At 40.3% G+C, this 57,671-nt stretch carries 56 protein-coding genes, 4 tRNA genes and 1 riboswitch; of the genes, 21 read left to right on the forward strand and 39 right to left on the reverse strand.

Annotated elements, in window-relative coordinates:
* The 19 genes from WBW42_RS15040 to WBW42_RS15130 form a co-directional block, all read right to left on the reverse strand.
* Positions 1–123, reverse strand: a 123-nt coding sequence (locus tag WBW42_RS15040; protein ID WP_016660498.1) for a GTP-binding protein, incomplete at its 3' end; no start/stop codon positions are given.
* A gap of 147 nt (positions 124–270) precedes the next feature.
* Positions 271–345, reverse strand: a tRNA-Thr gene (locus tag WBW42_RS15045).
* A 13-nt stretch (positions 346–358) separates the two neighbouring features.
* Positions 359–434, reverse strand: a tRNA-Gly gene (locus WBW42_RS15050).
* Between the two features lie 37 nt (positions 435–471).
* Positions 472–555: transfer RNA gene (locus WBW42_RS15055), tRNA-Tyr, on the reverse strand.
* Between the two features lie 54 nt (positions 556–609).
* Positions 610–685: transfer RNA gene (locus WBW42_RS15060), tRNA-Thr, on the reverse strand.
* 98 nt (positions 686–783) lie between these two features.
* Positions 784–2,277: an anthranilate synthase component I gene (gene trpE / locus WBW42_RS15065; protein ID WP_005065784.1), complete on the reverse strand. Its 1,494-nt coding sequence runs from the start codon at positions 2,275–2,277 to the stop codon at positions 784–786.
* 108 nt (positions 2,278–2,385) lie between these two features.
* The gene (locus WBW42_RS15070) at positions 2,386–3,054 is read right to left on the reverse strand and encodes a phosphoglycolate phosphatase (protein WP_005065782.1); all 669 of its coding nucleotides are present in this window, start codon (positions 3,052–3,054) and stop codon (positions 2,386–2,388) included.
* A gap of 66 nt (positions 3,055–3,120) precedes the next feature.
* A complete protein-coding gene (locus WBW42_RS15075; RefSeq protein ID WP_005065779.1) occupies positions 3,121–3,747 on the reverse strand; it encodes an FHA domain-containing protein in 627 nt (208 codons plus the stop codon).
* Between the two features lie 40 nt (positions 3,748–3,787).
* Positions 3,788–6,064, reverse strand: a complete 2,277-nt coding sequence (gspD, locus tag WBW42_RS15080) for a type II secretion system secretin GspD (RefSeq protein WP_005065777.1) — start codon at positions 6,062–6,064, stop codon at positions 3,788–3,790.
* A gap of 41 nt (positions 6,065–6,105) precedes the next feature.
* Positions 6,106–6,942, reverse strand: coding sequence for a type II secretion system protein N (locus tag WBW42_RS15085; protein ID WP_005065775.1), 837 nt, complete (start codon positions 6,940–6,942; stop codon positions 6,106–6,108).
* The gene (gspN, locus tag WBW42_RS15090; protein ID WP_032005861.1) at positions 6,942–7,685 is read right to left on the reverse strand and encodes a type II secretion system protein N; all 744 of its coding nucleotides are present in this window, start codon (positions 7,683–7,685) and stop codon (positions 6,942–6,944) included. Before gspN ends, WBW42_RS15085 begins: the two co-directional genes overlap by 1 nt.
* A gap of 334 nt (positions 7,686–8,019) precedes the next feature.
* Entirely contained in the window at positions 8,020–8,346 is a 327-nt protein-coding gene (locus WBW42_RS15095; RefSeq protein ID WP_000801427.1) for an H-NS histone family protein, read from the reverse strand.
* Between the two features lie 194 nt (positions 8,347–8,540).
* Positions 8,541–8,981, reverse strand: a complete 441-nt coding sequence (locus tag WBW42_RS15100; protein ID WP_002121251.1) for an acyl-CoA thioesterase — start codon at positions 8,979–8,981, stop codon at positions 8,541–8,543.
* Between the two features lie 7 nt (positions 8,982–8,988).
* A complete protein-coding gene (locus tag WBW42_RS15105) occupies positions 8,989–10,182 on the reverse strand; it encodes a hypothetical protein (protein WP_005065771.1) in 1,194 nt (397 codons plus the stop codon).
* A 9-nt stretch (positions 10,183–10,191) separates the two neighbouring features.
* Entirely contained in the window at positions 10,192–11,034 is an 843-nt protein-coding gene (locus tag WBW42_RS15110) for a hypothetical protein (RefSeq protein ID WP_032070631.1), read from the reverse strand.
* Between the two features lie 8 nt (positions 11,035–11,042).
* Entirely contained in the window at positions 11,043–11,810 is a 768-nt protein-coding gene (locus WBW42_RS15115; protein ID WP_032070632.1) for a uroporphyrinogen-III synthase, read from the reverse strand.
* Between the two features lie 3 nt (positions 11,811–11,813).
* Positions 11,814–12,731, reverse strand: a complete 918-nt coding sequence (gene hemC / locus WBW42_RS15120) for a hydroxymethylbilane synthase (protein WP_032070633.1) — start codon at positions 12,729–12,731, stop codon at positions 11,814–11,816.
* 100 nt (positions 12,732–12,831) lie between these two features.
* Positions 12,832–13,572 carry a LytR/AlgR family response regulator transcription factor gene (locus WBW42_RS15125; protein WP_032070634.1) on the reverse strand — a complete coding sequence of 247 codons (741 nt, stop codon included), beginning with the start codon at positions 13,570–13,572 and terminating at the stop codon, positions 12,832–12,834.
* Between the two features lie 60 nt (positions 13,573–13,632).
* On the reverse strand, positions 13,633–14,772 hold the full coding sequence (locus WBW42_RS15130) for a sensor histidine kinase (RefSeq protein WP_005079426.1): 1,140 nt from the start codon (positions 14,770–14,772) through the stop codon (positions 13,633–13,635).
* Between WBW42_RS15130 and argH the strand changes: the two genes are divergently transcribed.
* Both argH and WBW42_RS15140 read left to right on the forward strand, forming a co-directional pair.
* Positions 14,763–16,196, forward strand: a complete 1,434-nt coding sequence (gene argH, locus WBW42_RS15135; protein WP_002121138.1) for an argininosuccinate lyase — start codon at positions 14,763–14,765, stop codon at positions 16,194–16,196. The genes WBW42_RS15130 and argH overlap by 10 nt on opposite strands.
* Before the next feature lie 9 nt (positions 16,197–16,205).
* The gene (locus tag WBW42_RS15140; protein WP_000089995.1) at positions 16,206–16,475 is read left to right on the forward strand and encodes an oxidative damage protection protein; all 270 of its coding nucleotides are present in this window, start codon (positions 16,206–16,208) and stop codon (positions 16,473–16,475) included.
* A gap of 306 nt (positions 16,476–16,781) precedes the next feature.
* On the opposite strand, the gene phoU is transcribed toward WBW42_RS15140, so the two are convergent.
* From phoU to WBW42_RS15160, 4 genes are all read right to left on the reverse strand, one after another.
* Positions 16,782–17,504 (reverse strand): phosphate signaling complex protein PhoU, encoded by a 723-nt coding sequence (gene phoU / locus WBW42_RS15145; RefSeq protein ID WP_000075183.1) that lies wholly within the window; start codon positions 17,502–17,504, stop codon positions 16,782–16,784.
* Positions 17,505–17,609: 105 nt separating this feature from the next.
* Entirely contained in the window at positions 17,610–18,956 is a 1,347-nt protein-coding gene (gene abuO / locus WBW42_RS15150) for a multidrug efflux outer membrane protein AbuO (protein ID WP_032070635.1), read from the reverse strand.
* A gap of 80 nt (positions 18,957–19,036) precedes the next feature.
* The gene (locus WBW42_RS15155) at positions 19,037–19,942 is read right to left on the reverse strand and encodes a DMT family transporter (protein WP_032070636.1); all 906 of its coding nucleotides are present in this window, start codon (positions 19,940–19,942) and stop codon (positions 19,037–19,039) included.
* Positions 19,935–20,516, reverse strand: a complete 582-nt coding sequence (locus tag WBW42_RS15160; protein ID WP_032070637.1) for a TetR/AcrR family transcriptional regulator — start codon at positions 20,514–20,516, stop codon at positions 19,935–19,937. Before WBW42_RS15160 ends, WBW42_RS15155 begins: the two co-directional genes overlap by 8 nt.
* A gap of 107 nt (positions 20,517–20,623) precedes the next feature.
* On the opposite strand from WBW42_RS15160, the gene WBW42_RS15165 reads away from it, so the two are divergent.
* The 6 genes from WBW42_RS15165 (at position 20,624) to gluQRS (ending at position 27,007) form a co-directional block, all read left to right on the forward strand.
* Complete coding sequence (locus WBW42_RS15165) at positions 20,624–21,706, forward strand: hypothetical protein (RefSeq protein ID WP_032070638.1); 1,083 nt, start codon at positions 20,624–20,626, stop codon at positions 21,704–21,706.
* 34 nt (positions 21,707–21,740) lie between these two features.
* A riboswitch (TPP riboswitch) is annotated at positions 21,741–21,875 on the forward strand.
* A gap of 89 nt (positions 21,876–21,964) precedes the next feature.
* Complete coding sequence (gene thiC / locus WBW42_RS15170) at positions 21,965–23,842, forward strand: phosphomethylpyrimidine synthase ThiC (RefSeq protein WP_032070639.1); 1,878 nt, start codon at positions 21,965–21,967, stop codon at positions 23,840–23,842.
* Between the two features lie 75 nt (positions 23,843–23,917).
* Positions 23,918–24,544 carry an NUDIX domain-containing protein gene (locus WBW42_RS15175; RefSeq protein ID WP_032055615.1) on the forward strand — a complete coding sequence of 209 codons (627 nt, stop codon included), beginning with the start codon at positions 23,918–23,920 and terminating at the stop codon, positions 24,542–24,544.
* Positions 24,545–24,548: 4 nt separating this feature from the next.
* Positions 24,549–25,361, forward strand: coding sequence for a 3',5'-cyclic-AMP phosphodiesterase (gene cpdA, locus WBW42_RS15180; RefSeq protein WP_045126608.1), 813 nt, complete (start codon positions 24,549–24,551; stop codon positions 25,359–25,361).
* A gap of 211 nt (positions 25,362–25,572) precedes the next feature.
* Positions 25,573–26,109, forward strand: a complete 537-nt coding sequence (gene dksA / locus WBW42_RS15185) for an RNA polymerase-binding protein DksA (protein ID WP_002121205.1) — start codon at positions 25,573–25,575, stop codon at positions 26,107–26,109.
* A 1-nt stretch (position 26,110) separates the two neighbouring features.
* The gene (gluQRS, locus tag WBW42_RS15190; protein WP_005065740.1) at positions 26,111–27,007 is read left to right on the forward strand and encodes a tRNA glutamyl-Q(34) synthetase GluQRS; all 897 of its coding nucleotides are present in this window, start codon (positions 26,111–26,113) and stop codon (positions 27,005–27,007) included.
* A gap of 49 nt (positions 27,008–27,056) precedes the next feature.
* On the opposite strand, the gene ftsW is transcribed toward gluQRS, so the two are convergent.
* From ftsW to WBW42_RS15215, 5 genes are all read right to left on the reverse strand, one after another.
* Positions 27,057–28,253 (reverse strand): putative lipid II flippase FtsW, encoded by a 1,197-nt coding sequence (gene ftsW, locus WBW42_RS15195; RefSeq protein WP_005079447.1) that lies wholly within the window; start codon positions 28,251–28,253, stop codon positions 27,057–27,059.
* Between the two features lie 24 nt (positions 28,254–28,277).
* Positions 28,278–29,624, reverse strand: a complete 1,347-nt coding sequence (murD, locus tag WBW42_RS15200) for a UDP-N-acetylmuramoyl-L-alanine--D-glutamate ligase (protein WP_002121241.1) — start codon at positions 29,622–29,624, stop codon at positions 28,278–28,280.
* Positions 29,625–29,784: 160 nt separating this feature from the next.
* A complete protein-coding gene (locus WBW42_RS15205) occupies positions 29,785–30,036 on the reverse strand; it encodes a DUF6587 family protein (RefSeq protein ID WP_032005839.1) in 252 nt (83 codons plus the stop codon).
* 20 nt (positions 30,037–30,056) lie between these two features.
* The gene (gene feoB / locus WBW42_RS15210) at positions 30,057–31,910 is read right to left on the reverse strand and encodes a ferrous iron transporter B (RefSeq protein WP_032070641.1); all 1,854 of its coding nucleotides are present in this window, start codon (positions 31,908–31,910) and stop codon (positions 30,057–30,059) included.
* A complete protein-coding gene (locus WBW42_RS15215; RefSeq protein ID WP_002121198.1) occupies positions 31,907–32,170 on the reverse strand; it encodes a FeoA family protein in 264 nt (87 codons plus the stop codon). The genes feoB and WBW42_RS15215 overlap by 4 nt, the downstream gene beginning before the upstream one ends.
* Before the next feature lie 143 nt (positions 32,171–32,313).
* Here WBW42_RS15215 and xerD point away from each other — a divergent pair, with 143 nt between their 5' ends.
* From xerD to thrC, 4 genes are all read left to right on the forward strand, one after another.
* Positions 32,314–33,234: a site-specific tyrosine recombinase XerD gene (gene xerD, locus WBW42_RS15220; protein ID WP_032063102.1), complete on the forward strand. Its 921-nt coding sequence runs from the start codon at positions 32,314–32,316 to the stop codon at positions 33,232–33,234.
* Positions 33,235–33,380: 146 nt separating this feature from the next.
* Complete coding sequence (locus WBW42_RS15225; protein ID WP_005065723.1) at positions 33,381–34,196, forward strand: DsbC family protein; 816 nt, start codon at positions 33,381–33,383, stop codon at positions 34,194–34,196.
* 243 nt (positions 34,197–34,439) lie between these two features.
* Positions 34,440–35,741 carry a homoserine dehydrogenase gene (locus WBW42_RS15230; protein WP_002121263.1) on the forward strand — a complete coding sequence of 434 codons (1,302 nt, stop codon included), beginning with the start codon at positions 34,440–34,442 and terminating at the stop codon, positions 35,739–35,741.
* A 54-nt stretch (positions 35,742–35,795) separates the two neighbouring features.
* A complete protein-coding gene (thrC, locus tag WBW42_RS15235) occupies positions 35,796–36,935 on the forward strand; it encodes a threonine synthase (RefSeq protein ID WP_284106421.1) in 1,140 nt (379 codons plus the stop codon).
* Positions 36,936–37,042: 107 nt separating this feature from the next.
* On the opposite strand, the gene pbpG is transcribed toward thrC, so the two are convergent.
* Positions 37,043–38,089: a D-alanyl-D-alanine endopeptidase PBP7/8 gene (gene pbpG / locus WBW42_RS15240; protein ID WP_005065720.1), complete on the reverse strand. Its 1,047-nt coding sequence runs from the start codon at positions 38,087–38,089 to the stop codon at positions 37,043–37,045.
* 212 nt (positions 38,090–38,301) lie between these two features.
* Here pbpG and gacA point away from each other — a divergent pair, with 212 nt between their 5' ends.
* From gacA to WBW42_RS15255, 3 genes are read left to right on the forward strand one after another with little or no spacing between them, the layout of a single operon-like run.
* Positions 38,302–38,937 (forward strand): response regulator transcription factor GacA, encoded by a 636-nt coding sequence (gene gacA / locus WBW42_RS15245; protein WP_002121174.1) that lies wholly within the window; start codon positions 38,302–38,304, stop codon positions 38,935–38,937.
* Positions 38,938–38,947: 10 nt separating this feature from the next.
* Positions 38,948–40,516 carry a sensor histidine kinase gene (locus WBW42_RS15250; RefSeq protein ID WP_005065716.1) on the forward strand — a complete coding sequence of 523 codons (1,569 nt, stop codon included), beginning with the start codon at positions 38,948–38,950 and terminating at the stop codon, positions 40,514–40,516.
* A gap of 24 nt (positions 40,517–40,540) precedes the next feature.
* A complete protein-coding gene (locus WBW42_RS15255; protein ID WP_032005832.1) occupies positions 40,541–41,953 on the forward strand; it encodes a sigma-54-dependent transcriptional regulator in 1,413 nt (470 codons plus the stop codon).
* A gap of 3 nt (positions 41,954–41,956) precedes the next feature.
* Here WBW42_RS15255 and WBW42_RS15260 read toward each other — a convergent pair whose 3' ends face one another.
* From WBW42_RS15260 to lptF, 4 genes are all read right to left on the reverse strand, one after another.
* Entirely contained in the window at positions 41,957–43,141 is a 1,185-nt protein-coding gene (locus WBW42_RS15260) for a S41 family peptidase (protein ID WP_002121269.1), read from the reverse strand.
* Between the two features lie 15 nt (positions 43,142–43,156).
* Positions 43,157–44,704: a 2,3-bisphosphoglycerate-independent phosphoglycerate mutase gene (gene gpmI / locus WBW42_RS15265; RefSeq protein ID WP_005065710.1), complete on the reverse strand. Its 1,548-nt coding sequence runs from the start codon at positions 44,702–44,704 to the stop codon at positions 43,157–43,159.
* 126 nt (positions 44,705–44,830) lie between these two features.
* Positions 44,831–45,901: an LPS export ABC transporter permease LptG gene (gene lptG, locus WBW42_RS15270; protein WP_002121203.1), complete on the reverse strand. Its 1,071-nt coding sequence runs from the start codon at positions 45,899–45,901 to the stop codon at positions 44,831–44,833.
* Positions 45,901–47,001 carry an LPS export ABC transporter permease LptF gene (lptF, locus tag WBW42_RS15275; RefSeq protein WP_002121169.1) on the reverse strand — a complete coding sequence of 367 codons (1,101 nt, stop codon included), beginning with the start codon at positions 46,999–47,001 and terminating at the stop codon, positions 45,901–45,903. Before lptF ends, lptG begins: the two co-directional genes overlap by 1 nt.
* A gap of 143 nt (positions 47,002–47,144) precedes the next feature.
* Here lptF and WBW42_RS15280 point away from each other — a divergent pair, with 143 nt between their 5' ends.
* From WBW42_RS15280 to WBW42_RS15295, 4 genes are all read left to right on the forward strand, one after another.
* Positions 47,145–48,593 (forward strand): leucyl aminopeptidase, encoded by a 1,449-nt coding sequence (locus WBW42_RS15280; RefSeq protein WP_032070643.1) that lies wholly within the window; start codon positions 47,145–47,147, stop codon positions 48,591–48,593.
* On the forward strand, positions 48,586–48,993 hold the full coding sequence (locus WBW42_RS15285) for a DNA polymerase III subunit chi (RefSeq protein WP_032070644.1): 408 nt from the start codon (positions 48,586–48,588) through the stop codon (positions 48,991–48,993). The genes WBW42_RS15280 and WBW42_RS15285 overlap by 8 nt, the downstream gene beginning before the upstream one ends.
* Before the next feature lie 38 nt (positions 48,994–49,031).
* Positions 49,032–49,670 carry a cell division protein BlhA gene (blhA, locus tag WBW42_RS15290; protein WP_017481908.1) on the forward strand — a complete coding sequence of 213 codons (639 nt, stop codon included), beginning with the start codon at positions 49,032–49,034 and terminating at the stop codon, positions 49,668–49,670.
* A gap of 131 nt (positions 49,671–49,801) precedes the next feature.
* Positions 49,802–50,020 carry a hypothetical protein gene (locus tag WBW42_RS15295; RefSeq protein ID WP_002121224.1) on the forward strand — a complete coding sequence of 73 codons (219 nt, stop codon included), beginning with the start codon at positions 49,802–49,804 and terminating at the stop codon, positions 50,018–50,020.
* A gap of 60 nt (positions 50,021–50,080) precedes the next feature.
* Here WBW42_RS15295 and WBW42_RS15300 read toward each other — a convergent pair whose 3' ends face one another.
* From WBW42_RS15300 to glnK, 6 genes are all read right to left on the reverse strand, one after another.
* Complete coding sequence (locus WBW42_RS15300; protein ID WP_002121149.1) at positions 50,081–50,740, reverse strand: riboflavin synthase; 660 nt, start codon at positions 50,738–50,740, stop codon at positions 50,081–50,083.
* A gap of 43 nt (positions 50,741–50,783) precedes the next feature.
* Positions 50,784–52,076: a DNA adenine methylase gene (locus WBW42_RS15305; RefSeq protein ID WP_002121221.1), complete on the reverse strand. Its 1,293-nt coding sequence runs from the start codon at positions 52,074–52,076 to the stop codon at positions 50,784–50,786.
* A complete protein-coding gene (ribD, locus tag WBW42_RS15310; protein WP_032070645.1) occupies positions 52,073–53,158 on the reverse strand; it encodes a bifunctional diaminohydroxyphosphoribosylaminopyrimidine deaminase/5-amino-6-(5-phosphoribosylamino)uracil reductase RibD in 1,086 nt (361 codons plus the stop codon). Before ribD ends, WBW42_RS15305 begins: the two co-directional genes overlap by 4 nt.
* 15 nt (positions 53,159–53,173) lie before the next feature.
* Positions 53,174–53,632: a transcriptional regulator NrdR gene (gene nrdR, locus WBW42_RS15315; RefSeq protein ID WP_000543541.1), complete on the reverse strand. Its 459-nt coding sequence runs from the start codon at positions 53,630–53,632 to the stop codon at positions 53,174–53,176.
* Between the two features lie 158 nt (positions 53,633–53,790).
* Positions 53,791–55,185, reverse strand: coding sequence for an ammonium transporter (locus tag WBW42_RS15320; protein ID WP_005079483.1), 1,395 nt, complete (start codon positions 55,183–55,185; stop codon positions 53,791–53,793).
* 57 nt (positions 55,186–55,242) lie between these two features.
* Positions 55,243–55,581 carry a P-II family nitrogen regulator gene (gene glnK / locus WBW42_RS15325; protein ID WP_000780326.1) on the reverse strand — a complete coding sequence of 113 codons (339 nt, stop codon included), beginning with the start codon at positions 55,579–55,581 and terminating at the stop codon, positions 55,243–55,245.
* Positions 55,582–55,859: 278 nt separating this feature from the next.
* Between glnK and WBW42_RS15330 the strand changes: the two genes are divergently transcribed.
* Positions 55,860–56,087 carry an accessory factor UbiK family protein gene (locus tag WBW42_RS15330; RefSeq protein ID WP_002121136.1) on the forward strand — a complete coding sequence of 76 codons (228 nt, stop codon included), beginning with the start codon at positions 55,860–55,862 and terminating at the stop codon, positions 56,085–56,087.
* Between the two features lie 65 nt (positions 56,088–56,152).
* Positions 56,153–57,640 (forward strand): YifB family Mg chelatase-like AAA ATPase, encoded by a 1,488-nt coding sequence (locus tag WBW42_RS15335; RefSeq protein WP_032063100.1) that lies wholly within the window; start codon positions 56,153–56,155, stop codon positions 57,638–57,640.
* The last annotated feature ends 31 nt before the right edge of the window (positions 57,641–57,671 follow it).

Consider the following 57,671-nt stretch of genomic DNA (forward strand, 5'->3'; position numbering starts at 1 on the left):
GCCGTAAGTTTTTGCACAAATTGTTGCAATCGCAGCAGTTAAAGTTGTTTTACCATGGTCAACGTGACCGATTGTGCCCACGTTTACGTGTGGCTTATTACGTTCAAACTTAGCCTTAGCCATGTTTATAGTCCTCGTTTACGTCGAACACAATTCTGAGCAAAAACTCAGCATCGACATATCGCCTAAAAAATCAAACACCCAATACTTGAAAAGCAGACTAATAAGCCTGCTTTTTAAATCTTTGTAGAAAATCTACTAAACTGTATCTGGAGCTCTTATCGAGATTTGAACTCGAGACCTCTCCCTTACCAAGGGAGTGCTCTACCACTGAGCTATAAGAGCGATTATCCTTCGATGGAGCGGGAGACGAGGATCGAACTCGCGACATGCAGCTTGGAAGGCTGCCGCTCTACCAACTGAGCTACTCCCGCACTGTGTTGGTATATATACCACTTCAATCGAAGTTAATGGTGGTGAGAGAAGGATTCGAACCTTCGAAACTTTCGTAGCGGAGTTACAGTCCGCCCCCTTTGACCGCTCGGGAATCTCACCATATCACACTTATTTCAGTGTTGTTCTTTACTTCACAACTACACACCTTTAAGATGGTGCCGGCACACGGATTCGAACTGTGGACCTACTGATTACAAGTCAGTTGCTCTACCAACTGAGCTATGCCGGCTCTTCTTAGTGTTTCGTACGTTTCGTATCGGAACGGTGTGCAGTTTAGCAAAACTTCCAAACGATGCAAGCGGTTTTTTAAAAAAAACCGCTAAAAACTCATAAAATCAATCCGTTTGATGATAATTCAACCGCTTTGATCACTGCGCGAGCTTTTATTTGCGTTTCATTCCATTCAGATTCAGGATTTGAGTCTGCAACTAGGCCTGCTCCAGCCTGCACATAGACCTTTTTATCTCGAATAACACAAGTACGGATTGCAATCGACATATCCATTTCGCCGTGCCATCCTAAATATCCCACTGCCCCACCAAACACACCTCTTTTCACAGGCTCAACTTCATCAATAATTTCCATTGCACGAATTTTTGGTGCACCCGATAAAGTACCTGCTGGGAAAGTTGCTTTAAATACATCTAGCGCATCGATATCGTCACGAACTTCGCCTTGCACATTTGAGACAATGTGCATGACATGTGAATAGCGTTCAATCACCATTTGATCCGTTACTTGGACCTTCCCAATTTTCGAAACTCGCCCAACATCATTTCGACCAAGATCAATCAACATTAAATGCTCTGCGATTTCTTTTTCATCAGAAAGCAAATCTTTTTCTAGCGCAATATCTTCTTCTTTAGTTTTTCCACGAGGTCTGGTACCTGCAAGCGGACGTACTGTCGCAATACCATTTTCGAGGCGAGAAAGAATTTCTGGCGATGACCCTACAATATGGAATGGCTTTTTATCAGTAATCGTTTGCCCTTGTACCAAGAATAAATAAGGCGATGGATTCAAATGACGTAAAGCACGATAAACCTGTAAAGCCTCTCCATCAAAATCAGAAACCATACGCTGCCCCGGAACAACCTGCATCACATCACCAGCACGTATATATTCTTTAACTTTTTCGACTGTCTCTAAGAATTTCGCTTTACCAGTAATTGATTCAAAATGTGGAGGTGTATGCGGCTTAGCTTGCAAACTAACTGGAGTAGCTAACAACTGCTCTAATTGATCTAATTTTTGCTGAGCGTCTTCATAAGCATTGCTCTGCTCTATATCCGCATGAACAATTAAAAATAAAGTATCTTTAAGGTTATCAAAGATAATGACTGTCTTTGATAGCATTAACCATAAATCCGGCAATGTAATTGGGTCAGCTGTAGGAACATTCTTTAAACGTGGCTCGATATAACGGACTGCGTCGTAGCCTAAATAACCTACTAATCCGCCCGTAAAACTCGGTAAGTTTGGCAAGAGCTCAGCAGATGGCACTTTAAATTGCTTCTGAAATTCACGAATATACTGAAATGGGTCTTGGCAATCTTGTTGTGTAATTGAGCCATCAGCATGTTGTATAGACAGAACACCTGCATTACATGAGAAAACCGTCGACTCACCTAAACCAATCATAGAATAGCGCGCCCAATTTTCGCCACCTTCGACTGACTCAAATAAATAAGCTTGCGTGTGGTCTTTAAAACGAGCGAAAACAGATAAAGGGGTTTCTGTATCTGCTAAGCGTTGGCGATAAACTGGAATCGTGTTGTAACCAGCAGCCTTGAGTTGCTCAAATTGCGCTAATGTTGTCATGAATTTTCTCTAATATGGTTTCGATTTAAAAGTGTGTTTTTCTAGATTCGGTTTAGACACGCCATCGAAAAACCATACGCTTATTCATTCTGATCTCCATTTCATTCATTAGATAATTAACTCAGCAAGACTATCAACAACTTGTTGAGGTTGGCAATCATAGATATTTTCTCCATGATTATAGCCATAGCTAACCACAATACAATCAATTCCAGCACGACGCGCAGCCTCAATATCATTACTTGAATCGCCAATCATTAATGATTGTGAAGCAGATATTTTTAGGCTTTGCATGCAATGCAATAATGGCAATGGATGAGGCTTTCTCTCTGGTAAGCTATCCCCACCAAGTACGACCTGAAAATATGGAGAGAGCTGTAAAGCATCAAGCAAACCTTGAGCAAGTTGTACAGGCTTATTGGTAACGCATGCCATTTGTATATTCAAAGTTTTACAATGTTTTAAAAACTCGGTTACACCATGATAAATTTGAGTATTTACACAGAGTTCTACACTATATATATCAATAAATTTTTGTAATAAGACTTTGTGCTGTTCAGGATCTAATTTTCCAAAAATATGAAGCAGAACACTTTCACAGAGTTTTGAAGCTCCTTTACCCACCCATTCTCGTATTTGGACTTCTGTTACCAATGGCCAACTTAGCGCATCTAAACTTAAATTCATAGACCGATACAAATCAGCAGCAGAATCAACCAACGTCCCATCTAGATCAAATAAAATTAAATCGCGCTTACTTAGTTGTGCAACAGACATCTTTTTTCTACTCAAAATTAAAAAGGCATGCGTTTAGCATGCCTTGATTGTAAAAGCAGCAACGGATTATTTAAAGAATAACCATGCCAATACAGCTAAAATTACTAAAATAATAATAGTGATTAAACCAACTGAGGCATTCTTTTGTTGCTCTTTTTCTTCAGCAACACGAGAAACCGGTTCATCAAAAGCGATAGGTGTTTGCTGTTGTGCATTAATATCTACCCCCTCTGGAATAGGGGCAGGCTTTGGAATAGAAATATTCTGCGGCATACCATCGCGACGAACTTCTACTTCTGCGGCACGCTCCGCAAGACTCGGCATTCCTTGATCGCTTAAATCTGGAGAGGATGTCGTATTTACAGGTTCGGCTTCAATTTCAGGTAATTCCGTGATTTTCTGTGCAGGAGCCAATACAGAAAATTTAAAACTAGCAAACTGAACAATATCACCATCATGCAACTGTTTTTCTTGCTCAATACGAATATCGTTTACAAATGTGCCATTCGATGAATTAAGGTCTTGCACCCATAGCGCTTGATCTTTTAGAAGCAATGCAGCATGGCGACGTGAAATTTCAGCAGCTTGTAACAACACATCAGCATCTTGATGACGCCCTACCAACATATCACGATCAACATTAATTTCTTGGCCAGTAATTTCACCAGTAATTGCTTGTAGTTTCCAAGTCATGCGTATGTCCTATTCATTTTTTATCAATCATAACATGCTACTACTGTGCTGTGCTTGGGCGCAGTGTCGTTGTTGTTACTGTATTTTTAGTACGATTAACTTCAGGATCAGGTAACTGTAAAGTTTGCTTTTGCACTGCTGGCTCTACGGCTACAGGTGTAGTTACCGTCGAGGTTTTTCCACCTGAAGGAACCTGTTGATAGTTTTTCGGCTGAGAGGCAATACTAGGTGGTGTCATCTTTTGATTGTAGACATCATCAACCTGCTCAGGCAGTTTTGCAAAATTGCCGTTTTTATCCATAGCCAATTGCAAGCTATAAAGCTGGCTATAGCGCTGCTGAGACAAACGGCGCACATCATTTGCATCACCCACAATTGTTGGGTGGATAAAAACAAGAAGGTTACGTTTTACATTACTTCTATTATCTGAGCGGAACAATCGACCAACATAGGGAATACTACTTAATCCAGGTATACCTTGTCTTGAAAGTGACGTGTCATCCGACACCAAACCACCAAGCACTACTGTCTGTCCATGCTCAGCCAAAACAGCAGTTTTAATGGCACGTTTACTTGTCACCAAGTCAGCCGCTTGTCCACGACTGTCTTGAACAGCAGAGACTTCTTGTTCTACTTCCAGACGAACTGTACCGCCTTCACCGATATGTGGAACGACTTTTAATGTCACACCGACATCTTTACGTTCAACCGTGGTGTATGGATTAATACCTGTACTGTTTGTAGTTACCGATCCTGTGACAAAGGGAACGTTCTGACCAACAACAATATACGCCTCTTCATTATCCATAGTCACAATGGATGGTGTCGAAAGCAAATTTGATTTGGTATTAGTTTTAAGTGCTTGAATTAATGCACCATAAGCCTTACGAGAATTCTCAAAATTACCCAGAGCCAAGGATGCCCCATTACCTTTATTAGCGCCACCAGCGATAGCTGATGCAGCCCCAGCCGAACCACCCGATAAATAACCAGCAGCAATAGAAGATAAACTAGCCCCTACATTACTAAAGCTAAGTAAACCAATCCCACTAGATAAATCACCCAGTGCCCATTGAATACCAAGTTGATCTGCATCATCTCCTGACACTTCGATAATTGCAGCTTCAATCAGAACTTGCTGACGACGCACATCAAGCTGCTGAATAGCAGATTCAATTTCGCGCATTAATTGAGGATCTGCCTTAACCACTAACGAGTTTTGGGCATTATCCGCAATAATACTCACACCATTTTGGCTAAAGCTAGAGATACTGTTCTGATTATTATTGTTCGAATTACCATTTAGATTAATAGATGGCGTAGAAATTGAGCTACCATTTGAACCAGAGGTATTTGAACTAGAATTCTGGTTATTACCCATCAAATTATTGATCGGATTCGATGAATTAGAAGAACTGTTATTACTATTTGACGAAGAAACGGCCTGCCCTGTTACAAGACCTTGTAAAATTTCAGATAAATTTTTTGCACTTGCATATTTCAAGCGAAAAACTTTTAAGCCCCCCAAGCGATCAGCCGAAGGCACATCCAGCATTTCAATCATGTGGCGAATGCGCTTACGTGTTTCAGGATCGCCCTTAACTAAAATACGATTGGTACGGTTGTCTGCAATAATACGGATACGTGCACCATTAAAATCTTTAGATGCTCCCGTAGCACTCATTGCCTCCAGTTGAGTAATGATTTCTTCAGCTTGGCTCGATTGAAGGCCTATTGCCTCAATATCATTCTGGCCAGTGCCATCTAAATTACGAATAATATTTTCAAGTTGATAAATATTTGCTGCACGGTCCGAAACAATCAGCGCATTAGTCCCTGCAATTGCAGCCATATGCGCAAATTGTGGCATTAAAGGACGAAGTGCTGGAATTAGATCATTAGGATTGGTATTTTCAAGCCAAATAACCCGAGTAACAATCTGATCACCACGTAGTCTGTTTCTAGAATCGTAAGGGATTCCCGAATTTTTGACATTACTATCTGGTACCAGTTTAATGGTGTTACCCGAAGGAATTGCCACCACACCATTTACGTTTAAGACCCCAAGAAACAGGTCGTAAACTTCATTTTTATTGAGGGGTTTATTCGATATTACTGTGACGTTACCGCGTACTCGTGGATCTACTGCAAAGTTTTTACCCGTAATATCTGCCACTTCATTAATAAATGCAGTTAAGTCAGCATCACGTAAATTGATCTTCCATGTTTGGGCATAGACACTGCTGCTCACTGTCGCAATCAATGGGGCTGCTGCAAGTAATGCCCAAAGTGGACGTTGATGATTCAATAAAGCCATAACTTGCGATAATTCCTAACTCTTATGGTGACGTGTTATCACTAAAAATTTTGTTGTATGGTCATCACTTGATCACCACGTTTTATTTCTATTTTCACTTGCCCAGCTCGTCGAGCCTGTTCAAGTAACTGCACATCCGTTTGTCCCTGCCCAACCGTTTGACCGTTTAATGAAACAATCCGATCACCCGGCCTTAAACCTAACTTATTTCGAAGCGCAGTGGGTGTACGTTCTGTAACTTCAAAACCCTCACTGGAGTTCCCACTAACACCCATGTCACGCAGATATTGTTCACGGTTGCCTTGCATTTGCTGAATAGCTTGCCCTAATGCCTCTTGAGCAGTATTAACAGGTGCTGACGACTGAGGTACAGTAGCAGTTGGTTGTGATGCATCTGGCGTCATAGGTTGATATAAACCGTTTGGCAAACCTTTAAATTGGAGTTCACGAGTACTTCCATTACCTTGACGTAATATCACGTGATCCCAATAAACTTCTGCCAACTGATAAGAGGTAGAACCTATTGTTTCTCCTACCCGATATCGGTCGGCAGTATTATCTAGCTTAATAACAGCTGAGGAAAAACGATTCGGATAACCCAGCATTACGCCTTGTAATTCTAGGTTGACATTTTCCTGTGCTGCATTGGCTGAAGGTTCATTAAAAAGTGAAAAAGTACTAATGTTAGGAATTTGTGGCTGCTGTGATCCTAACTCGACCCGATCAAATTGCATCATTTGAGGAGGCGCAATTACCCACCAAAATAATGAAGCTAATTTCCAACACAACCATAAAATTAAAAAGGCAAATACAACTACACTTAACCGATCTAATTTTTGCCACTGTAATTGCTGTAATTTCTCAATCCATACTTTCATTAGTTACCCCCTTGTATTAAGGGTTGACGAGAACTAATGACAAACGTATCCAAACCAGCTTTTCCATCATAAGATGGAATATTAAGTAATAATCTTTGGGTGAGCTGCACATCAAGCATCATGTTGGCATCTAATAAGAGATTCGCCATTTTTTGACTGCGTTGATCACGTATATCAACTTGTAATTGACCATTTTGATCCGTTAATTGGCCATTTAAAGAAGGCATATTCATACGGTCTTGACGATCACCAATATTATAAATTAAAGCACCGCCACCCCAATGTAATTGACCATCAACTGCGGCGAAACCCTGCTCTTTCTTATAATTAAACTCAATATCTTTCAGTTGAATGCTGTTCGTAGGCCATTGCCAATTCACAATTTGTTTTAATGTTTCAGGCGCAATTTGACCATTCATAGCCTTTACAATTACTTTTTTCCCCACACCATAGCCCATTACCCCAGCTAATTGGGTATTACCACTATGGATATCTACATCAGCAGCGAACCTTAATAAAAACAGGTCAAGAGGTCTAGTTTTCCAATGAATCGAACCTCTCAAAGTACCACGCCGCCAATCTGCTTGGCCTTGCCAGATATTTCCACTTACATTGTGTAGAGTTTGATTATTCTTTGAAAATTTAGAAATAAGCCAAGTCGCCGGGATCTGTAAAATAATAAAAATTAAAAATGCAATGAGGGCAAAAAACCACCACTTCCATTGCTTAGACTTTTTCTTCATTCAGCCTTACCAACATGCAAATTATCGTCCTTATTTTGAGAGTAGCTCCCTAGTCTGACATTATGCATACTTTTTCAACATCGCCAATTCACTTCATATAAAAAAACCAAGCAATCGGGCTTGGCTTCGGTATTGAGACTATAAGTTGAACGTATGACAAAATCATGAAAACTTGGCGCTCAATGAAGTAAATGCACATTTGATCTCAACAATTCATTTAAAGAGCAATTTAAACACTCAATTTTTTAAATAATATTTATAGCAAAATTTTGAGATATTTTTATCAATAAAAAAGCCAAGCAAATTTTCTTGGCTTTTAAAAACGGCAATTTGATTAGATTAAGAAATCTTCAAGTTTTGCGCCTTTTTCAATTTCAGCAACTAACCAGCGTGGTTGTTTACCGCGACCAGTCCAAGTCTCTTCAGCATTGTTTTTGTTGCGGTAACGAGGCTCAACAGATTTACGAGTTGTTTTCTTACGTTTTTGAGCACCAAACTCAAGAAGTTGTTCAACACTGAAACCTACATTTTCAGCAATCTCGATAATTTGATTATAAGCATCTTCGATTGCTTGATCTTTTTTACTTGCAATTAAAGCTTCTGCTTCTTCTTGTAAGCGTTTTAACTCTTCAACAGATAATTCACTGATATCCGGTTTCATTAATAAATACTCCAGTCTTACAGACAATTCAAAATAATACAGACAAAATTTAAAAACATAAAATCAAGACCAATATTATTTATAATCTATTCAATAAGCAATAGTTTGAAAGCCGTGTTCATCAGAATAATCAAAAAAATTACCTTTTAATTACATTACCAATTATAAATGAAATATATTTTATTAATATTTATTTAAGATAAATGTATTAAGTCATGCCCAACTGATTTTTCTAGCTCAATAATTTTTTGTTTTATTTCCTGTGGTATTTCACATTTTCGTTCTGTTAATTTATCTACGCATACCATAACAGCTTCACCAGTAGCGACTATTTGTTGTTGGGTTTCACTCCACAATATATAAGCCATACGGAATGCGCTATTACGGAGCTCTTCCACGCGAACACCAACTTTCAATACGTCAGGATAAAAAACAGGCTTTAAATATTTACACTGACTTGAAGCAACAACGGTATATAAATGTGGGGTTAATATATTGATTGCTTCCATATATAAAATACGTGAGCTTTCAATATATCGATAATACTGTACATTATTGACATGACCAAAAGCATCCATATCTCCCCACGCGACTTTCTGTTCATATATTACTGGGTAGACAGACAGTTCTTTCATTTTTACCTCATATTTTAAACTTTAAAAAATTTGCATCATTTTCAAAGATTAGATTTAACTGTTTGATTAACACGTCATCTTCTTTAAGCGTAGACTTAATACGTAAATAGCTCATTAAAATATTATCTGGATATAATGATAATAATGTTTCAGCTTCTGTTTGACGTCCAGTTGCCATATAGATATGCCATTTTGCAAAGGTTAAAACTGGCAAATTCATATATTGATTTTCAAATTGAATAATTTTTTCTTCAACATCGGCATAGTCTGGAACTTGTTTAAGCAACTGCTGCTGAAACCATAGATAAAACACTTCTGGGTCAAACTGCTCTTTTAACAAATGTAGTGTTAAGGCCGCATGCTGCATGCTCATATCTGGCATACGTGCTAATAGTTTTAGCCATAACAACTTACTGCTATAAGGTCGAGTTTGTATTTCAGACTCTAAATCCAAATAACGTTGCTGTAAGGCATGTAAGTCATCGATAGACGCTTGGTCAAATTGCTGAAGAAGCTGCTGTAACCATAAATCACGGTGTTCTGCATCTAGCAAACCGTATTTCATAGAACGTAAATATACCCATGGATGTTGCAGCGCTAATTGCCCCCATAAAGCCGTTAATCTTTGCTGGTAAGCAGTTTCTATTTCTTGTAACCACGGTGATAACTGGTGTTGATATAAAAATTCGAGATGAGTTAATGCACGATCGGCTTCATTTTCGGCTAAAAAGATTTCAATTCGCTGTAACTCTGCCAATTCAAATGCCATCGGTGGTGATTGATCGAGAGCAGCCAATGCTTTTGGATAGTCCCCACTTAAAACCAGAAACTTGGCATCGATAATATTTTTTAAAAGCCCTGATTGAGTAAAAACACGTTCAATAAATACACGTTGATCTTCGGCCGCTTCTAATAACCAAACAATACCTAATTGTTCATAGGGATGAAGGTTTTTAAACTGGAAGATGTTTTCACTTTTTCTTTGTTCACGAGATGAATAACGTTTAATCCACAGCCACAAGAGTTGAGCAATAAAACTCATCACTACAAAAGTAAGAGTTAATCCCCAGACATTTGTTTGTAGCTGCAATTGTCGCCAGTAAATATAGACATACCCCATTCCATAGCCATAACTAAATAAAGCTAGGGCTGCAAAGAGTATTAAGCTGATTACGAAATAAACCCACAGGAGGTGTTTCATATATCCTCCTTATGAGCCGATTAGCCCAAGTGTAGAAAGTTTAGGAACAGGCACGATAGATAAATGTGCCACTTTAGCAATACGTTTTTTTAACTGCTGACTGGTTGCATCAGGCATTTCATCTAACTTTTGCATCACAGATTGCAACTCATTTTGATACTCAGTCATTTTTCCTTGATTGAGTGCCTGTTCGGCAATTAACAATCTTAATTGCACTTCTTTAAGCACAACGCTTCGACTCATTAAATTAATAGACGGCGTTTCTACTTTTTCTATACGGAACCACTTTTTCCACCAAGACACAGTCTCGGATTGATCCATTTCAAGTTTAGGCTGGGCTAAGGCTTGTTGAATATTCTTATCAATGTTCTGTAATAAATCATCGATTAATTGATGGCGTTGATTTTGAGCCAAAGTAAACTGTTGAACTGCCTGTTTATCCTGCTCGAGCGATTGATTCAAGCTATGCTGCAATGCAGGAGCAATTTCATAGTGTACAAGCGATTGCTGTAACTGATTTAATTGATCAACTGCATAAATCAACTGCTGCTGATCAATCGCAAATTGAATTAAATCTAACTTTTGTTTAATTAAAACTGTAGGTGCAATACCTGTCGGTGGAGCATCTGGTTGAGCTACTGAACTCGCTTTATTCCCTGTACTTACGGGTTGATTCTGCAACTGTCGCTGTAAAGCAACCAATTGATCATTTAAATTGGCATAGTGCTGTTCTGATTGCAGCAGACTTTGTTTAAGCTCGGGAACAGTACGAGAAATTTGCCACATATCGTAACTGAGCTTAGCCAACCAAGCTACGCCCAGTAAAATGATGATAGAAACAAGTTTTCTCATACGAATCCTTATAATGCCTGAATGTGATGAATCATCCCCGAAGGCGATAAATTTTCAAGTTGAATAATGTGAAAATGAGTCTGTTGCTGATCGCGATACTCTTTAACAATTTGAAAAAGACGAGGTCCTAAAACCAGATATACACCATCAGGTTGTACATTATTTTTTGAACAAAGCTCTAACCAATATTTCCAGCTCGCTTCACTGGTAATTAAGACGAACCATTTATTTAAATTATAATTTGAATTCTGTGTCAGATGTTTGAATGTAGAATATGAAGCTTCTGGGCACTGCCGCTGATATAGAACAAAATTTAAAATCTGAATTCCTTGTTGTTGCAAGGTCTCCATCATAAATTGGCGTCCACCTTCTCCCCGCCAAAAAGCCACACTACCCGTCTGTTGCATATTGTGCAGAATAGGCAGGTTCAACATTCCTTCAGAAGTTTCAACATCTGGGATATGTGCTTCTATTCCATATTCGTTTAGACAATTGGCTGTTGCTTGCCCTACCGCAATCCACTGAATATGTTTTAAATCGCTATTTTTTAAACCACTTTTTACTAAATACTCCATACCCACTTCAACAGCGGTTGGGCTGACGACAACAATAGCTTGCGCCTTAATTAATTGTTGGTAAAGCTGAAGTAAGTGTTCAGAAAAGGGTTTTGCAACGAGCTCTAAAAGGGGTAAAGACTCAACCTGATAACCTTCATTTTGCAAAGCTTCTGTTAGTTCAGCTGCACGCGAATCAGGTCGAGTATTAATAAACAGCATGGTTTAGTAGAGGGCCTTTAATAGCTCGCCAGCACCTTGATCAAGTAAGTTTCGAGCAAGGTTTTCACCCAATTGCTGAGCATTATTGGCTTCATCTGTTAGTTCAGCACGTAATAATGTTTGGCCATCAGGGCTTCCAACACGACCTTCGATATGGATTTGACCATTTTGTAGTGTGGCATAACCTGCAATTGGGACCTGACAACCACCTTCAAGATAGGCATTAAATGCACGTTCAGCACGTACACAAACATCAGTTTCTTCGTGTAATAAAGGTTGAATTAAAGCCAATACATCTTGGTCAGCTGCACGGCACTCTAAACCCAATGCACCTTGTCCCACAGCAGGCAAACTAATATCTGGTGTCAAACAATGACGGATACGTTCTGACAAACCTAAACGCTTCAAACCAGCACTGGCCAGAATAATCGCATCGTATTGACCTTCATCTAGCTTCGCCAAACGTGTGCCAACATTTCCACGCAAGTCAATAATTTGCAAATCAGGACGTTGTTTTAAAATCTGAGATTTACGACGCAAACTTGAGGTACCGACTTTTGCACCTTGTGGTAAATCAGCGAATTTTTCAAACTGATTTGAAACAAAAGCATCTAACGGATCTTCACGTTCGCAAATTACTGCTAAAGTTAAACCTTCTGGCAAAGCCATTGGCACATCTTTCATTGAATGTACAGCTAAGTCCGCACGCCCATCTAAAAGTGCTACCTCCAACTCTTTAACGAACAGCCCTTTACCCCCAATTTTTGCTAAAGGCGTATCTAAGATTTTATCGCCCTGCGTGACAAATTTAACCAATTCCACCTTTAAATCAGGGTGAAGCTCCTGTAAACGGGCACGAATATGTTCTGCCTGCCAAAGAGCAAGTGGGCTTTGTCGTGTAGCAATTTTCAAGGTTTTCATAAATTCAAGCATGGGCTGGTCAAACAATACACCCTAAACTTAACTTGATCCCTTAAAATTGCAAGTAAAATCTCGCAAGTTCAAGATAACTCTTTTAAATTTAGAGCTGATGAATTCGCTCTCTAAGCGTAGACAAATGTCGACGGCTCACTGAAAGTCTTTCATCAAGACCGCGTAATCTAACCTGATATTGCCCCGAACTGATCAGCTCCAACCCATCTAGGTATGCGACTGCAACCAACGCATTTCGATGAATACGAATGAACTGATCTGCGAATTCGGTTTCAAGCTCTTTTAATGTTTCATCTATTAATACACTGCCATTTTTATGTCTCACAGTGACATATTTCTGATCTGCTAAAAAGTAATAGATATTTTCAACAGGAATCAGTTCAACCCCACGATAGGTTTTTGCGGCAATTTGATGACGCTGTGTCTTTAAATCTTGTAAAAGCTCAGAATTCGGTAATGCATTGAGCTGTGCTTGAGTAAGTTGAGTTAGCTGACTTAAAGCTTGCTCAAGTTCAACTGGATCAATCGGTTTAAGAAGATATGCTTGAGCCTGAGCTTTAAAAGCTTCCAATGCATGCTGATCGTAGGCGGTACAAAATACAATCGCAGGTCGAGGATTTAGCTGACTCAACTGTTCTGCACAGACAAGCCCATTCATACCTGGCATTTGAATATCAAGTAAGATTACATCCGGTTGATGAAGCCGTGCCTGTTCCAAGGCCTCCTGTCCATGATGAGCCGTTGATACAACCTCATGTCCCATCTTTGAAACTAAACGTGATAAACGCTCCACTGCAAGTGGTTCATCATCACAAATTAGCACCTTCATTCATCCTCCTTGTCACCGTTAACTTGGTCCATTTTTTTATGGTTAACTCTGACTGACTTATTATTTTGTTTGATATTGATAGCTCATAATAGTGGTATATAAAGCTTCACCTTTATAAACCTGAAATCTAACGGTGTTCCCATAATACGCTTTCAGGCGCTGCTTAACATTTTCAAGAGCGATTCCATGCCCTTTCCGTGAATTTATTGTATCGTCTGTATATGGGTTGGTAATGACTATACTGACCTGATTTTGCAATATTTCAACCAATACCCCTATGGTTGCTTTACCCATCATTGGTTCTACCCCATGAAAAATACTATTCTCTAACAAGGGTTGTAATGTCAATAAAGGAATAGTGATCTGTTTTAATTGCACAGATGAAAGCTCGATCTTCCAATCTACTTTTAAACGCTCCCCCAAACGGACCTGTTCAATCATTAAATATTGTTTACTCAGCTCGATTTCTTCATGCAGACTCACCAATTTTAATTCTTGGAAACTCGCGCGAAATAACCGCGACAAACTGATGAGCATGCTTTCAGCTTTATCTGGATCTATCGCAATTAAACTCACCACATTATTTAAACTATTAAATAAGAAGTGAGGGTGAATTCGTGCTTGCATGGCCTGAATACGGGCATTTAATTCGGCATATTGCTGATGCAACCATTGTTCCCTGACATATAAATAACGTAAGCAAAAAGCCCCGAGTAATATTCCATAGCTTAGATATAAAGGTACATTGGTAAAATAAACACTCCAGCCCTGCGTTAAAGAAGCATGTTTATTTAAAAGACCAAACTGAAAAAAATTACTAATTAAAGTGGTCAAAACAACAATACTTTGCAGCATGACAAAACCAATAGCCAAAGCAAATTCTTGACGCAAGCTGCTAAAAAAACCTTGAAAGCGTTCAACCAATGCAAAAAAGGACAATATTACCCAGTTAATAAAAATGATGTATTGAAAAAGCCTTCCCCCGCTTAAGGCTTGCCAAGACTGTGCTTCAGCCAATGCCAAAACCAGTGCCAAAACATTACTTGCGATAATTAATTCGAATAAGTGTTGCCAACGCCCGCTTTTCGTAAAAAAATAGGAGGAATTTTGATTTCGGTATGCTGTAGGAAACAACTTTGTTTGTTGAGCTTCGGCAAGTGATATACTCTTTTTTATTTTACTGAGCCACCATGACCACATCTTCAAATCCCCCTAATTCAGTAACCCCAGACCAAACCTCAGGTATGTGGGGTGGTCGTTTTTCTGAAGCGACGGACGCTTTTGTAGCCGAATTTACCGCCTCTGTTCAGTTTGACCAACGTTTTTATAAACAAGACATCGCTGGTTCGATTGCGCATGCTACCATGCTTGCGAAAGTTGGCGTACTCACGGAAGCAGAACGCGATGACATTATTGAAGGTTTAAGCACCATTCGCTCAGAAATTGAGGCTGGAAACTTTGAGTGGCGCATCGATCTTGAAGATGTTCACATGAACATTGAATCACGTTTGACTCAACGTATTGGCATTACAGGTAAAAAATTACACACAGGCCGTAGCCGTAACGATCAGGTTGCAACTGATATTCGTCTTTACCTGCGCGACGAAATTGATGATATTTTAAAATTATTAGAACGTTTACAAAAAGGCTTGTTAGGCTTGGCTGCCAAAAATGTAAATACAATTATGCCAGGCTTTACACACCTACAAACTGCTCAGCCTGTGACTTTTGGTCATCACTTGTTAGCATGGTTTGAAATGTTAGTACGTGACACTGAACGACTTCAAGACTGCCGTAAACGTGTTAATCGTATGCCACTTGGTTCTGCCGCTCTTGCTGGTACAACTTATCCGATTGACCGCGCATATACAGCAGAACTTTTAGGTTTTGAAGCTGTATCTGAAAACTCGCTTGATGCTGTATCTGACCGTGACTTTGCCATCGAATTTAATGCGGCGGCTGCACTTATTATGATGCATTTATCACGTATGTCAGAAGAACTGATTCTTTGGACTTCTGCACAGTTCAAATTTGTGAATATTCCTGACCGCTTCTGTACTGGTTCTTCAATCATGCCACAGAAGAAAAACCCGGATGTTCCAGAACTTATCCGTGGTAAATCTGGCCGTGTATTTGGTGACTTAATTAGCTTACTTACGCTCATGAAAGGTCAACCATTGGCATACAACAAAGATAACCAAGAAGACAAAGAACCTTTATTTGATGCAATCGATACGGTTCGTGGTTCACTCATGGCATTTGCAGACATGATTCCTGCATTGGTTCCAAATATTGAAATCATGCGTGAAGCTGCTCTTCGTGGATTCTCAACTGCAACTGACCTTGCTGACTATTTAGTGAAAAAAGGCGTTGCGTTCCGTGATGCGCATGAAATTGTGGGTAAAGCAGTCGCATTAGGGGTTGCAGAAGAAAAAGATTTATCTGAACTCACACTTGAGCAATTACAGCAATTCTCTGACTTAATTACAGCAGATGTGTTTGATAAAGCCTTAACTCTAGAAGCTTCTGTAAATGCTCGTGATCATATTGGTGGAACTTCTCCAAAACAGGTTGAAGCTGCAATTGCGCGTGCCCATACACGTTTAGAACAGTTATACGCTTAAGGATAAAACATGAGTCGCCAAGTATTTTGCCGTAAATATCAAAAGGAAATGGAAGGTTTAGACTTCGCTCCTTTCCCTGGTGCTAAAGGCCAAGATTTTTTTGAAAATGTTTCTAAGCAAGCATGGCAAGAATGGTTACAGCATCAAACTACGCTAATTAATGAAAAGCGCTTAAACGTGTTTGAACCAGAAGCTAAAAAGTTTCTGGAAGAACAACGTGAGAAATTCTTCAATAATGATGAAAGCGTAGAAAAAGCTGAAGGCTGGAAACCAGAATAATCGGTTTGTTTTAGCTTATTCATCATTAAAAAGGCGGGTCTATATACATAGATCCGCCTTTTTTTACGTGAAACTTACACAAACATAAAAAGCCTTACATAGAGCGCACAGGACTCTACATGACATCAAAAAGCGAAGAACTTAATATCACTCTATAGCAAGAAGAACACGATCCCTGTCGTGTTTATGCACTTGATTTTCTGTCCTGAACTTCCCCCCAAAGTTCGGGACATTTTTTTATCTATTATTTTTTAAAAACAAAAAAGCCTTGTTTCAAACAAGGCCTTTAAATATTTCAGCTCAAGATTACTTTTCGTGGACTTTGGCTTCAATTTCTTCAATTTTGGTATGACGAGCATCAAAGCCTTTCGCCATATAAATCACTTGCTCAGCAATGTTACGTGCATGATCGCCAATACGCTCTAATGAACGTAAAACCCACATGACATTAATCACACGAGCAATATGGCGCGGGTCTTCAATCATATAGGTCATTAATGTACGTGTTGCTGATTGATATTCACGGTCAATGTCAGCATCCGCTAAAAGTACACGTAAAGCTTGATCTGCATCTAAACGTGCAAAAGCGTCAAGTGCATCATGAATCATGACACGAACTTGGTTACCAATATGACGTGTTTCCATGTAGCCACGCGGTGACCCGCCCTCTTCACACAGATTTTGTGCAATACGGGCAATTTTTGCAGCTTCATCACCAATACGCTCAAGGTCAGTATTGGCTTTGCTCATGGCAATAACCATACGCAAATCAATCGCTGCCGGATGACGACGCGCCAAAATTAATGTTAAGCCTTCATCAATATCACGTTCATATTGATTGACTGCATTATCTTTAAATTGAACATCAATCGCTAAATTTGCGTCGGTATCAAGTAAAGAATGAATTGCATTTGCAACCTGCTGTTCGACCAAGCCACCCATGGTCATAAACTTTGTGTTTACATCTTGCAAATCTTCATTAAATTGAGAAGAAATATGATGGCTTAACACCGGATTACTTGGACTCAAGGGAAGCCTCCAACATGATGGCGCGGGAATAAAATGATTGAGCATTAAAACACAGCAATCATTAAGTTTTTATGACAAAATTAAATTTCAGATAAAAGCATTTAATTACTGATAAGTTAACCAGCTATTAAGCTCAACCAGATCCTTTTCACCTAACTGGCCTACCGCAGCTTTTAAACGAAGCACATTCAATAAATAGTCATACTGAGCATTAAGATAATCCTGTTTTGCAGAAAAAGCATTACGCTGCGCCAATAAAACATCAACCATACTTTTTAAGCCTTCGTTATAACTCGCTTTTGAAGCTTGAGAAACTAAAGAAGATGAATCCATTGCAGCCTTTCTTGCTTCAAGTTTGGCTTGATCTGTGTCTACCTGCATAAACGCACTTTTCACATCGACATTGGCACGGCGAATGGCTGCATCAAGTTGTGCCTGCGCTTTACTGACTTCTACAGTGGCTTTTTTAATTGATGTTCGGGTCCGTCCACCATTAAATAAATTCCAGTTCATTTCTACCCCGACCTGATCAAATTTTCCGTCAGTCGAAATGAGTGTCTCTGGTGTTTGTTTAGTATAGCCATAACTTGCTACGGCATCTATTTGAGGATAAAGCGCTGCCTTTTCGACACGGCGCTGATCTTCACTATATTTTTGCTGTAAACGGGCTTGCTGGATCTTTAAGTTTTTTTGCTGCGCCAAAGAAAGCCAGTCATTAAGTTCTGCTGGATAAGGCTTTTGAAAATTAAAATCACTGCGCAGTACAGCGAGTTTATCTTGATAAGAACCAATATATTCAGAAAGCTGCTCTTGGGCTAAAAGTAATTGAACATTGGTTGAAATACGATTGGCTCTAGCATTTTGATATTGGGCATTTGCTTCACTCACATCACTACGTGCCACCAACCCTTCTTTGAGTTTGGCATTCATCATATTGAGCTGTTCAAGCAAAGCCTTTTCTTCTTGTAAGTATGCAACACTCAACGCCTGCTGCCGCAACACATTAAAATAGGCTTCTGCCACATTTAAAACATGATCTTGTTTTTGTAGTCTTAAAGTGATTTCACTTAAGGCAACCGAAGTTTTAACTTGTTTATAACCTTCCCAAGCATCCATTCGAAATAATGGCTGACGTGCAGTGAGAGTCGCTTGTCGAGTCGTTGACGTACTACTTACCAAAGCATCTGACAGGCCTTCTTGATCAACGCCTGGAAAGTTTGAACGTTTTACAGTTTGTCGATTACGGGTAATGTTTCCAGACAATGTGACAGTAGGTAATAATGCCCCCGTTGCTAAGCCTAAGTTCAGTTGATCTGCTTCATATTGTTGTTGATTGGCTTGCCACGTCGGGTCATTTTGTTTTGCGCGCTCATAAGCTTCAACTAAATCTAAAGCAAAACTCGAAGATGCAAAACTCCAAAGGCCAACAGCGACCATTAATTTTATTTTCATTGTTTAAATCAACGATAAAACTTGTCCTTAAGACTAAGAAAAATTCAAATCAAACTCAAGCCATTAAAAGTTTTAGTTTTTTAAGCGTTCTTAGTTTTTGACAAAATTAAAATACAAATAAAAATCAAAAACATGCCTATCCAACCTACCCATGAAACATGCTCGCCAACCAAAACAATCGCAAAAATCGCAGCGACTAAGGGTTCGAATAAAGTTAGGGTGGTCGCTTTGCTGGCATTTACTGTTTTTAATCCAAAACCGAAAAGTAAATAACCCAAAAACATAGGAATCAGCATCATATAACCAGCCACAAGTAGATTGGTTGAGCTATGCAATAACCCTCCACCTGTAACCAATAAAGTAGGAAGCAAAATAACTGCCCCGCCTCCCATAATCATGCCCATTGCAGCTTTAGAGGCAACACCCCGATCTATTAATCTTTTTGCAGCCCATGAATAAAGTGAATAAGTTGTAGCAGCGACCAGCCCAAGAAAAATACCGAAGAATTTACTCCATTGATTTGTACTCTCTTGAACCGCATGACTTTCGCCCATCGACAACATACTTACCCCAAGCACACCGCACACAAAACTTAGAAACCAGATAGCCGATAAAGCTTTGCGATCAAAGAATCGTTCTAAAATTGCTGCGATTAGTGGAGCAGTACCAATTGAAACCACGGTGCCAATCGTAATGCCCGCATAATGCATTGAAGAATAAAAAGCCAAAGGATAAATACCCACCGCCACTATGCCTAAAAGCAGTATTGAAAGATTTTCCCTTATAAACTGACGGTTTTCCCGTATTGCTCGTGATGCAACCAAAGCTTGTAAAAGACCTCCACCGCCCATCGCTACAGCGCCAATAGCAAGTGGGCCAAGAGTCGGTGCAAATGCTGCCGCCGTACCTGTTGTTCCCCACAAAACAGAAGCAACTAAAATTGCAATTGTGCCTCCATAACTACTATTTCTAATGAGGCTAATCATGTGGGCATTCTCTACTTAAAATGTCTTCTGCCATTTGTTTTGCTAACAGGAGTTGTCGGCTGTTGCCTTCTAAGCCTGCTCGAGCCATAGAACCTTCTAAAAGAAAAGAAAGCTGGGTGGCCACATAGTTAACGCGCTGTGAGTCTGGTATTAATTTTTTTAAATGCTCAGCAACAATAGCCTCAACTTCTTCTTTATGGTGTCTTACCGAACTTCGCCCTGCACTATTCGCCGGAAACTCAGCCGCAGCATTCAATAACCCACAACCTCGAAAGCCTTTTTCATAGGCAAATTCCGCATGGTCTTGATAGGCATCAAATACGGCCAAGATGGCTTGTTTCGCTGTTTTTGTTTTTTCTAAACGCTTTTGATAGAGGTCAAGCCACTCTTGATGGCGTGCAGCAATGTAGGCATCGACAAGTTCACCTTTTGAAGAAAAATTATTATAAAGCGACATCTTCGCAACATCTGCTTTAGCCGTAACTGAGTTAATTCCTGTTGCCGTAATGCCATCGTTATAAAACAAGGTTGCCGCTGCATCGAGAATTTTCTGTCTTGCTGTTTTATCATTCATAACTTTTACTTAAGTAGACCGACCTACCTAATAATAAAGTTTTCTAACAATGATGCAACCTTTTTAAGCGTTATAATTTGAGCAATATTAATTTCTATAAAAGTACAATGATGAAAAAAGTTCTAATAATAAGTATGTGCGGTGCACTACTTTTAGCTGGATGTAATAAAACATCAGAGCAAGATCAGGCTGTATCTAAAGAGCAAAAACCAACTGAGCAAAAGGCCACTCAAAAACAAGACAGTAGCTGCTTACAAATTATGGTAGCTATGCACACGATTAATCAAAACAGCAAAATAGAAGACTTAAATCAAATTAATGAAAAGCTTAAAACCTGTGTTCCTTCTTTAAAAAATCATGAGCAGCTTAAGCTGATTGATGCATCAACTGCCATGTATCAACGTTTTCTAAAACAAGACTACACTGAAAAAACAGGGAGAGCTTTTGAAGCATTTGGCTATGCCGTTTTAGAACAGAAACAAGACCTTAAAAAGGTAATTCAAAGTCAGAAAAAGCTCTTCGCCCAACTGAGCCCGCGTGATCAATATTTACTTCAACATGAAGGGCAAGCCTATATTGAACTTCTCTATCAAGGTGAAGGCATGTTTACCTATCGACGCCAGCCAAGCTATTTAGTTGACGTTTTTTCTAAGTCCTTACCCGCGGACCAAAAAGAGTTTTTAACTCGTATGGCGAAAGACAATCAAAATATTTTCTATAATGATGGTGCGTTGGCTATTTCATGGAAAGAGCTCACTGAACGCGCATTATTTTGGGAAAAGTTTATTCAAAAGTATCCAAAGAGCCACTTTATTGATGATGCAAAACTACTATTTAATGAATATCGTTATTTTATTTTCTTTGGCTTAGACAACACGCCCGTGTCAGATGAATATGCACCGAATACATGGTTTGATAAAGATGCGCTTCAGCAAATTCGGTTTCTCTCTACACAAAATGAGTCGAGTTTAGCCAAACCTGCTCAACTGTTTCTTAAGTTTATTGCTACGCCTGTAGAAGAGCGCAATAAGCAATTTAAAATAGATTTAACTGATAAAAATGGTGATAAAAAATCAAATTATCAGATGACTCATGAACAACTTGAGCAGCTCTTAAAATTTGATTCGCCATGGAACACGGAAGTCTATCGTGACTGCCATATGGATGCGGTTTGTATAGATACAAATTGACAATGCCAGCCAACCTAAAACATGTTAGTCTTTAAATCGCTTGACGGAGCGCGAGTAATAGCTCGCTGAGATTGTGTAAATTCCGTGTTATCGCAACACAAGTTTGATCACAAGTACCGTTGAACCTGATCAGGTTAAGACCTGCGTAGGAATCAAGCCATCTGAAAACTTACAGCCTTAAATTTATCTAGCAAAGATAAATCCGCCATCGTTTTTGGTCGTGCTTGATTCGTTGATGTTATTCATAAGGATCATGTGATGAACCAGTTAACGAATCTTTCTTCTGCTGAAATTTCAGCACAACATGAACAAGATGCAAAAGATTTAACTCGCATCTTACCCGCTTCTAAAAAAGTTTATATTGAAGGCTCTCGCCCTGACATTCAGGTTCCAATGCGGGAAATTTCTTTAACCGACACCCCAACTGGCCTTGGTGGTGAACATAACCCTCCTGTTATGGTATATGACACTTCAGGTGTTTATACCGACCCAAATGTTCAAATCGATTTAGACAAAGGTTTACCTTCAGTTCGCCAAAACTGGATTGAAGAGCGTAACGATACTGACGTACTTTCTGGCTTGACCTCAAAATTTGGTCAGGAACGTTTAAAAGATATTCGTACCGCTGATATTCGTTTTGCGCACATTCAAAACCCACGCCGCGCTAAAGCTGGCAAAAATGTCACTCAAATGCACTATGCCAAGCAAGGTATTATCACACCAGAAATGGAATATATTGCAATTCGTGAAAATCAACGCCAGCGTGAAGGTGTTGATATGCGTCAGCATGCTGGACAGAACTTTGGTGCAAAAAATTTAAAAGAAATTACACCTGAATTTGTTCGCCAAGAAGTGGCTGAAGGTCGTGCGATCATTCCTGCCAACATTAACCATCCAGAACTTGAGCCAATGATTATTGGTCGTAACTTCTTGGTTAAAATTAATGCCAATATTGGTAACTCAGCGCTTGGCTCTTCAATTGACGAAGAAGTTGCGAAAATGACTTGGGCAACCCGTTGGGGTGCCGACACCATTATGGACTTGTCGACAGGTAAAAACATTCATGAAACACGTGAATGGATTATTCGTAACTCACCTGTTCCAATCGGCACCGTACCGATTTATCAAGCACTTGAAAAAGTTGATGGTGTTGCAGAGGACCTGACTTGGGAAATCTTCAAAGACACACTAATTGAACAAGCTGAACAAGGTGTTGACTACTTCACCATTCACGCAGGTGTATTACTTCGCTATGTGCCACTTACAGCAAACCGTTTAACAGGTATTGTGTCGCGTGGTGGTTCAATCATGGCGCAATGGTGTCTAGCGCATCATGAAGAAAACTTCTTATACACTCATTTCGATGAAATCTGTGAAATCATGAAAGCTTATGACGTTTCATTTAGCTTAGGTGATGGCTTACGTCCGGGCTGTATTCAAGATGCAAATGACGAAGCACAGTTCAGCGAACTTAAAACATTAGGCGAACTGACTCACCGTGCATGGGAACATGATGTTCAAGTCATGATTGAAGGCCCTGGTCACGTACCAATGCACATGATTAAAGAAAACATGGACCTTCAGCTAGAAGTGTGTAAAGAAGCGCCATTCTATACACTTGGACCATTAACAACAGATATCGCTCCAGGTTATGACCACATTACCTCTGCAATTGGTGCAGCCATGATTGGCTGGTACGGCACAGCAATGCTTTGTTACGTAACACCGAAAGAGCATTTAGGACTACCAAACAAAAAAGATGTTAAAGACGGGATTATTACCTACAAGCTTGCAGCACATGCCGCCGATCTTGCGAAAGGACATCCAGGTGCACAGGTACGTGATAATGCCTTATCAAAAGCACGTTTTGAGTTCCGTTGGGATGATCAGTTCAACCTAAGCCTGGACCCTGATACAGCACGTAGCATGCACGATGAAACCTTACCAAAAGAGGCTCATAAATCTGCTCACTTCTGTTCAATGTGTGGTCCAAAATTCTGTTCAATGAAAATCACTCAGAATGTACGTGACTATGCCAACAATCTCACCAATAGCGATTCAGAGGTTGAAGAAGGCCTCAAAGCGATGAAAGAGGTTTATCAGGAGCAAGGTCAAAAACTGTATCATAAAGTGTAAATATTCAAAAAAAACACTTGCCTAGCCCTGATTCTCGGTTAGGATGAAATAAATAGATTTCGTCCTGACCGAATCATGAGTATTGTTGAACGTCCAAGTTATACATCTAAAGATGTCGAAGTAACATCACGTGAATCTCTATTCCGTGGTTTTATTCAAGTTGAAAAAGTCAGCCTTCGACATCGTCTATTTAATCAATCTGAATATACTCATGTATTGCAGCGTGAACTGGTTCATCGGCCTGAAGCAGCTGGTGTACTACTCTACAACGATCAAAAACAACAGTTTGCACTGATTGAACAGTTCCGTGTTGGGGCTTTAGATGATCCTCAATCACCATGGCAGCTGGAAATAATTGCAGGCGTGTTAGATGGTGATGAATCACCAGAAAGTTGTATTCGACGAGAGAGCCTTGAAGAATCAGGTTGCGAAGTTCAAAATTTAGAGCATCTATTTAGCTTTTACCCGTCAGCTGGTGCTTGCTCAGAATTATTCCATCTCTATGTTGCTGAAACTGAATTACCCACTGAAGGGGGGGTATTTGGCGTAGATGATGAGGGGGAAAATATTCAATTACACTTATTTAATTATAGTGAAATCCAGACTCTACTCGACAGCGGACGTTTAAGAAATGCTCCTGTCATTATGGCATTACAATGGCTGGCCCAACACAGCAAAACGATAATAAACCCGAAGAGGTAGGACGGTGACTTTTCAAGTCTCAACACTTTCACAAAAAGACCATGTCATTATACAAATTACCGATACCCACCTATTGGAGTATCCGCACTTAGAATTTGTGGGTATGAATCCTGAAGAAAGCTTTCATGCCATTATTCAACAGATACTTAATAAACATCCTGAAATTGATGCAATTATCCATACCGGGGATCTAGCTCAAGCACCAACGCCTATTACCTACAAACGTTATATTCAATATATGCAAACCTTGGGGCTGCCCTTTTTTCAGACCTTAGGTAATCATGACAATGTTGACCATTTTCCATTGCATAAAGAGAATCATCAGGAACCTGTAGTTATTTGCTTAGGGAACTGGCGGGTTATTTTATTAAATAGTGCGGTAAAAGGTCATATCGATGGACATCTATCAGCAGAACAGCTAGAGAACTTAACGGCTTTACTTAAAGAGTTTGCAGACAATCCGATTTTGCTGGCTTGTCATCATCACCCTTTTGCCATGAAGTCAAAATGGATTGATCATCACAAGTTACAAAATTCTAATGCCTTGCTTACTACCTTGGCTCCATTTAAAAATGTAAAAGCTTTAGTCTGCGGGCATGTTCATCAAGACTCAATAAACACTTGGCAAGGAGTTGAATTTTTCTCTACACCCTCGACAAGTGTGCAGTTTAAACCCTTTAGTAATGATTTTGCACTCGATCAAAATGCTCCCGGCTATCGTTACATTCGTCTAAAAAACGATGGTAGTTTTGAAACCGAAGTCTTTCGTCTTGAAAATTTTCAAGGCCATATAAACACTGATATTTCAGGCTATTAGCCCTATTTCTTATATGCTTATATATAATTATGACTGGGGTAAACACGTTTTGAAAATATTTACGGGTCGGAATGACTATCATCTTGCAGGAAAAATCTATATGATGACGACCCGATGGGAAAATCCCATCGATGGTTTTCTATAAAAACACTTGCATATCACCATATTTTTTGCGTATAGATAATACGTGTATGATGAGGAATGCCCTATTATGGCGAATGACAACCACAACCAAGTTTTGGATGAACATACAGAAGTTGTAGTGGAAGGTGACAAAGCTTCTGCAAAACGTGCACGTAAAGTGAAACCTAAAACTTCTGACATAGGCACAACTGCAAGTTTATTTGGTATTGCACCTTATCAACCTAAGAAAAATGAAGAGTACATGTCTGAAGGACAGCTCGAGCATTTCCGACAAATTCTGCAAGCATGGAAAGCTGAATTAATGTCTGAAGTTGATCGTACTTTAAATACGATGCAAGACGAATCAACTGCACTGCCAGATGTAAACGACCGTGCTACCCAAGAAGAAGAATTTGCAATTGAATTACGTACACGTGACCGTGAACGTAAGTTAATTCGTAAAATCGAACAATCTATGGAAGCTATTAAGAATGAAGACTACGGTTTCTGTGAAACTTGTGGTATTGAAATCGGCTTACGTCGTTTAGAAGCACGTCCAACTGCAACGTTATGTATTGACTGCAAAACTTTGGCAGAAATTAAAGAGAAGCAAAATAACGGTTAATATGACCGCTGTAGCTACTCAAGAAAAGCCTAGCTTTTCATACTCAGGTCGGTTTGCGCCATCGCCAACCGGCCCTTTGCATTTTGGATCACTCATTACTGCTGTTGCCAGCTATTGCGATGCAAAAGCCCATCAAGGCAAATGGCTGGTTCGTGTCGAAGATACAGATATCCCTCGTATTTATCCCGGCAGTGAAGAGCATATTCTTACATCACTTGAAGCCTTCCAATTCGAACCTGATACAGAGATCATCTTTCAAAAAAATCGTTTAGACATTTATGAAAGCGTATTAGACCAACTCAAAAAAGAAGGTCTTATCTATGCATGTCAATGTACCCGCAAAATGCTTGGTTCAAATGCAATCTATGCAGGTACTTGCCGCGATCTCAATCTTGATTTTCAAGGTCAAGCGATTCGGGTAAAAGTTCAAGATCAGCAGATCTGTTTTGATGACCGATTGCAAGGAGTACATTGCTCCAATCTACAACACGATCTTGGAGATTTTGTTCTTAAGCGCCGTGATGGGATTATTAACTATCAACTTGCGGTCGTTGTGGATGATTATCTACAAGGTATTACCCATGTCGTTCGAGGCGCGGACTTATTAGATAACACCGAACGTCAGATTTGGTTAGCTCAGCTTCTAGGTTATCCTAAATTGAGCTATATGCACCTTCCCCTTGCAATGAATGACCAAGGGCAAAAGCTCTCTAAACAAAATCTTGCTCAAGCACTCGATTTATCAAAAGCGCCTGAATTACTTCAAAAAGCAATACTGGCCTTGGGACAACCCAACGTTGATTTAGATCAGCCTAGAGCGATGCTCAAACAGGCTGTAGCGCAGTGGAATGTTGATTTGATTCCTCATGTGCAAGAGCTCAGCGGAACATATCTATAAATAATAAAAAAGCCCGATTTGATATCGGGCTTTTTTATGATGTCTAATTTTAGAAGTTTGACTCTTCTCGTTCTGGGTTGACTTCTTGTGTTGATGCATCAATCTTTAAGATTAAGCTAATCATCGCAGCACACATCATTAAAGACGTACCACCATAACTAATGAATGGCAAAGTCAAACCTTTAGTTGGCATTAAGCCCATATTCATGCCCGCATTTACTAAAATCTGGAGCAAGAAAATAATACTAATGCCGTAAGCTAAATAGCCTGCGCGAAGGTAATGATGTTTCAAAGCACGGTGACCAATTTTGATACAACATGCCAGCATCAAGAAAGACAAGCCAATAACAATCGAAATACCCACGAAACCAAACTCTTCACCTAGCACTGCCAACATAAAGTCGGTATGTGCTTCAGGTAAATAAGATAGTTTTTGTACACTGTGGCCTAAGCCTGTACCAAACCATTCACCACGACCAAAAGCCATTAATGCATTTGATAACTGATAACCTACACCTAATGGATCTGCCCATGGGTCAGTAAACGAAATTAAACGCTGGAAACGGTAGGGTTCAAATAAGATCAAAAACACAATACCTGTGACAATCGCACCAAGCATGATTAAGAACTGAGTTGGCGGCGCGCCCGCTAAAAAGAACACCCCAACCATCATCATGACAATAACGACGGTTGCCCCTAAGTCAGGCTCAGCAATAATTAAACCGACCGTGATTGCCATTACCCCACTTAAACGCAATAAGCCTTTCCAATGAGTACGAACCTCTTTGGCACGGCGCACAACGTAGTCTGCGGTAAAGATTGCCATCATGACTTTGGCAACCTCGGTTGGCTGCAAGGTAAAGCCACCGATCTTAATCCAACGAGTAGAACCGTTGACTTCCGAACCCACCACCAAAGCAGCAAGCAACAGAACCATGGTTAATAACCACAGCGGGAAGGTATTTTTAAACCACGTATTCAGTGATATTCGATAGGTCAAATAAGCCACTACACCCGCAGCGACAATCGAAATACCATGACGAATCACATAGTGAAATGGGTTTTCATGCATATATTCAGCATAGGGCATCGAAGCGGACGCCACCATCACTGAACCGATACACAACAATGCAACGACACAGAAAATCAGGACATTACGTGGCGTCACTTCCGCTGGCCATTTAGGCAATATCCGTTCATACCAATGATTGATTTTCTGGATTGTGGTCTGAGCTAAGCCTGCCATACTACATTCCTAATCATGTTTTCTTTAAACCAACGAATTGACGCAGGCAACAAACTGCTGACCACGGTCATTATAACTTTTAAACATATCAAAACTTGCACATGCTGGTGATAACAACACCACATCTTCGGCCTGTGTTTCACGTTGAGACAGCTCTACAGCTTCTTTAAGCGTTGCTGCATGTAAAATTTTGGTTGCGCCTTGAATGGCTTGTTCAATCACCGAAGCATCCTCACCAATCAATACCACAACTTTGGCATATTTTTCGATAGAAGAACGTAATGGGCCAAAATCCTGACCTTTACCTTGCCCACCTAAAATCAAGGCAACCTTACCTTTTTTCACTTCAATGGCAGCGCCTAAACCATCAATCGCTGCAAGCGTAGCGCCAACGTTGGTGCCTTTGGAATCATTGTAATAACGTACATCATGCACAGTCTTTACATATTCACAGCGATGCTCTAACCCTTTAAATTGTTTTAAGGTTTCAAGCATAGATTCCATAGGCAGGCCTATTGCCTCACCTAATGCGAGACAAGCTAAAGCATTTGCTACGTTATGCATGCCTTGAATATATAAATCTGAGCTTTTAATTAAACGCTGTAAACCACGCGCAAGCCAAAGCGTGCCATCGCCATCTCTTAAAACACCATATTGATTTAAATCTGGTGCATTTAAACCAAAGCTTTGCATTGGTGTGGTATCTGGAACAAGAGGACGACTTAAAGCATCATCACGGTTAAATACTACTTTTTTAACGCCTTGGAAAATACGGTGTTTTGCTTGATGGTAACCCAACATATTGCCGTGACGATCTAAGTGGTCTTCACTCATATTGAGAACCACAGCAACTTCAGCATTTAAGTGAGACGTGGTTTCTAGCTGAAAACTTGATAGCTCAAGTACAATTAATTCAGGTTGATCTTTTAATAAATCTAGAGCTGGGCGTCCAAGATTGCCACCCACAGCAACTTTCTTACCCGCATCTTTAGCCATTAAACCAATTAAAGTCGTTACTGTACTTTTAGCATTAGAGCCAGTGATCGCTACAATAGGCACATCAGTTGCACGGCGTAATAATTGAATATCACCTACCACAGAAATACCTTTAGCAATAGCTGCCTGAATTTCCGGTAATTGCGGTGCAAGGCCTGGGCTTAAAATAATTTCTTCTGCTTGTAATAATAATTCTTGATCAAGTTGACCGAAACTGGTTTTAACGCCAGCTGGAATCTGATCATGCCCTGGTGGCGTGGGACGAGAGTCTGTTACTGCAACTTGGTAGCCTTGTTCATGCAGGAAATTTACAGCAGAAACGCCTGATATTCCCAAGCCTGCTACAACTTTTAACCCACCACGTTGTATTAACATTTTTGCCCCACAATTTATCAATCGACAGAATGGCAAAAATGTTAGCACTTTGCTGTTTTGAATGCTTTTTCAGTTTGAACTTTATTCATCTTTTTTTGTGTCAGTGCGTAAAAAAGCCATCAATATGATGGCTTTTTAAACGAAACAAGAAATACTAAATTTATTGCCATTTAATCGGCTTAATTTCTTGAACTGTATTGGTAGGTTTATCTTCGCTTGAACACCCACAACCGCCAGCACAACCAAAGGCCATTTTCGGTTTAAGCCATTTTGCCAAAGTTACCCAACCTTGCTTTTCGCAAAATGCTGAGAGTGAAGAAAAGACTGAATTTGCTGTTTTTGGAAATACTTTCTTAAAAACAACTACAGCACTCCAAATCACTAAAACCGCAATAATCAGATATTGAACCATATACAACCTCCTTTATTGCTTTAGCCCCAGTAGTGGGAAGCAATTTGATAGGTAACAAACGATGCAAAATAAGCTAAACCAAACAGATATGCAGTCATAGCTGCAACATGTTTCCATGAACCTGTTTCGCGACGTACCGTTGCCAGTGTTGCCAAACAATGTGGAGCATAAATGAACCACACTAAAAGTGATAAACCTGTTGCCAAAGACCAACCTGTTCCATCTGCACTAATCAGATGTGACAAACCTTGTGCCACAGCATCATCATCTGTTGCAGACAAGGCATAAACTGTACCTAATGCCGCGACAACTACTTCACGAGCAGCCATAGCTGGGATTAAGGCGATACAGATTTGCCAGTTAAAACCAACTGGAGCAAATAAAGGTTGGATAAGATGTCCGAGCATACCTGCAAAACTATAATCTATGGCAGGTAATGTCGCCCCTTCTGGTGGCTGCGGGAAAGTACACAAGAACCAGAGCAAAATAGAGAGCGCAAAAATGATTCCACCGACGCGTTTCAAGAAGATCTTTGCACGATCCAATAAACCGATTCCCACACTTTTTAAATCAGGGAAACGATAACTTGGTAGCTCTAGCAGTAAAGCATGCTGTGACTTATCTTTTTGCAAAAACTTCATTAAAAATGAAACACAAAGCGCACTCACAATACCAGCCATATACAGACCGAAAAGCACTAAACCTTGTAGGTTAAAAATACCCCAGACCATTTTCTCTGGAATGAAGGCAGCAATCAGCAAGGCATAGACGGGTAAACGTGCCGAACAAGTCATTAAAGGCGCAACCATAATGGTCGTAAAACGATCACGAGGGTCACTAATACTACGCGTTGCCATAATTCCCGGTACTGCACAAGCAAAGCTCGAAAGTAAAGGAATAAAGGCACGGCCACTTAAACCAGCTTGGAACATTAATTTATCAAGCAAGAATGCTGCACGCGGTAAATAGCCTGATTCTTCGAGTACTAAAATAAAGAAGAACAAGATCAAAATTTGTGGCAAGAACACAACTACGCCACCCGCGCCTGCAATAATTCCGTCAACAACCAAACTATGCAGTAGTGGTTGGGTAATCACAGTTCCCACTACCTCACCAAGCCAGCCGAAGAAGCCTTCAATACCATCCATGAATGGAGCTGCCCATGCAAAAACTGCTTGGAACACAATAAACATCATGAGCGCAAGGCTAAGTAGGCCCAAAACCGGATGTAAGAAAATTCGATCTAGAAAATCAGTACGCTTATCTCCCTGATCAACATAATGAACTACATCTTTAAAAATCATATCGATTTTTTGATGATGAGTTCCAGTTAAACCACTTAGTTCAGTTTGTGGCACACTATATTTTTCTTGATCAAGGGCATGTAATAAATTTTCAATACCCGCATTACGGACGGCAACTGTTTCAACAACTGGTACGCCCAAACGCTGAGATAACTTTTGAGTATTAATTTGGATGCCACGACGACGCGCTTCATCCATCATATTCAGTACAAGTAAAATCGGACGACCCAACTCGATCATTTCGAGTACTAGTCCTAAATGCAATTTTAAGTTAGTGGCATCAACCACACATAAAAAGGCATCTTGCTGCCCTTCTTCTGCAATTTTACCCAAACACACGTCACGGGTAATTACTTCATCAGGACTGGTGGCATTAAGGCTATATGTACCCGGCAAATCAAGTACACGCACTGCTCGGCCTGAAGGCAACTGAAAATGACCAACCTTACGCTCGACCGTTACGCCTGCATAGTTTGCAACTTTTTGTCGAGTTCCGGTTAAATGGTTAAAAAGAGAGGTTTTACCACAGTTAGGATTTCCCACAAGGGCAATACGTAACGCATCACTCATGCGGGTACTCCTTCTTCTACTTGAATTTCAATTTTTTCCGCTTCTGCTTTACGTAAAGCGAAACGAGTAAAGCCAATTTGGATTAAGATCGGATCACCACCAAAAATACCTTTGGTAATCACTTCCACTCGTGTGCCCGGTACAAAGCCCAGACTTTCCAAACGAATTGCGACCAAATCTTGCTGCTCGGACTCTAGTTCTATCCGATTCACTTTGGTGATGGTCGCCGCTTGCTTCACTTTTAAAGCTGATAAACGCACCGCATCCGATCCTAAACCTTTTTTAATAGTATACATATAAATGAGAATAATTACCAAATAAGGTTAAATTTCACTTCTTATCTAGTTTAATCGACAAACCTTAAAGTTTCTTTTACAGTACAGAAGTTTAGAGGATCTAGTGTATGTTGAATAAAAAACCGCGTATTCCAAGCCCTGTTCAAATTCCTGAACATTTGAGCTTTTTACAAGGTTTTCGTGACTATCTCGTTGCTCAGACGGTAAGTCCACATACACGTAATGCTTATTTATCCGACCTTATTCAATGCAGTGAACTTCATAAAAAATTAGCTCTTCCGGAGTGGACAAGTGATGATATCGCTGATGTTTTGATTGAGTTGACTAAAGCTGGAAAAAGCCCACGCTCGATTGCTCGTTGCTTATCTGCCCTACGCCAGTTTTACAAATTTTTACGTGAACAGAAATTACGAAGCGATAATCCTGTAGCAACCCATCATTCTCCCAAAATTGGCAGAGCCTTACCCAAAGATCTATCAGAAGAAGATGTCGAAGCACTGATTCAGGCTCCAGACATTAATACAGAACTGGGTTTACGCGATCGGGCAATGTTTGAAGTTCTTTACGCATGTGGTTTACGTGTTTCAGAACTGCTGAACTTGCGCCTAGAACTTATTAACTTAAAACAAGGCTATTTAAGAATTACTGGTAAAGGTAATAAAGAGCGTTTGGTCCCGCTAGGGCAATTTGCTTGTGAATGGGTAGAACGCTACTTGCAGGATGCTCGGCCTCAACTCTATAAAAGCTCTACTGACTATCTCTTTTTAACTCAACACGGCGGAATTATGAGCCGTCAGAACTTCTGGTATGCCATTAAGCGTTACGCCTTACAAGCCAATATTCAAGCTGAACTCTCACCTCACACCTTACGTCACGCCTTTGCAACACACCTGCTCAATCACGGCGCCGATTTACGCGTAGTACAAATGTTATTGGGTCATAGTGACTTATCAACTACTCAAATTTACACACATGTAGCACAAGTGAGAATGCAACAATTGCATGAAAAACATCATCCTAGAGGTTAAAAAATTTAAAACTTATTATTTGAAATACACCCAACAATCAATTGATTTCGTTCACAAAGGTTAAGAAAGTTTTAACAATACACACTAGATTTTTTGTTATGCTTAGCAGCTTCTGACTATAAATACTGATGAAATAAGGGTTATCTATGTCTTTTACCCGATCTCAACTGTTTCTTGCCTGTGCTTTGGCTTCTAGCCTGTTATTCAGTGCTTGTTCTAAAGAAAACAAACCACAAAAAGAAGATGCGCTCACTGCGACCGCACCTGCTACTGGGGAAGCTTCAACCATCATTGAACGCAATGCGAAACAGCGTTTAATTGAAACTTTGCAAAAACAATTTAAGAGTGCAAACATCAACGCCAAAATTTTAGATATCAAGCCTACTGAAGTGCCTAACTTATATTGGGTAAATCTCGAAGGAATGACGTCGATTTATACAACCAGTGATGGTAAATACCTGATTCAAGGTGATGTCATCCGTTTAGGCGGTAAAGAACTGCATAATATCGGCGATAATCTTCAAGCTTCAGAAAACAAGAAGCATCTGGCTGCTTTAAAAAATGAAGATTTGATCGTTTACCCAGCTAAAGGTGGTAAGGCTAAACATGTGATTTATGTGTTTACCGATGCAAGCTGTCCTTATTGCCACAAATTACATGAGCATTTACCTGAAATTAATGAAAAAGGTATTGAGGTACGCTATATCGCTTGGCCACGCGGTGAACAATTTATGCCAACTATGGAAGCTGTATGGTGTAGTGCAGATCGTAAAGCTGCCTTTAACCAAGCAGTACAAGGTATCAATATCCCACCTGCTCAATGTAAAAACCCTGTCCGTGAACAATATCAACTTGGCTTAAACATGGGTGTAAATGGAACACCGGCTATTTACAATGTTGATGGTGAGTACTTAGGTGGATACCTAACACCGGATGAATTAATTAAACGTCTGGATAAATAACATCCTTTAGGCTGATGAATGATTAATCATCTATCTCTTTTAAAAAGCGCTGCTCTGATCGCAGCGCTTTGTTTTTTCAACAATTAATATTTAAACAACCTCTGTTTAAAGACTGATCTACTCTTCTTTTCCAAACATCGCACTCTAATTCATTGAACAAGCACTAAAAGCGCTAGAGTCTGGCGTTTTTTTTAGCTATGATCTAGCTTCAACTAAATGATTAAATGATGAATGGAGTGTGACGTGAAACCAGTTCGCCTGGCAATACTCGGTCTAGGAACCGTAGGTGGAGGAGCCCTTAAACTACTACAAGAAAATGCCGCTGAAATTAAACGTCGCACCGGTCGAGAAATTCAAATTACCCACGTTGGAACACGCCGCCCTCGTCCAGATCTTGAATTGGAAGGGATTAAACAAAGCGCCGATTTACTTGACATCGTTCGTCAACCAGACGTTGATGTAGTTGTAGAAGTTATGGGTGGGATCCACCCTGCTTACGAAGTTATCATGGAAGCGATCAAACACGGCAAACAAGTCGTGACTGCAAATAAAGCGCTACTCGCTGAACATGGCAATGAATTATTTAAAGCAGCAGAAGACAATGCTGTGCAAATTGCTTATGAAGCAGCAGTTGCTGGCGGTATTCCAATTATTAAAGTGATCCGTGAAGGTCTTGCTGCAAACCATATCGAATGGTTGGCAGGTATTATTAATGGTACAGGTAACTTTATTCTGACTGAAATGCGTGAGAAAGGTCGTGCATTTGATGATGTATTAAAAGAAGCTCAAGAACTCGGTTATGCAGAAGCAGATCCAACGTTTGACGTTGAAGGTATTGATGCTGCGCATAAACTTACCATTTTAGCGTCTTGTGCGTTTGGTATTCCTCTTCAATTTGATAAGGTTTATACCGAAGGTATCAGCAAAATCACTGCGCAAGATGTGAAATATGCCGAAGATCTTGGTTTCCGCATTAAACATCTTGGTATTGCACGTCGTGCTGAAAAAGGTATTGAATTACGTGTTCACCCAACACTTATTCCAGATGAACAGCTGATTGCGAATGTAAACGGCGTTAAAAATGCTGTTTTAGTTCAAGCTAATGCCGTAGGTCCAACACTCTATTACGGCGCGGGTGCAGGCGCAGGTCCTACAGCTTCTGCGGTTGTTGCCGACGTTATTGATATTGTTCGTGACATCTCTTATACCGAAGACGGCGCAGGAACAATTCCTCAGTTGGCTTTTGAAGCATTAACCAATGTGCCAATTTTAAGCCGTGAAGAAATGACCACAGGTTACTACATCCGCTTAAATGCAGAAGATCAAACTGGCGTACTTGCAGATGTGACTACCATCTTAAGTCGCGCTGGAATTAGTATTGATGCGATCATGCAACAATCTCGTTTAAAAGACCTTATTCCAATCGTGATTCTGACTGATCCAATCGTTGAATCAAAAATGGATGATGCTCTTGCACAAATCCAAGCATTACCTGCAATTCGTGGCGAAATCGTAAGAATTCGTTTAGAATCGCTCGATAGTTAATCAGGTTGAGGGAAAGATTCCCTCTCCCGCTTCACCTCTAATTGGAACACCATCATGTCTAATGCCAATCGTTATACTGGTCTTGTAGATCGTTATCGTGACCGTTTGCCAGTTTCGGCAACTACTCGTGCTATCTCTTTGGGTGAAGGCAACACCCCACTCATTAAACTTGAGAATATTCCACGTATTATTGGCAAAGATGTTGAAATTTATGTGAAATATGAGGGTTTAAACCCAACTGGTTCATTTAAAGACCGTGGTATGACCATGGCTGTAACCAAAGCGGTTGAAGAAGGCTCTAAAGCGATTATCTGTGCATCTACTGGTAACACTTCTGCTGCTGCTGCTGCCTATGCTGCACGTGCAGGTATCAAAGCATTTGTTTTGATTCCAGAAGGCAAAATTGCGATGGGTAAAATGGCACAAGCGATGATGTATGGTGCGATCACTATGCAAATTCGTGGTAACTTCGATGATGGTATGCGTCTTGTAAAAGAAGTCGCTGATCAAGCGCCTGTAACGATTGTAAACTCAATCAACCCTTACCGTTTGCAAGGTCAAAAGACTATTGCTTATGAAATCGTTGAAGCTTTAGGCCGTGCACCTGATTACCACTGCTTACCTGTAGGTAACGCAGGTAACATCACCGCTCACTGGATGGGTTATACCGAAGCTGTAGCAAACCAACCTGCTGATCAGTTTGAACAAGTGATTTATGATGCTGCTACTGATCAATTCACTGGTCCAAAACCAGAAGGTTTACCGACTATGGTGGGTTACCAAGCTTCTGGCGCAGCTCCATTCTTACGTGGCGCTCCAGTTGAAAGCCCTGAAACTGTTGCAACTGCAATCCGTATTGGTAATCCACAAAGCTGGAACCATGCAAAAGCTGTAGTACGTGACTCTAAAGGCTGGTTTGATGAACTTCAAGACAGCGAAATTTTAGAAGCTCAACGCTTACTTTCTATGTATGAAGGCGTATTTGTTGAGCCAGCGTCTGCTGCTTCTATCGGCGGTGCGATCCGTGATATTAAAGCGGGTAAAATTGCTGAAGGTTCTGTAATTGTATGTACAGTAACTGGTAATGGCTTGAAAGATCCTAACACTGCAATCAAACAATGTGCTGATGCAGTGATGTTGTCAATTGATGCAACAATGGACCAAGTAAAAGATTCGATTTTATCTAATATGTAAGATCTGATTTTTCAAAAAAACGGCTGTATTAAACAGCCGTTTTTTTATGTCTTTTTTATAGCCATAAAAAAACGCTTCTTGATAGAAGCGTTTTTAGAATATTGAACTTAAATACGTTTTGGTAAATTACTTAACCAACCCAATAAGTTAGTTGCATCATTATTACGTGCCTGTGTACTTGGTTCACCAAGTAATACAATGACTGCTGGACGTGAATTTACAGTCGTGTGCATTACAACACAGCGACCTGCTTCATTAATATATCCAGTTTTAGACAAGTTAATATTCCAACCACCATTACGCACTAGAGCATTGGTATTATTAGATTTCAACACGCGATAACCCAAGTTAAAATCATAAGTCGGTGTGGTTGAGAATTGACGAATCAAGCCATATTGAGAAGCTGTACTTACCAAAATTCCTAAGTCACGTGCTGAAGACACATTACGCGGATCTAAACCAGTTGACTCATAATAGTGAGTCGAACTCATACCCAAGGCACGAGCTTTAGCATTCATTGCAGCTACGAATGCAGGACGCCCACCCGGATAAGTACGTGCTAAAGCTGCTGCTGCTGGGTTTTCTGACTTCATTAGAGCGAACAGAAGAACTTCTGCACGGTTCATCTTGTCACCAACACGTAAGGTTGAACTTGAGTTTTTACCACCTGCACCAGCAAAATCAATTTGCTCAAGTGTAATTTCTTCTGACATGTTTAAACGGGCATCTGCCGTTACAACCGCTGTCATCACCTTTGTAATAGATGCAATTGGCACAGAAGCGTTAGTATTTTTACTGTAGAGCACTTCACCAGTTTGCGCGTCCATCACAAGTGCAGCTCGAGCACTTACACTCGGCTGGGCATTGTAACCAGACGTATCACGGATTGGAGCAATCTTCGGTGCAGATGCTACAATTTTAGGTGCGCTACCACCACGCAAAGTTGTGGTTACCGATGTTGAACCTTGCGGAGTAGGTTCGTCATCTTCATCATTTAAAAATTGGCTAGCATCAGCTGAAGACCAATTTAAGCTTGCAGTACCACTATTCCCTGAGGACGGGTTATTGACGAGTTCTGCAAAGCTTGTTGAACTCAAACTAAGCAAAATAGACATGCTTAGCACATGCATTAAAGACTTTTTAGAATTTTTCACGGCACAATACTCGACTCAGGGTGATACACATTTGCGCTTACTATAATTATGCCTTACATTTGAGGTATAAGGTATAACGCTTTTACCGACACAATTGTGCACAACTATTCGCTCACTATATAAGAATAGGATTGCTAATTTTGTCATTCCATTGCAAGCTAATTTTGCTTTATGTAACAAAAAACTTGTTTTTTGAAAGAAAGGAGGTCTTCTTGATTACAGTTTTAGTTGTGGATGACCATGAACTTGTACGTACAGGTATCTGCCGTATGTTAGAAGATCATGCCGATGTAGAGGTCATTGGACAAGCCGAATCGGGTGAAGAAGCAATTGCTATTGTTCGTCAGAAACATCCTCAAGTTGTGCTACTTGATGTCAATATGCCTGGCATCGGCGGCGTAGAAACAACACGTCGTTTACTGCAAACCGCACCAGATACAAAAGTGATTGCAGTCAGTGGCTTAGCAGAAGAACCTTACCCTTCTCTTTTGCTTAAAGCAGGAGCTAAAGGTTACATCACCAAAGGTGCTCCAATTACCGAAATGGTTCGGGCTATCAATAAAGTGATGCAAGGCGGCAAATACTTTAGTGCCGATATTGCGGAGCAATTAGCAAGTTCTTATTTATCCGATACACAGCAATCACCTTTTGATTCTCTCTCTGAACGAGAAATGCAAGTTGCAATGATGGTTGTAAATTGTATTAGCGCTCAAGAAATTGCAGACAAACTTTTTGTAAGTGTTAAAACAGTGAATACTTACCGCTACCGTATTTTTGAAAAGCTAGCCATTGATAGTGATGTTAAACTGACTCATCTCGCGATTCGTTACGGTCTGATCAAGCCTTAATCAGACTTACATGCAATTTCCCGTAAACTCATCCTTGTCCCATACGATATTTCGTTTGGGCACGTGGTATGGTTTATATCGCCTTATTATTGCGGTTAGCCTGAATATTATTTTGGTTTTAACCGATGCTCAAATCGACAATAGTCTACAACAACCCACTTTATATTCTTATACACTACTCGGCTATTCGCTCTTAAGCCTTCTTCAACTTTTATGCTTCAAGTTTATTGCCACTCAGGCAACAAGGCAGCTCATTTTATTTTTTGTAGTTGATATTATCTGTCTGAGTTTACTTACATTTTCAGTAGGCGAACCCAATCTTCAACTCAGCTTGCTCTATGTTATTGCCATATTTACTTCGGCCATTTTACTTAGCGCAAGAATGTCGTTGCTCATTACATTACTTGCAGTCATTGCGGTTATTTACCAACGCTTCGTTGGCAGTTTATTTGACTACAATAATTTAAATACGATTGGTAATAGCGCCTTATTGGCATTCTTGTTTTTTGTAGTACATGGAATCGGACAAATTGCGGTCCAGCGCTTTAAATTACTTGAAGCGCTAACTTTCCATCAATCAATAGAACTCTATCAACTACAAAATATTAACCGCTATATCTTGGAACAAATTGAAGAGGGCTATTTAGTTCTAGATGAAAACTACGACATTGTTTTAAGTAACCCAGCCGCCTGCTCTCTTTTAGGAATTCCACCTCAATTTGCCAGTGAAAAATATCCCTTAGCAAAATGGCATGCTGACTTATTTGAAATTCTTAAGTTTGATAACTTAAAAGAAGGTGATCGATTTATTTTTGAGTCTCGACTGTCGGCTTACTCTATTAATATTAAAGTGCAACATCTTTTGGTGCCGCAGCAAGCATTAACACTACTCATCTTACAAGATGCGCAGCAGATTAATCAGCAAGCTCAACAACTCAAACTTGCTGCTTTAGGACAACTCTCAGCAAGTATTGCACATGAGATCCGTAATCCTCTTGCAGCCATTGTTCAAGCAAATGAATTACTCAAAGATAGTGACGCGGAACAGCAAAATACTTTACGCAATATGATTGGCAAGCAAACGAAACGCATTGATAGTATTGTTCAAGATACGTTAGGACTTGCCCGCAGTGAAAGAACGTATCCCATCCAGATTGAATTAAATGACTTCTTAAAAACGTTATTAGATGAAGATTTATCTGATGTTAAACATGCGATCCAGCTTAAAAGTTCTGATTTATCCTTAAAGCTATTGTTTGATGAAAAGCAACTCAGACAAGTGCTCATTAACCTTGTTAGGAATGCTCTACGCCACAATGCACCCCACTCTCCCGATGTTCTGATCAATATCCATTCACAAACAAATAAAATTTATATTGATGTGATCGATTACGGTGAAGGGGTTTCAAAACGTGATATATCTCAATTATTTAAACCATTTTTTAGTACCGAAATTAATGGAACTGGTTTAGGATTATATTTGTCTCATAGTTTTTGTGAGGCAAACCATGCAAAGCTCACTTATGTAGAGCAAAAACAAGGGGCATGCTTCAGAATAGAATGCCCAATAATATATTGATTTTTTTATTAGGTTTTTGGGGAAATGGCAGAACAGCAACCACTCGTTTTGCTTGTAGACGATGAAGAAGATTTGTGCCTGTTAATGCAAATGACTCTTGCACGAATGGGGATTAAGACACATCTTGCTTATCGGGTTGAACAGGCCAAACAGCTCTTTACTCAGTTTCATTACGATGCGTGCTTGACCGATTTAAATCTACCTGATGGTAGTGGTTTAGAATTGGTTCAACATGTTTCTCAAACTTACCCACACACACCCATTGCAGTCTTAACTGCATACGGCAATATGGATATTGCAATTGCAGCACTAAAAGCGGGAGCTTTTGATTTTGTCAGCAAACCGATTAACCAAATTCATTTAGATCAATTGTTAAAAAAGGCGCTTAACCAGCCAAAACCAGAGCATGAGTTCGGTGAAACAACATTAGAAAATGACTTATTAATTGGGCGTTCACCACCTATACAAAACTTACGGACAGCTATTAAAAAAATAGCCCGCTCCCAAGCTCCTGTATTTGTTACAGGCGAGTCTGGTACGGGTAAAGAAGTTGTTGCGAATCTGATTCACCGATTAAGCAACCGCAGTGAAGGACCATTTATTGCAATTAACTGTGGAGCAATCCCAACTGAGCTCATGGAAAGTGAACTTTTCGGGCATAAAAAAGGGAGCTTTACTGGCGCGACTCAAGACAAACAAGGTCTGATTTTATCGGCACACGGCGGCAGTTTATTTTTAGATGAAATTGCCGAATTGCCTTTAAGTATGCAAGTTAAATTGCTTCGGGCAGTACAAGAGAAAAAGATTCGCCCTGTAGGTTCAGATCAGGAAATTGATGTCGATTTTCGAGTAATCAGTGCCAGTCACCAAGACTTAGATTTATTAGTTCAACAAGGTAAATTCCGTCAGGACTTATTTTTCCGTATTCATGTTATGGATATTATGTTGCCGCCACTACGTGACCGTGGTGGAGATATTTTGCTATTGGCCAATCATTTTATTCAAAAGGTTTGTACGGAATGGGGAGTTTCAAGCAAGCAATTAACGGCGAGCGCTGAAACTTACTTATTGCAGCAAGACTTTCCGGGTAATGTTCGTGAATTAAGAAATATGATTGAGCGAGCTATTACTTTAAGTGATGATGAGCCCATTGATTTAACACACTTAGCACCTCCTCCTAGAGGCAGTAGCGTGAGCCCGCAAATCGTAACGAAACAACTAAATCAAACACCGGCTGTTCAGACTCACCCAAAATTTCCAATGGAAGGTTTAGAACGCTACTTAGAAAATATCGAAAAAGATATTTTACTGAATGCGCTAAATATGACTCATTGGAATCGAACTTTGGCAGCTAAAAAGCTAGGAATGACATTCCGTTCTTTGCGCTATCGGCTCAAAAAGTTTGGCTTAGATACTGAAATGGGAGAGGAAGTATAAAAATTACTTCCTCTTTAGGAATAAATCTGCAACGCGCTCTAAATATACGTCTTCTTTCATTTCTGCAGGTAATGGATAGGTCTGGTTAGGCTGAATACCCTGTCCTTCAATCATATTGCCATTTGGCGTGTAGTAGTGAGAGACTGTCATTTGTAGAGCTGCTCCACTCGGTAAAGGAAATAGCTTTTGCACTACACCTTTTCCATAACTTTTTTCACCCATCACCCAAGCACGCTGGTGTTCTTTCATGGCCGCAGTAAAAACTTCTGCTGCCGATGCAGAGCGGTGATTAATTAATATACCCAGTTTTATATTCTGAAATTCATTACCGGGCAAAGCCTGAAACTGCTGGTTACCTTCCGAACGGCTTTTGGTTGAAACAATAATTCCGTTATTTAAAAATAAATCTGCTGACTCAACTGCTGCCGATAACAACCCACCCGGATTGTTTCGCAAATCGATTAAAACAGCTTTTAAACGTGGAGAACTGTTTTCTTCAATTAATCTTTTAATTTCATTAGCAGTGTCTTGTTGGAATACTCTAATTTTTAGTACGAGCACCTGATTATGTAGCATTACAGGTTCTATATCGGTTTCTATTTTTTTATTACGAACTAAGTTGATATTTCCGTTTAGCTCTTCTGCTTGTACTTGAAGTGTACTTCCAATAGAACCGTAAAGTAGGCCAAGCACCTGATCTTGGTTTAAATTTTTTAAATCTTGGTTATCAATTTTGAGAATCGTCTGACCATTTCTCAAACCTAATTTATAGGAATCAGAACCGGTTTTAAGATCACGAATCATCCATTTATGAGCATGTGATTCAGGGCTTAATGCAAAATCAACTGATGCAAGATCACCCTCTGTGTATTGAATCAGTTGGCGATATTCTTCTGCCGATAAATAACGCGAATAACGATCTAACCCGCTCACTAACCCTTTTATGGCTTGTTGAAATAAGGCATCGTCAGATTTCACATCAACGTAGTTATCTCGAACAATTCCATAGATTTGCACAAACTGTTGAATCGACTCGATCGGCACCTCTGCATAGCTATGTTCCGGTTCTTCCGAATCCGAATGCAAAGGTGACATTTTTTCTTTTACAACTGGCGCTGCAAAGGTAAATTGGCTGCAACACAGCAACATACTTACAATAAGTTTTTTATATTTAATGTGTTGCAGCATCCAATCACCTTTAACTTATGCAGATAGTGTAATCAGATTACGTCCTTGCATTTCGGCAGGAACAGGAATCTTCATTAAATTGAGAATTGTCGGTGCTACGTCTGCAAGCACACCACCTTCTGCAATTGTTGCTTGTGTTGGGCCAACATAGATAAACGGCACAAGCTCGGTTGTATGTTGAGTGTGCACTTGCCCACTTTCGTAGTCTTGCATTTGTTCAACGTTACCATGGTCAGCAGTAATGAGCATATGGCCTTTTTTCGCCATAACTGCCTCATAGACACGACCTAAACAAGTATCAACCGCTTCAACTGCTTTAACCGCAGCATCAAACACACCTGTATGACCGACCATATCACCATTTGCATAGTTCACAACTAATAAGTCGTATTCACCCGAATTAATCGCTTTAACCAACTCATCAGTGACTTCATAAGCACTCATTTCTGGCTTAAGGTCATATGTCGCAACGTTTGGAGATGGAATTAAAATACGTTTTTCACCCGGATATTCATCTTCACGACCACCACTAAAGAAGAATGTCACATGCGCATACTTTTCAGTTTCAGCAATACGTAACTGGGTTTTACCCAAAGAAGATAAATACTCACCCAATGAATTTTTAAGGGCTTCTGGCATGTAGGCAACTGGTGCATCAATGCTTGCCTGATAACGCGTTAACATCACAAATTTAGAAAGATTTGGTACAACTTTGCGTTCAAAACCAGCAAAGTCTTTCTCTACAAATGCGCGAGTAATTTCACGAGCTCGGTCAGCACGGAAATTCATAAATACAACGCTATCACCATCTTGAACTTTAGCAATATCACCAATACGAGTCGCTTTTACAAACTCATCATTTTCGTTGGCTGCATAAGCTAATTCCAACCCTTCAACCGCTGTTTGCGCAGTACGAAGTGCTTCACCTTCTGTTAACAAGCGATAAGCTTGCTCAACACGATCCCAACGGTTGTCACGGTCCATTGCAAAGTAGCGACCAATCATGGTTGCGATACGGCCTTGGCCCGGATATTGAGCAAATAATGCATCTAATTTTTCTAAAGACGGCTGAGCACTGCGTGGAGGTGTATCACGACCATCAAGGAAAGCGTGCAAATAAACTTTTGCACCGCGTTTTAATGCAAGTTCACACATCGCCACAATATGATCTTCATGTGAATGGACGCCACCTTCTGAAAGTAGCCCCATGATATGGACAGCACCGCCAGCAGCTTTGGCTTTTTCAACAGCGTCGATCAACACTTCATGTTTAAAGAAGTCACCAGTACGGATATCTTTAGTAATACGGGTAAAGTCTTGATATAACACACGGCCAGCGCCAAGATTCATATGGCCAACTTCAGAGTTCCCCATTTGCCCATCAGGCAATCCAACATCTTCACCTGAACCAGAAATTAGACTATTCGGATGCTTGGCTTTCATTGCCGCCAAATTTGGTGTTTTTGCTGCAAGAAAAGCATTATCTTCAATCGCTTCACGGTGTCCAACACCATCCATAATGACCAGAACGTGAGGGATCTTGCCAGCAGTTGCATCCGTCATAATCAATTTCTCTTTTGTCTACAATTTCGTCACAATATCTTACCGAATTTTCGGTCAAGACTCTATTTATTCCTATGGCTTTCACCAATATCCGCGATTGATGAAAACCATAAATATCACTTATTTCTAACGAGCGCGGTAAAGCAAATAACTTCCGGCACCAAACATTAGCAAGATAGGTACAAGTACGAACCATGCTGGAGATGGGGAATAAACCAAGCTCGCATAACCCAAGAAATCTTGCAAATAATAGAAACTCAAACCAATAAACAATGCGATCACCAAACGGAAACCCATTGATTGTTGGCGTAACGGTCCAAAAATAAAAGAACACGCCACTAGAACTAATGCAATGAGTGAAAATGGCGAAGCAACTTTTTGCCAGAAAGCTAATTGGTAAGTCTTTGGTACCTGACTATATTCATCCATATAACGCATAAAGCTAATCAGTTGGCTTGGCGATAAATCTTCAGGATCTAAAGTCACCATATGCACATATTTAGGCTGTAATGCTAAAGCAAGTGATTGTTCTTCATGGTCAGTTTTGATGGCATTGCCTGCCGCCAAAATGTCCATTTGTTCAGCTTTTTTCAAAGCCCATTGACCATTTTTAATAAACTGTCCTTGCTGAGCATTAATTAATGATTGCAAGTAATAGTTCTGGTCAAAGTCGACCACTTGAATGTCTCTTAAATTGCCTTGAGAGTTAGCATAGTCGATATAGATAAATCGCTGCCCTTCACGTGACCAATAGCCTTTAACTTCACCTAAAGCAGCTACTGAACGATGGCTTTTAACACTTTGTGCTTTTTCATTGGTATAAGGAATAACCCATTCACTTAAAGCAAACGACAAAATAATAAGCAGTAAAGCTGAGCGCATAACCCAACCAACAATACGCCATAAGCTAACACCGACTGAACGCATAACAATGAGTTCACTACTCGTTGCCAATGAGCCCAGTCCAATCACAGCACCAATCAAGGCAGAGATAGGTAAAATTTCATAGAGATAGCGAGGAGCTCCCCACAAGACATAGACGAGAGCTTGCCATGCGTTATAGTCTGGTTTGAGCTCACCCAACTCGCCAAGATATGTAAATAAGACCTGAAGAATGGACAAAACAACTGTGGTGCCAAACATCGCAAGCGCAGTGGTTTTCGTCACATATTTGGCGACTATTCGACGTGCTAACATTATAATTTCACTCGCTTGATCTGTTTCTTGATTTTTGGTCCTAACTTCTGCTTACGTGAGAATAAGGCGGCAGCAACGCCATACACAACTAACACGGCAGGATAAGCCCAAATATCGAGTTCTTCTTTACTAATACGAGTCTTGATTGCAATCATTAATACGATCAGACTGGAAAAAATAAAAATCGCCGGAATAAGACGGTAATAACGGCCTTGTCGTGGACTCACCTCAGACAATGCCACTGATAGCATTAACGCAATAACAATGGTGAATGGCCCAAATAAACGCCATCCCAACTCACTTCTTATGACTGGATCATTTGTTTTTGAAAAGAGTTTAGTCGTTGATAATGCTTCTACATCGCCACTTTCAAACTTAACATCTTTATCATTTTCTAAACGTAGACGATAAGACTGAAACTCTGCTTGTGTATATTTTGGTTGTCCCGGGAATATTTCATAGCGACGACCTTGTACCAGATCAACGACATTGGCGGTGTCATTTGCAACTTCTACACGAGTCGCTTCTTTTGCCAAAATCATAACATCTGGCTTATCTTCTTTAGCAGCGCGCTGATAAAAGAAAATATCCTTCAAATTCTTTCGGTCTTCTGACAATGAACCTGCATAGATCGTATATGGCCCAGAGGAAATAAACTCTCTTGGTCGAACCAAATCGAAACCTGTCCGGACAGCTTGTGTAGTTGTCAGTTTTTCAAACTCACGTAGTCCCCATGGCGTCATCCAGAGCATAAGCACAGACTGAAACACCATATAAACAAGCGTCATTGGAATGAGTAATCGTGCTAATTGATGACGGCTTACACCACTACCATTCAATACAGCCATTTCATGGTCAACATATAAACGACCAAACACCAACATTAAACCAATGAAAAAACCCAATGGTAAAATGAGTGTTAGAAATTCAGGTAAACGATATCCAATGATGCTAAACAAGATACTGGCATCTAAACGCCCCTGCGCCGCCACACCAAAGTATTTGATCAGACGACCACCCATCATGATTAAGGTCAGTAAAGAAATGACCACCAATGAGGTAGAGACAACTTGCTTGACGAGATAACGCCGAATAATCAAAGTAATACTTCCAAAAGGCTAATCGGGACGTGTGCTAGTTTACCCGAATGTTAAAAATATAAAACCGCACATTGCAACGCTATGCTTGAAAGTGTTTCAATGTTTTAATCCAACATAACTTTCTATAGGCAATCACGGCAGCCATGAAATTTACAACTTATACAACTTTTCCCGAACAGACATCTAATGAATCTTTGTGGGTTTTAGTTGATTCAGAACAGCTACAAAGCAACATCAACACATATCAAATCAATAACCTAGAAAGCGTTCTTACTGCCACCCAATTCAAAGGCAACTTCAATGAAACTCTGCCTTTATTCGGTCAGGTTTCAAATCAATCTCATAGCCAATTACTTGGCTTAGGAAAAACAGCCGAACTTCAGGCGGTTAAGCTCGCTAAACTTGCCCAAACCATTATCAAATCGACACAAAATAAATTTAAGCATATCGCAATTGATATTGCTGCGTTACCTGTCGAATACCATTATTTATTCGCTTTAAGCTTAACTCAAGCAGCTTATGGTTATGATGAGTTTAAATCGAAAAAAAATGAATTTGTGTTACAACAGGTTGATTTAATTAGTTCAACGACGAGCCTCGATGAAAAACAACTGGCTTTAGTGCATGCCGTACAGTCTGGTCAGTCGTATGCACGTGACCTTGGCAACCGTCCAGGCAACATTTGCTTCCCTGAATATTTGGCAGAACAAGCATTAGCTTTAGCTGCAGAATTCCCTGACTTACTCAAAGTAACTGTCTTAAATGAACAGCAAATGGCTGATTTAGGTATGTATGCTTTTCTTGCAGTCAGCAAAGGATCTGAACGTCCGGGTCGTATCGTAACACTCGAATACCAAGCTGGAATCGATCAAGCGCCTGTTGTGCTTGTTGGTAAAGGCGTTACTTTTGATACAGGCGGTATTTCTTTAAAACCAGGCCTAGGCATGGATGAAATGAAGTTCGATATGTGCGGTGCAGCCTCTGTATTAGGTACTATTCGTGCGCTATGCGAAGCAAAACTCCCTATTCATGTCGTTGGAGCAATTGCAGCTGCAGAAAATATGCCTTCAGGTAAAGCAACTCGCCCAGGTGATATTGTGACAACCATGAGCGGACAAACTGTTGAAATTTTAAATACCGATGCGGAAGGTCGTTTGGTACTGTGCGACACATTGACCTATATCAAACGTTTCAATCCAGCAGTCGTGGTTGATATCGCAACATTAACTGGTGCATGCGTAGTTGCTTTAGGTAAAGTACTGAGTGGTTTGTTCTCGCCAGATGATGCTTTAGCAGCTGAACTTCAACAAGCGGGTGAGCAATCATTTGACCGTGTATGGCGTATGCCAGTGATTGAGGATTATCAAGAATTACTTGATTCACCATTTGCTGACATTGCGAACATCGGCGGTCCATACGGCGGTGCAATTACGGCAGCATGTTTCCTTGAGCGCTTTACACGTGAGTACCGTTGGGCTCATTTAGATGTAGCAGGAACAGCATGGTTATCTGGTCCGGCTAAAGGTGCAACAGGTCGCCCAGTACCATTACTCATGCAATTTTTAGCGAATCGTGTAAATACGAATGGCTAAAGTTAGTTTTTATCTGTTTGAAACCAGTGAAGAACGGCAAGTCGATAGTGCTTGCCGTTTATGCCGAAAGATTTTACAGAAGCATCCTAAAATCTGGTGGTATTGCCCAGATGTGCAGCTACAACAAACTCTTGATGAAAGATTATGGGATTTCGACCCTGTCAGTTTCATTCCACATGGAGTTGATCAAACTGAGGCTGCTGTATGTATTTCGGCTAAACAACCACTTGAACAAGGCTTGTTAGTATTTAATTTTAACAATCATGCACTTGAACAAGTTGATCATTTTAGCCACATTATAGAAATTGTTGAAAATAATGAAACAGCCAAGCAAATTGGTCGAGAAAAATTTAAAATGTATCGCCGTTTGGGTATAGAACCGCGAACCTTTAAATTATAACGCGCTAAAATGTAAATACTGTTGAACAAAGGAGAAGCATGGTGGCATTAAATGTCGGGCAAGATTTTAAAAAAAGATGGTTAAATGCGCCTGAAGCTGTCCGTCATGCCTATCAACAGGATCTGGCACGTATTTGTGACTTATTAGAACCACAAACCCCTATTCAGCTTTGGGTTTTAAATGACGAAAAAGCGCAGTTAGAATCACAGCAAAAAATTGAACAAGCTTACGCGGACCTTAAGGCAGAGCTTATTGAGCAAGCACGTATCCGTCGTCAACTCGCTTTAGAAAAAGCACTTGCTGATAAACGTGCATCAGAAGCTGCTTATGCTGCGGAGTTGCAAGCAGACGAAATTCGCAAGTTTAATGAACAGACTGAAACATTACAGACATTACGTAGCCATTTAGAACAAGAAGTTGCAGAACAAACTGCACGTTATCAGAAAAACCCTGAAACCCCATCCGTCAATTACTCTGCTGGTGTAAAACTCAGTATCACCGATGATCAAATCTTATCTGAGCTTGAAAGTTTACGCATTCGTTTAGAACTTGAAGCTGAAAACTTAATTGAAGAGTCTGTAACGGCTTTCCGAGCCAAACTACATTCGGCAGCTCAAGAAGAAATTGAATACATTTTAAAGAACTCTAAGTTTTCTGATGAAAAAATAGAGAAGTAAAGTTTTAAAACTTCTTCTGTCATAAAACTGACACCTATATGTCACAAAATAGACATAAATATTATTCTTGTAGATCAATTGATTATGAGAATAGAAAGTAGTGATTTTAAGATAATTAATGAGGGTAAGAAATGGACATTCCGCATCAGATTTCAAAGCAACTTGAGCAGCTTAATCAGGGTGAGCAATGGACATTTTCAGCACAAGAACTTTATATGAGTCATAACGACTTTAATTCGCTTTCAATCTTGTTGACACGAGCGTCGGAAAAAGGTGAGTTTTCAATTACACGTACTCAGCATACTAAACCATGGGTCGGCACACATTCGGTTACTCTCACCAAGCATTAATTTTTAAAAATAAAAAAACCGGAACATATGTCCGGTTTTTTTATTTTGATGATCTGGCTTTTATTTTAAAAAACCATTTTCAGCTAAAAAAGCCATACTAATATTTGACTCAGTTTTTTGTTCAGCTGCTTTATCACCTAGCAATAAACGCTCGATATAACGCGCCAACACGTCGACTTCAAGGTTGACCTTACTGCCTACTTGCCATGTTCCAATATTGGTACGTTCTGCGGTATGCGGAATCAAATTCAAGCTTAAAATATTTCCACGTAAGTGGTTAATCGTTAAGCTAATTCCATCAACGGTTACAGAGCCTTTTTCCGCCAAATATTTAGCAAGTTCTGTCGGTGCTGTAACTTCATAATAGATTGATCGAGCATCTTCACGCACTACGGTAATTTCACCTACGCCATCAACATGACCACTTACAATGTGCCCACCAAAGCGCGTTGTCGGTAACATTGCCTTTTCAACATTGACACGTTGACCAACTTTCCAGTTACCTAAAGTCGTTCGATTTAAACTTTCACGGGAAACATCTGCTGCGTACCAGTTATCGCCCCATTCAATCACTGTAAGACAAATACCATTGGTTGCAATCGAATCACCCAAATGTACATCAGACATATCCAGATCAGTCTGAATACGTAGACGCACATCACCACCTACACTTTGCAGGCTTTCAACTTTACCTAAACTTTCAATAATGCCTGTAAACATGGCTCAATCTCCAAATCTTTTTACACTGCTTAAATTGCAGCGCTTACCAAAGTGCGAGCTGTGTACTATTGCCTGAGGTATCTACACCACCTAGCTCGGCGAAGTGGTAAAGCTGGCCTAATAACTGACGTAATGGTGGTCCTGACTTGGCATGAGTATCAGTAATCACAATAAACTCAAGCACGCGTGCACGTTCAGACTGTCGTTGTTTACTCACTCGATAACGCGGAACATCTTGTGTTAACAAGGTCACTTTGCCTCGTTCCAGATTGGCCATAAGTAAATCTTTCGGCTCGATATTACCATCAGTTGAATAGCTGGTCAGAATATAGCGTGCATTGATCGTTGAAAGTAATTTCTCATACGCATCTTTTGCATGTTTAGAAGAGTTATATGGACTTGGGCGTTCTTTACGCCATGCTCTATCAATACCACTCTTATAACCTTTGGTATCCGGTGAAGGTAAATCCACCTGATCCCATAAAGTTAATGCATTTAAGACGTGGTAATTACTACTATATGCGTGTTGGTTATATGGTGGATCGAGATAGGCAACATCAACCTCAAAACCACTCATTTGATTTGCTAGATGTTGTGAATCTACACACCACATTTCAGCAGCCGGACGTTTGCGATCACCAATCTCACAAAAACGGCTCGGTGTTAACCAAAGTAATGACTCAATTCGTTCTAGCGCAGTTTGAGTACGTCCGCCCCACCCTTGGTGGAAGCTTTTAAATACGCCACTGGTGTTACTGACAAAACTAGCTGAATAGAGCAATGGCGCAAGTAAAGCACTCATCTCTACATCATTAATTGCACCTTGTGCCTGCCATGTTGCAATCTGCTGACGAATTGCATCGATACGCATACCGTTACGGCGTTTAAAGAATAAACGGTCACGAGTTGGATCGTATACATCATCGTTACGTGGACAAAGGTTATGCGTTACCCAACCTTTAACTTCAGGTAAGCGATTTAAATAATCGATTGCCTTTTGATAGCCACCCAGCTCTTTAAAAGCAGGTGCATCTACACAGGCTAAAATCGCATGATTTAAAGCATGACTATAAGGTTCCCAGTCATTCGCAATCACACGGTAACCATTTTGACGTGCTAAACGAGATACGACGCCACTGCCGGCAAAGAAATCGGCAAAAATCGGTGGATTCTTTTTTTTGCTATTCAGCGTCCCTGTAATTTCAAGGGCTTCTAAAATTAGATGGAGCAATCGGCGCTTGTTACCCAAGTACGGCACAAGCTGATGGAAAAGATATTCGTCTGTCGTACGGGCTGCATGACGACGTTTGTGATAAACCGAAGGCTCTGAATTCATACTTTCTCTTGCGTAGGGATTAACCTTAAGCGTATATCTTGATCAATTTGTGTCACATCAAGAAGTGTAAAACGAAGTTGCTCTGCCATATATTCAAATTCTGCATTGAACATGGCCCTTGCACTTTTCCCCAATAAGGTCGGGGCAATATAACTGATCAATTCGTCCACCAAACCTTCTTGCAAAAAGGCAGTAGACAATGTTGCGCCAGCTTCAACCAACACATCATAAATTTGATGTTGCTTAGATAGGGTCTGTAACAGCATTTTTAAAGGCTGAATTTCTAATTGTATCACGCCTAAATCAGTAAGTTCTTGACGATACGGCCCCATCACCATCACAGTTTCAGGATTCTCTAAGATCTTAGCGTTAAGTGGTAAACGTCCTTGGCGATCTAAAACAACACGTTTTGGCTGAGCAACTGTCTCGATATCAAAATTATTGAGTGAACGCACATTAAGCTGACAATCATCTGCAATCACAGTTTCAATACCTGTAATCACTGCTCCAGAAATGGCACGCCAATGTTGTACATCTTGGCGTGCAGCCGAACCAGTAATCCACTTCGACTCACCTGATGCCATTGCAGTACGCCCATCTAAACTTGAGGCTACCTTTAAACGTACATAAGGCATACCTGTAGACATTGCCTTTAAAAAACCTTGATTAAGTTTTGATGCTAAATCTTCGCAAATGCCAACTTCAACTTCAATTCCAGCATTTTTTAAAATCCGAACACCTTTCCCCGCCACCAATGGATTTGGATCAGGACAAGCAACCACTACTTTTTTAACTTGAGCTTTCACCAATGCTTCGGCACAAGGAGGGGTTCTGCCATAATGCGCACATGGTTCAAGCGTGACATAAGCCGTTGCACCTTCTGCATGTTCACCCGCCTCACGTAAGGCAAAAACTTCAGCGTGTGGCTGACCTGCTTTTGGATGAAAGCCTTGTCCAATTAACTGATCATCTTTGACAATCACACAACCAACATTTGGATTAGGCTTGGTCGAATATAGTCCTCGTTTGGCCAGTTCAATAGCTTGCTGCATCCAATACTGATCTTGTTTCAACTCAGACATAAAAATCTCAAATGACTAGTGTTCACGTTGCTGCATTTGCTCTATTTGACGGCGAAACGCTTCAACATCCTGAAAATCTTGATAGACAGAAGCAAATCGGACGTAAGCAACATGGTCAAGGGCAAATAAAGATTGCATGACAATTTCGCCAATTGTTCTAGATTTCACATCACGCTCACCTAAACGGCGAATCTGCAACTGAATATCACTTAAAACTGTTTCGATCTGCTCTTGTGTGACCGGACGTTTTTGCAAAGCATGCATTAACGAACGGCGTAATTTGGCCTCATCGAAAGGTTCATTTTTTCCATTCGATTTGATCACACGGGGCATTACCACTTCATAGCTTTCAAAAGTGGTAAAACGTTCACCGCAACTTACACACTCACGACGTCGACGAATCTGACAGCCTTCGGCGGCTAAACGTGAATCGATGACTTTACTATCTGCGGCGTTGCAAAATGGACAATGCATAGCGGATTTATAGGGTCGATTACTTTGACCTAGTGTAGCAAAATTTCTACACTTACAGAACCAGCATTCTTCAAGACAAAAAAACAGTCCTGAGCAAGATCAAAGCATCGCTTTGATCACAGCGCAAGACTGTTCTTTTAAGACAGATATATTAATGATTATTCAATACGTTCGCCATGTTGGCTTAAATCCAGACCCATGCGTTCATCATCAGCATTAACACGAATACCAATCACAAGATCAATCACTTTAAGAATAACGAAAGTCGCGATACCGCTGTAAACCATGGTTGCCAATACGCCTTCAACTTGTACCCATAATTGGCCAGCGAATGTTGGAGCTAATGCAACGTTCGCTGCTTTAATAATTTCGTCACTGTAGAATACGCCAGTTAAAATCGCACCAACAATACCACCTACCGCATGCAAACCAAACGCATCCAAAGCATCATCGGCTTTAAGTAAGCGTTTAAGTGCTGTAATACCCCAGAAGCATACTACGCCACCAATAAGGCCCATCACTAAAGCACCGCCTACTCCAACAAAACCTGCTGCTGGTGTAATCACAACTAAGCCAGCTACCGCACCAGAAGCACCACCTAATACAGATGCTTTACCACGGATCATACGTTCAACAACTAACCAAGAGAATGCAGCAGCGGCAGCGGCAACTTGAGTCACTAAAATTGCCATACTTGCACGAGCACCAGCGCCTAGAGCACTACCACCGTTAAAGCCGAACCAACCCACCCAAAGTAAGCTTGCACCCACTACAGTTAAAGTCAGGTTATGCGGAGCCATAGATTCGCGGCCAAGGCCAATACGTTTTCCAAGCATGTAAGCAGCAACTAGACCTGCAACACCTGAGTTGATATGTACAACTGTACCACCAGCAAAATCTAATGCGCCTGCTTTAAATAACCAGCCATCTGCAGCCCACACCCAGTGGGTAATTGGTGCGTAAACAACGAGCACCCAAACTGCAATAAACACCATGAAAGCTGAATATTTCATACGGTCTGCAATAGAACCGCTAAGGATCGCCACTGTAATAATGGCAAAAGTCATTTGGAAAATAACAAAGAGACTTTCAGGAATTGTCCCACTTAATGCATCAAACGCTACCCCGTTTAGCATTGCTTTAGACAAATCACCAAAAAATGCACCTGTGCCAGAGAACGCGATTGAATAACCAGCAATCACCCACAGCAAACTTACCAAGATTGCAGCTGAAAGGCTGAACATCATCGTACTGAGTACATTTTTTTTACGTACCATACCGCCGTAGAATAATGCCAATCCCGGAATGGTCATTAATAGAACCAATGCGGTTGAAACTAAAATCCAAGAGGTATCACCCGTATCAAGCGTAGGTGTCGGTGCTGGAGCTGCTGGAGTTTCAGCAACTGGTGCTTCTGCAGTAGTTGCAGTAGCTGGAGATGTTGATGCAGCCGCAACTTCCGATGTTGGTGTTGTTACAGCTTCTTCTGCCCAAACGGCAGTACCACCCAAAAGAGCGCCTGATAGACTGAGCGCCATAAGCATTTTTTTCATTCGTGTCCCCCAACCTCATTTGCGAGTTATTTTCTACTCAGCAAGCTTTGTGCCAATTTAGACAGCATCCGGTCCAGTTTCACCCGTACGGATACGGATTACTTGTTCCAGGTTAGTCACAAAAATCTTACCATCGCCGATTTTTCCAGTGCTTGCGACACGTGTAATTGATTCAATTACTGCGTCGACCATTTCATCACTAATCGCAATCTCGATTTTTACTTTAGGTAAGAAATCAACCACATACTCCGCGCCACGGTAGAGTTCAGTATGCCCTTTTTGACGACCAAAACCTTTAACTTCAGTTACGGTAATCCCTTGTACACCAATGTCAGAGAGTGCTTCACGCACGTCATCCAATTTAAACGGTTTTACAATTGCAGTTACAAGCTTCATGTTTGTTTCCTTCGGCTTCTTTTCACCAGTAAGGTTTTATGTTCAATTTTCATGCCAATATTTCAAAGGTTGAGGGAAATGAATCTTTTGCATGAACTTTCTTTATAACCTATTTAGTGAGCAAGATGTAGATGAGCTATCAAAAATAAAATGAATTTTCAGTAGTGTTGTATGCTGATTTAATGATCTATTTGCACTAAAAAAATTGAAACCTATATCCAGCGCTTAAGCAGTGTTAAACTGTAAAGCATAAGGTAATACAACACTTTGGATATTTCATGCTAGAAACTTTGCTACAGGCCATTCTGGAACAAATTGATGAGCCTAAAAAAGATTTGGAAAAAAATTTACGTGCATTATTAAATGAAGCGGTCGAAAAGTTGGATCTTGTTTCCAAACAAGAGATCGACCGTCAAAAGACTGCACTTCAATCAGCCAATCAACGTTTAGAAGAGCTACAAAAACAAGTAAGTTTGTTAGAAGAAACTTTAAAGAATAAAAAATAAGCACCAACGTAGCGCATTTATACTTTACAACGATTAAAAATGAAGCACCATAATGGAACAATAAGATGTCTTTTTCTAAAATTTATACACGGGGACTTTTAGGTTTACATGCACCTTTGATTGAAGTTGAGGTACATGTGAGTCAAGGCTTACCTTCTCTTACTATTGTCGGCCTAGCAGAGGCGGCGGTAAGAGAAAGTAAAGACCGAGTTCGCTCAGCCATTATTAATAGTGGATTTCAATTTCCAACAAAACGGCTGACCATTAATCTTGCACCAGCAGATTTGCCCAAAGATGGATCACGTCTAGATTTACCTATTGCTATAGGTATTTTAATTGCATCTGGCCAGCTCCCAGAAAACTGTGCCGAAGATTTTGAATTAATTGGTGAATTAGCTTTAGATGGTCATGTAAGGCCAGTGTCAGGCACTTTAACTTTGGCAATGGCGTGTCAACAGGCCAAGCATAAAATGCTTTTACCTCTCGATAACAGTCAGGATATTAGCCATTTACCGAATCTTGAATGTTATCCAGTGAGCCATTTAAAAGAAGTTTGTGATCATTTCTTGGGCATAAAATCACTATCTTCGATTGAACCTGCAACGACCTCAAACCAAATGCCTTATAAATTTGATCTGGCAGATGTAAAAGGTCAGCTACGTCCACGTCGCGCACTAGAAATTGCCGCCGCAGGCGGGCACTCGCTGCTCTTTAAAGGACCACCAGGTACAGGTAAGACTTTACTCGCTTCACGTCTTCCTTCAATTTTGCCACCCCTTTCTAATCAAGAAACGCTTGAAGTCGCGAGTATTTATTCTATTTCAAATACACCGCATACCTTTGGTCAGCGTCCATTTCGCGCGCCCCACCATACAGCATCAGCGATTGCACTAGTTGGGGGCGGTTCACATCCTAAACCGGGTGAAATTACCTTATCTCATTTAGGGGTTTTGTTTTTAGATGAACTCCCCGAGTTTGACAGAAAAGTTCTAGAAGTCTTACGTCAGCCGCTTGAGTCAAAAGAAATCATTATTTCACGTGCAGCTCGGCAAATTACCTATCCTGCAAACTTTCAGCTCATTGCAGCAATGAACCCTTGTCCATGTGGTTATGCGTTTAATCAAGACAGCCGTTGCCAATGTTCGCCAGAGAGTATTAAGCGCTATCAAAACCGTATATCAGGACCATTACTTGACCGTATCGATTTACATATTGATGTACCGCCTTTAAAAGCTCAAGAACTGCAAGATCCAACGCCTGCTGAAGACTCTACGGCTGTAAGACAGCGTGTGATTTATGCTTATAAACAACAAATGCAAAGACAAGATTGTTTAAATCAAGCACTTTCACCGAAACAACTTGAGCAATATGCTGTACTTGATAGTACTTCTCAACGAATGATTGAAATGGCTCAACAACGTTTGAATCTGTCGGCTCGTGCTTATCATCGTGTTTTACGGGTTGCTCGTACCATTGCCGATTTGGCGCAAAGTGAGATGATCCAAAGTCCTCATCTTACAGAAGCGCTCTCTTATCGAGGCAATCATTCTTAAAATAAAAACAGCGGATGATGAGTCCGCTTTT

This window comes from Acinetobacter sp. LT1 (assembly GCF_059800965.1).

Coding starts and splice junctions, on each gene's coding strand:
- trpE (WP_005065784.1), bottom strand. CDS start 2,277: ATGACAACATTAGCGCAATTTGAGCAACTCAAGGCTGCTGGTTACAAC.
- WBW42_RS15070 (WP_005065782.1), bottom strand. CDS start 3,054: ATGTCTGTTGCACAACTAAGTAAGCGCGATTTAATTTTATTTGATCTA.
- WBW42_RS15075 (WP_005065779.1), bottom strand. CDS start 3,747: ATGACTTGGAAACTACAAGCAATTACTGGTGAAATTACTGGCCAAGAA.
- gspD (WP_005065777.1), bottom strand. CDS start 6,064: ATGGCTTTATTGAATCATCAACGTCCACTTTGGGCATTACTTGCAGCA.
- WBW42_RS15085 (WP_005065775.1), bottom strand. CDS start 6,942: ATGAAAGTATGGATTGAGAAATTACAGCAATTACAGTGGCAAAAATTA.
- gspN (WP_032005861.1), bottom strand. CDS start 7,685: ATGAAGAAAAAGTCTAAGCAATGGAAGTGGTGGTTTTTTGCCCTCATT.
- WBW42_RS15095 (WP_000801427.1), bottom strand. CDS start 8,346: ATGAAACCGGATATCAGTGAATTATCTGTTGAAGAGTTAAAACGCTTA.
- WBW42_RS15100 (WP_002121251.1), bottom strand. CDS start 8,981: ATGAAAGAACTGTCTGTCTACCCAGTAATATATGAACAGAAAGTCGCG.
- WBW42_RS15105 (WP_005065771.1), bottom strand. CDS start 10,182: ATGAAACACCTCCTGTGGGTTTATTTCGTAATCAGCTTAATACTCTTT.
- WBW42_RS15110 (WP_032070631.1), bottom strand. CDS start 11,034: ATGAGAAAACTTGTTTCTATCATCATTTTACTGGGCGTAGCTTGGTTG.
- WBW42_RS15115 (WP_032070632.1), bottom strand. CDS start 11,810: ATGCTGTTTATTAATACTCGACCTGATTCGCGTGCAGCTGAACTAACA.
- hemC (WP_032070633.1), bottom strand. CDS start 12,731: ATGAAAACCTTGAAAATTGCTACACGACAAAGCCCACTTGCTCTTTGG.
- WBW42_RS15125 (WP_032070634.1), bottom strand. CDS start 13,572: ATGAAGGTGCTAATTTGTGATGATGAACCACTTGCAGTGGAGCGTTTA.
- argH (WP_002121138.1), top strand. CDS start 14,763: ATGACCACATCTTCAAATCCCCCTAATTCAGTAACCCCAGACCAAACC.
- WBW42_RS15130 (WP_005079426.1), bottom strand. CDS start 14,772: ATGTGGTCATGGTGGCTCAGTAAAATAAAAAAGAGTATATCACTTGCC.
- WBW42_RS15140 (WP_000089995.1), top strand. CDS start 16,206: ATGAGTCGCCAAGTATTTTGCCGTAAATATCAAAAGGAAATGGAAGGT.
- abuO (WP_032070635.1), bottom strand. CDS start 18,956: ATGAAAATAAAATTAATGGTCGCTGTTGGCCTTTGGAGTTTTGCATCT.
- WBW42_RS15155 (WP_032070636.1), bottom strand. CDS start 19,942: ATGATTAGCCTCATTAGAAATAGTAGTTATGGAGGCACAATTGCAATT.
- WBW42_RS15160 (WP_032070637.1), bottom strand. CDS start 20,516: ATGAATGATAAAACAGCAAGACAGAAAATTCTCGATGCAGCGGCAACC.
- WBW42_RS15165 (WP_032070638.1), top strand. CDS start 20,624: ATGATGAAAAAAGTTCTAATAATAAGTATGTGCGGTGCACTACTTTTA.
- thiC (WP_032070639.1), top strand. CDS start 21,965: ATGAACCAGTTAACGAATCTTTCTTCTGCTGAAATTTCAGCACAACAT.
- WBW42_RS15175 (WP_032055615.1), top strand. CDS start 23,918: ATGAGTATTGTTGAACGTCCAAGTTATACATCTAAAGATGTCGAAGTA.
- dksA (WP_002121205.1), top strand. CDS start 25,573: ATGGCGAATGACAACCACAACCAAGTTTTGGATGAACATACAGAAGTT.
- gluQRS (WP_005065740.1), top strand. CDS start 26,111: ATGACCGCTGTAGCTACTCAAGAAAAGCCTAGCTTTTCATACTCAGGT.
- ftsW (WP_005079447.1), bottom strand. CDS start 28,253: ATGGCAGGCTTAGCTCAGACCACAATCCAGAAAATCAATCATTGGTAT.
- murD (WP_002121241.1), bottom strand. CDS start 29,624: ATGTTAATACAACGTGGTGGGTTAAAAGTTGTAGCAGGCTTGGGAATA.
- WBW42_RS15205 (WP_032005839.1), bottom strand. CDS start 30,036: ATGGTTCAATATCTGATTATTGCGGTTTTAGTGATTTGGAGTGCTGTA.
- feoB (WP_032070641.1), bottom strand. CDS start 31,910: ATGAGTGATGCGTTACGTATTGCCCTTGTGGGAAATCCTAACTGTGGT.
- xerD (WP_032063102.1), top strand. CDS start 32,314: ATGTTGAATAAAAAACCGCGTATTCCAAGCCCTGTTCAAATTCCTGAA.
- WBW42_RS15225 (WP_005065723.1), top strand. CDS start 33,381: ATGTCTTTTACCCGATCTCAACTGTTTCTTGCCTGTGCTTTGGCTTCT.
- thrC (WP_284106421.1), top strand. CDS start 35,796: ATGTCTAATGCCAATCGTTATACTGGTCTTGTAGATCGTTATCGTGAC.
- WBW42_RS15250 (WP_005065716.1), top strand. CDS start 38,948: ATGCAATTTCCCGTAAACTCATCCTTGTCCCATACGATATTTCGTTTG.
- WBW42_RS15255 (WP_032005832.1), top strand. CDS start 40,541: ATGGCAGAACAGCAACCACTCGTTTTGCTTGTAGACGATGAAGAAGAT.
- WBW42_RS15260 (WP_002121269.1), bottom strand. CDS start 43,141: ATGCTGCAACACATTAAATATAAAAAACTTATTGTAAGTATGTTGCTG.
- gpmI (WP_005065710.1), bottom strand. CDS start 44,704: ATGACGGATGCAACTGCTGGCAAGATCCCTCACGTTCTGGTCATTATG.
- lptG (WP_002121203.1), bottom strand. CDS start 45,901: ATGTTAGCACGTCGAATAGTCGCCAAATATGTGACGAAAACCACTGCG.
- WBW42_RS15280 (WP_032070643.1), top strand. CDS start 47,145: ATGAAATTTACAACTTATACAACTTTTCCCGAACAGACATCTAATGAA.
- WBW42_RS15285 (WP_032070644.1), top strand. CDS start 48,586: ATGGCTAAAGTTAGTTTTTATCTGTTTGAAACCAGTGAAGAACGGCAA.
- blhA (WP_017481908.1), top strand. CDS start 49,032: ATGGTGGCATTAAATGTCGGGCAAGATTTTAAAAAAAGATGGTTAAAT.
- WBW42_RS15295 (WP_002121224.1), top strand. CDS start 49,802: ATGGACATTCCGCATCAGATTTCAAAGCAACTTGAGCAGCTTAATCAG.
- WBW42_RS15300 (WP_002121149.1), bottom strand. CDS start 50,740: ATGTTTACAGGCATTATTGAAAGTTTAGGTAAAGTTGAAAGCCTGCAA.
- WBW42_RS15305 (WP_002121221.1), bottom strand. CDS start 52,076: ATGAATTCAGAGCCTTCGGTTTATCACAAACGTCGTCATGCAGCCCGT.
- ribD (WP_032070645.1), bottom strand. CDS start 53,158: ATGTCTGAGTTGAAACAAGATCAGTATTGGATGCAGCAAGCTATTGAA.
- nrdR (WP_000543541.1), bottom strand. CDS start 53,632: ATGCATTGTCCATTTTGCAACGCCGCAGATAGTAAAGTCATCGATTCA.
- WBW42_RS15320 (WP_005079483.1), bottom strand. CDS start 55,185: ATGAAAAAAATGCTTATGGCGCTCAGTCTATCAGGCGCTCTTTTGGGT.
- glnK (WP_000780326.1), bottom strand. CDS start 55,581: ATGAAGCTTGTAACTGCAATTGTAAAACCGTTTAAATTGGATGACGTG.
- WBW42_RS15330 (WP_002121136.1), top strand. CDS start 55,860: ATGCTAGAAACTTTGCTACAGGCCATTCTGGAACAAATTGATGAGCCT.
- WBW42_RS15335 (WP_032063100.1), top strand. CDS start 56,153: ATGTCTTTTTCTAAAATTTATACACGGGGACTTTTAGGTTTACATGCA.